This is a genomic window from Nostoc sp. DedSLP03, assembly GCF_034530815.1.
GTDB lineage: Bacteria > Cyanobacteriota > Cyanobacteriia > Cyanobacteriales > Nostocaceae > Nostoc.
In genome coordinates this window covers 1-50,112 of record NZ_JAVRCK010000066.1, presented here as the reverse complement: position 1 = coordinate 50,112, position 50,112 = coordinate 1, and the positions used below count along the sequence as shown (strand labels likewise).

Here is a 50,112-nt window from a genome sequence, read left to right as displayed (position 1 = left end):
TGCTGATTTTATCACCCAGTCAGTTTAAAAGATGTTGGTAATGACAAGCTTTTTAAGGGGGACTTTGATTCCAGTTCCCCCCTTTTTAAGGGGGGTTAGGGGGGATCAATTAAGTGCAAAGATACAGCCAACTACTTATCAAACAACTTCTGAGACATTCTGCTAGCATTTCCAGTGATTTTCTTTGCTTTCACGGAACACGCAAACATACTTAATTCGTAAACCTAATATTCTGAGTTAAAGGCTCATCTAAATGAGCCTTTAACAGAGAAAAGAGATATTAGCCTAAATCGAAAAGCAAGATTTCGCCGCCGATGTTGGTGCTAATTTCTAACTGTTCTTCGCCGTTGATTTGTACACCATCACCGGCTCTGAGTTCTTCGCCATTTAGGTTAACTATGCCTTGCGCTATTTGTAACCAGGCATAACGGCCAGATTTGACTTGATAATTAACAACATCACCATCCTCTAAAACAGATGTGTATAAATCAACATCTTGGTGAATTGTCACAGCACCATCGCGCCCATCTCTAGCAGCAATTAAGCGGAGTTTACCGCGCTTTTCTTCGAGAGGAAAAGCTTTTTGTTCGTATCTTGGCGTTATTCCTTCTCGATCGGGAAGAATCCAGATTTGTAGTAAATGGAGTGGTTCAGTTGGTGAAGGATTAAATTCACTGTGGCTGATTCCAGTTCCAGCGCTCATAATTTGGGCATCACCGGGGCGAATTACCGAACCAGTACCCAAGCTGTCTTTATGCTCTACAGCACCTTCTAAGACATAAGTGAGGATTTCCATGTCACGATGACTGTGGGTAGGGAATCCTGCACCAGGGGCGATGCGATCGTCGTTAATTACGCGCAGAGAGCGAAATCCCATCCGGTTGGGATCGTAAAAACTACCGAAGGAAAATGTGTGATAACTATCGAGCCAGCCCATTTTCGCGTGACCGCGAGAATTGCGATCATGAATTAAGTGGGTAATTGTATTTTGAGACATATATTTACCTCGTTGTTAATGAGTATTTAGAGACGCGATTCATCGCGTCTGTACAAGAATTAGAAATCAGAATGGAATTAGGATACTTTTGGCTAACTTACTAAGTTATTGAATTTGAACTATTAATCTTGATGTATCGCTTGTCGAAGATATTATCAAATGTTTCGACCTAGTTTTGAACTATTTCAATAGTAAAGTATGTACATATAAATGAAAAGTACGCACTTAAAAGTGACGTACTTACCAAAAAGATACTATTAGATTTACGAAAGACTACTTTTCTCAAAAGTGCTTACTTTACAACACCAGCAGGAATCTTCTGAGTTTTAGTAGCAGCCGCTTTACCATTCTCTCCCTTAATTTCTGCTACTTGCAGATGAGCTTCTAAGAACCAGAGTCGTTTGTCAATGGCGCGAGAAATTTCGGTGTAAAGATCGGCGGTATCGAGGTCGCCTAATTCATCATTTTTATCGATCGCTTCCCGGAGATGTTTAGCATATAATGCATAACGATCTGACAAAGCTGTTACGTGGTCTTTACCATCCAAAATATCTAAGGGATATTCTGGCAAAATTGAATTACTAGCTGCGGCGCGGGCTGTTCCGAAAGCGTATCCGCCTAAAGCTGTGACACGTTCAGCCACCATATCGATGTATCCTTCCAATTCCGCAGCAAGTTCATCAAATAATAAGTGTAACTGGTAAAAGTCAGTACCTTTAACATTCCAGTGCGCTTGCTTTGCTTGGGTTTTTAGATCGGAAGTAGCTGCCAAAGTTTGGTTAAGAAGTACTACGATTTGCACTCGCGCTTCGGCGGGAATGTCAATGCGGGTAGGGTACAAACGTGATGTAATGCTGTTGTCGCTCATGATTCTACGTTGTTAATGCCTTTTAAATCCAACTTTACAGAATTGTTTGGTTTGGCGAAACTCTCTGACGATGGATTGAATTAATGCCTGAATATGTTACTGTTTATAACTATTAGTTAAATACGATGATTTTCTATGGTATTGAATGTACCACCGAAAAGGCGATCGCGAATTACATCATTTTGCAAAAAGTCATGGGGAAAACCCAGTTCAATTTGACTCACTTCATCTAACCGTTGCAGATGTTCTGGCGAAAGTGTGACTTCTATTGAAGCTAAGTTATCTTGAAACTGCGATAATTTACGTGCGCCAATAATCGGAATAATCACACCACTTTGAGCGCGTAACCAAGCTAATGCTACCTGTGAAGGTGTACGATCAATTTCTGCTGCAACTTGACTTACCACTTCAGCGATCGCTAAATTTTTTTCAGAAATCCCTCCGCCTAAAGTTTCGAGTCGCCCTTGTTCAGCGCCTCCTTGAGAAGATCGATTATATTTACCTGTCAACACACCACCACCCAAAGGCGACCACGGTGTTACTGCTAAATCGAAGGCTTTAGCCAAGGGTAGCAAATCTCGTTCTGGTGTTCGCTGAATCAAACTATACTCAATTTGCAGGGCGACAAACTGCGTCCATCCTTGATAATGGGCGATGGTATTTGCTTGGGAAACAATCCAAGCGGGTGTGTCAGAAATACCGATGTAAAGTACTTTACCTTGACGCACTACATCATCAAGCGATCGCAAGACTTCTTCAATTGGTGTTGTGAAATCCCAAGCGTGCAACCAGAATAAATCAATGTAATCGGTATTTAGCCGTTTTAGGCTACCTTCCAAAGACTGAATTAAATTCTTGCGATGGTTTCCACTGGCGTTAGGGTCGCCCTTTCGATCGTTCATCCGCAAGGGAAAGGAATATTTTGTCGCAACTACAAAGCGTTCGCGTTCTTTAGCGATTAACTCACCGACAATTTTTTCACTGCTACCATCGGTATAACCGTTGGCGGTGTCAATGAAATTTCCGCCTGCTTCTGCATAGCTATCAAAGATTTTCCGACTTTCGTCAACAGATGCACCCCAACCCCAATCTTCACCAAAGGTCATGGTTCCCAAGGAGAGTTCAGAGACTCTTAACCCGCTTTTGCCTAAGAGTTTGTATCTCATGAATATTTTCTTATTAATGAAAAAACTATGGCATTTACCATTCCAAGGGCATGATAACTGGAAACTGGGGGCGATGTTTGACTTAATGCATCGTCCTGCTATGTTAATACATCGACCTGTTATGTTAATACATCGACTTGTTATGCCAATACATCGACCTGTTATGTGAATACATCGACTTGTTATGCCAATACATCGACTTGTTATGTTAATACATCGACTTGTTATGTTAATACATCGACTTGTTTTACTTCGCACTGGTTTGGTGGGACAAGAGCAATGCCTGCGGTGGTCACTGAGCGGCTGGTGAGCATCTCGGCTTCGCTCGATGGAGCCGGAGTCGAACCATGTCGTTCGCGTGGTAACAGAGCGTAGTCGTTCGCGCAGCGTCTCGTAGAGAAGTGTGGGCTATGCCTACGCAATTAATTCGCTACCTCATGGTAGTTTTGCTTGATAATACCTTCGTTACAATAAGCCTACGTCAAGTCAAAACATAATGACCTACACCTCGCCCAAACTACTCACCTTTGAGGAATTTATCGCCCAATATGGTGACAATACACGCTACGAATTAATCGATGGGCAATTAAGAGACATGGAACCTACAGGGCCACACGAAGCTGTTGCAGGTAGTATTGCTGGTAGAATCTTTGTTGAAATTTTTAATTCTCATTTCAACTGGCTAATTCCAAAAACTTGTCTGATTAAACCGCCTGCGGCTGAAGCCACAGCACTGCGTCCTGATGTAATTGTTTTAGATAAAGCAGAACTGAGTAAAGAACCACTTTGGCAAAAAGAACCAATAATTTGTAACGGCAATACAATCAAACTTGTTGCTGAAGTTGTGAGTACTAATTGGCAAGATGATTATGCAAGAAAAGTTGAAGAATACGCTTTTCTTAACATCCCAGAATATTGGATTGTGGACTTTCGTGGCTTGGGTGGCTTACAGTTTATCGGCAATCCCAAACAACCAACATTTACGATTTGTCAGTTAGTGAATGGTGTGTACCAGCAACAACAATATCGCTTAGGAGATACTATTTCTTCTGGTGTCTTGCCCAATTTACAACTAAAGCTAGACGACATTATGCATATTTAAACTAGAGACTGGTTCGGTGAGGTAAAAGCGATCGCTACGGTTATCTAAGCTAGAATACCAAAGTTGTGTTTTAGACACATTCGACAATTCAATTGCCAAAGAGCGATTATTTTTATGAATTACTTCGTAATCTACGACGGGAATTGTAATCTCTGCGTTAGCCTAGTGCAATTGCTAGAAACCTTAGACCAAGGAAAGCTGTTTCGCTACAGTCCCATGCAAGATGAGCAGACACTTTTACAGTGGGGAATTTCAGCCCAAGATTGCGGACAGGGAATGATTTTAATTGATGGCAATAACCCTCAGAGACGTTGGCAAGGCAGTAATGCAGCAGAAGAAATTGGGCGGTTATTGCCAGCAGGAAGTATATTTGTAGACGCTTATCGAGCATTACCGGGGATGAAATGGGCAGGCGATCGCTTTTACGAGCAAATCCGCGATAACCGCTACGCAATCTTTGGTAAACGTTCTAATACATATCAATCATCATACTGTGTAGATGGTAGCTGCAAGCCAACTTAAGTTTAAATGTTTGCCCCACATACGCTTTACCCCACCCCCAACCCCTCCCCTTGCCAAGGGGAGGGGCAGTTTTGGCTTTAGACAAAACCGGGGTGGGGTGACGCGGATAGTGATGGTAAACGAGTAGATTTAATATCAGGTGATTATAAAGCTTTCACGTGAAGTTGATACCAATGCTTCTGCCCCCAGTCCCCAGTCCCCTCGCCCTTTGGTCATTAGACAGAGTTTATTTTAGTCAAAAATCCCCCTCCAGATGCTAGCAAAATGTCTGCTAGACCAACCATTATGCTATCTGGCGTGTTTGTAAACATTGTGCAATCAATGACATTTGCGATCGCCTATGGCGGGCGTGTACGCCATCGCGCCCTAATTTGGCACAACAAAGAGTCTGACGGGAGGATACTGCGTGAAAATTGGTGCAAACTACTTGGGTAACGGAGAGTGTGAATTTAGAGTTTGGTCTCCGCTATTAGATAGCGTTACGGTAAAAATTTTGACGCCAGAAGAGCAGTTAATTCCCCTCAAGCCTCAATCTGAGGGATACTGGCACACGAAAGTCAACGATGTGTATCCGGGTGCGCTTTATCGGTATGTCTTGAATGGCCAAGACAACTTTGCCGATCCGGCGTCGCAGTATCAACCGGAAGGGGTACATGGGCCGTCGCAAATTGTCGATCCTTCTTTTGAATGGACTGATGAAGGATGGACGGGTATTCCTGTAGAGTCGATGATTTTCTATGAAGTTCACGTTGGCACATTCACGCCGGAAGGAAGTTTCACCGCCATCATTCCCCGTTTACCAGAACTGAGAGAACTGGGAATTAACGCCATTGAAATCATGCCGATCTCGCAGGTTCCGGGAGATACTCATATTGAAGCATCTCTTGCATATCGCAACTGGGGCTATGATGGCGTTTATCCTTATGCTGTGCAAAATTCCTATGGTAGTCCAGCCGAACTCAAGCAACTAGTAAATGCTTGCCATCAAAATAATATCGCCGTTGTGCTGGATGTGGTATATAACCACTTTGGGCCAGAAGGCAATTATATGGGTCAGTTCGCGCCCTACTTTACTAAAACCTATAAAACGCCGTGGGGCGAAGCAATGAATTTCGATGATGCCCATAGTCAGGGTGTGCGAAATTATTTTATCGAAAATGCGCTTTACTGGTTGGGCGAATTTCACATTGATGCATTGCGGCTGGATGCCATTCAAGCAATTTATGACTTGGGAGCCAAGCATTTTTTATGGGAATTGGCGGAAGCAGTTCATCATTTCTCACAACAAGGGCAAAGATGGAAACGCCATTTGATAGCCGAAAGTGACTTGAATAATCCGCGAATAATTCGTCCAGCAGAATTGGGTGGATATGGACTCGATGCTCAGTGGAGTGATGATTTTCACCACGCATTGCACGCACTGTTGACAGGCGAGCGCCAAGGATATTATCAAGATTTTGGCAAATGTGCCGATCTAGCAAAAGCTTATAGCGATACTTTTGTCTACGATTGGAAATACTCGCCCGATCGCAAACGATTTCATGGCTTATCTTGCCGCGATCGCCCTTTATCACAGTTTACAGTCTGTATTCAGAATCACGATCAAATCGGCAATCAAATGAAAGGAGAACGCCTCGGCCAGAAAATCTCTTTTGAGGGATTGAAATTAGGTGCTGGTGCTGTGCTGCTATCGCCCAACTTACCCTTGTTATTCATGGGAGAAGAATACGGCGAAACTGCACCGTTCATTTACTTTGTTAGTCACTCCGATCCCGATTTGATTCAAGCAGTTCGAGCCGGACGCAAACAAGAGTTTGAAGCATTTCACTTCGCAGACGATCCCCCAGATCCAGAATCATCAGAAACTTTCCTCAAGTCTAAACTTAATTGGGAATTACGCAATCAAGGAAAGCACAAAGTTCTCTGGGATTGGTATCGTCAGTTAATTAATTTACGCAAGACACATCCAGCCCTGCTCAACCAAGACCGCAATTTCATCGAAGCAACTAGCGATGAAGAGAAAGAGATAGTCATCGTGCGGCGTTGGTGCGAATCGAGTGAAGTCATATTTGTGATGAATTTCAAATCGTCTCGAGTGACAGTAACTTTGCCGTTTGAGCATAATGCTAATAAATTGTTGGACTCTGCTGATACTTCATGGTCTGGGCATGGTTCTGAAGCCCCTGAACATCTGTCTGTAGGCCAAGAAGTGAAATTGCAACCTACTAGTCTAGTACTCTATGAAAAAGGATGAGGGAGAGAGTTAGAACTTAAAGTTTCAGCCTGATAATCTCAAGGTTCGAGCAAAAAGGTTGTTTGAAAATGGTTGTCTGTGATGTTAGGCACTTATTGATCCTCCCTAACCTCTTAAAATTTACCCCACCCTAACCCTCCCCTTGCAAAGGGGAGGGAACTAGATTAGATTTCTTGTTTCCCCCCAATACATCGGGGGGATTAAGGGGGGTAATATCCTTTTGCTACCGAGAAGAGGACTTTTCAAACATCCTCTCAAAGCTTCATCTTCCTCATCCCCCTTACTCCCTATTCCCCACTCTGTACTAAAAAAATATGCGAATTCCCACCGCCACTTATCGAATTCAGTTTACACCTCAGTTTGGCTTTGACAACGCCAAAGCGATCGCAGCTTATCTAGCAGATTTAGGTGTTTCCGATTTATATGCTTCCCCCATTTTCAAAGCACGATCCGGGAGTACGCACGGTTACGATATAGTAGATGCCACTCAACTTAACCCAGAACTGGGAACTAATGAGTCCTTTGATGCATTAGTTGCTGAAGTTCAATCCCTTGGTATGGGTTGGTTACAAGATATTGTGCCCAACCACATGGCCTATAGCAGCGAAAACGATTACTTGATGGACGTATTGGAACACGGCCCGGATTCCAGCTATACCGATTACTTCGATCTTTCTTGGAATGCTCCCTTTGGCGATCGCCAAGAGCGAATTCTGGCTCCTCTGCTGGGAGATTTCTATGGTACATCCCTGGAAAACGGACACATTCAACTGCAATACGAACAAAACGGTTTAACCGTCAACTATTACAGCTTAAAATTGCCACTGCGGTTAGAATCTTATACAAAATTTATCAGCCATAATTTAGGTAAACTCACGCGCACACTCGGACGCAATCATCCCGATTTTATTAAGCTATTGGGGATTCTCTACATTCTCAAAAGTGTGCCTTCAGAAGTTGCCGGAAAACAGCGACAAGACCAAATCGCATTTATTAAAGGATTGCTTTGGGAACTCTACACCACAAATGATACCATCCGCGAGTTTATTGACGAAAATCTCCAAACATTCAACGGAGAACCCGGTAATTCAGAAAGCTTTAACCTCCTAGATGAATTACTGAACGACCAGTTTTACCGCCTTGCCTTCTGGAAGGTTGGGGCGGAAGAAATGAATTACCGTCGTTTCTTTACTGTCAATGAACTGATTTCCGTTAAGGTTGAAGAAGTGCGGGTTTTTAATAATACCCACAGCCTAATTCAGAAACTAGTTGAAGAAGGCAAATTTACTGGTTTACGGATTGACCATATTGATGGACTTTATAACCCAATCCAGTATCTCGAAAGACTGCAAGAAAAGATGGGAGATGTTTATATCACCGTCGAGAAGATTTTAGAACTCACCGAAGAGTTGCCGGAAAACTGGAAGATTCAAGGAACATCTGGATATGACTTTCTCAACTATGTAAATGGTGTATTTTGTCAAACAGAAAATGAATCATCCTTCGATAAAATTTACCAAAACTTTATCAGTTCCAGAGCAGATTATGCATCGGTGGTTCAAGATAAAAAACACCTAATTTTGGAAAAGAATTTAGCAGGTGATATTGATAATCTGGCTCTTTTGTTAAAGAACGTTTCCAGCAAATATCGCTATGGCAATGATTTTACACTGAATGGATTAAAAAGAGCGATCGCCGAAGTTTTGAAACTGTTCCCAATTTACCGCACGTACATTACACACGATGGAATTGGAGAAAGCGATCGCGCTACCATTCAAGAAGTAATCGATCGAGCCAAAGAACAAACCCCCCTGTTGCAGAACGAACTGACTTTTATTGAAAAGTTAATGCTGCTAGAGTTTGATAATTCTCTGACTCAAACAGAACGCGAACAGTGGATATATTTTGTCTTGCGAATGCAGCAATACAGCGGGCCGCTAATGGCCAAAGGCGTAGAAGACACCACATTATATGTTTACAATCGGTTGCTGTCGCTGAATGAAGTCGGCGGAAATCCCGGTCATTTTGGCATCGAATTAGCCAAATTTCATGCCTTTAACAAACAGCACCAAGCAACCTGGCCTCACACAATGAACACCACCGCCACCCACGACACCAAGCGCGGCGAAGATGTGCGGGCAAGGTTGAATGTCCTCTCAGAAATTCCCGATGAATGGGATCGGCAGGTAAATACCTGGAGTGCCATGAATCGAGGACATCGTAGCCATCGCCACGGGTTTGCGATGCCCGATCGCAACGACGAGTATTTTCTCTATCAAACCCTAGTAGGGGCGTTTCCCTTTGCCGAACACGAACATGCATCCTTCGTGGAGCGGGTGAAAGACTATATAATAAAAGCAATACGAGAAGCGAAGGTGCATACAGCCTGGTTACGACCTGATAGCCAATATGAAGAAGCTTGTACCTCCTTCATTGGGAAAGTACTCGATCCTGCAATATCCGGGGAATTTCTAGAAGCGTTTCGTCCATTTCAACAGCGAATTGCAGAGTATGGGATATTCAATTCTCTTTCCCAAACTTTACTGAAGATTACTGTACCCGGCGTACCCGATTTATACCAAGGAACGGAACTTTGGGAACTGAGTTTAGTCGATCCAGATAATCGCCGTCCCGTGGATTTTGAACAGCGACGTAGTTACTTAAGCGCTATCCGCGAACAGGCAAAAACAGACATTTTGGGACTAATTCAGGAGTTACTAAACGACAAAACAGACGGCAGAATCAAACTGTTTTTAACGGCTCAATTACTCCAAGCCAGAACAAACTATGTCTCATTATTCCAGGACGGCGATTATTTACCGTTAGAAGTTCAGGGAACCTACGCCAATCATATTATCGCCTTTGCACGGCGGGAGGAGAATCAAACAGCGATCGCGATCGTGCCCCGGTTTTTAACCAGCCTCATCCAGCCAGGAGACAATCCTTTGGGTGAGTCAGTTTGGCAAGATACGCACCTGCAACTACCCCCTGGAACTTCCCCTACTTGGAAAAACGTCATAACTCAGCAACCCTTACAAGCTACAGAAACCCTATCAATCGCAACAGCCCTCACTCATTTCCCAGTTGCCCTCTTAATTAGCACTGCCGAGTAAAAACCAAAATCTTATCCCACGCAGAGAGAACCCTGTAAAACCTCAGCGTTCCTCTGCGTTTCGCTTGGCGTTCCTTTGCGTTAAAAAAACAATTCTGTAATTATGACCCCAACACTGACCACCGCGCAGATTGAAGCTGTGCGCCTCCACATCAAAAAAATGTGGAAAACTTTAACGCGATCGCACGAACACTTATTACAATCTGCCAAGGATACCAAACTAGACCACAAAAGAGAAACTCCCTGGATTGTTTACATTTCCCCTTCAGAAGATTGTCCCAACATTCAGACTGTGTTAGAGCGATCGCTATCTCCAAAAGATATGCAACAGCTAGAAATTCGCACTTTGCCAGCAGAAGCAGAAGCGATTAAAGAGCATGGGTTATTATACTTACCAGGGCCTTATGTCGTACCAGGTGGTCGCTTCAATGAAATGTACGGCTGGGACAGCTACTTTATATTGCTAGGACTTTTGCACGATGGAGAATTGGAGCTAGCACAAAGTCAAGTCGATCAATTGTTGTACCAAGTACAACATTACGGCATTATTCTCAACGCCAACCGGACTTATATGCTGTCGCGATCGCAGCCTCCTGTCCTGAGTATGATGGTCTTGGCGTTATTCCAGCACACCCAAGATGAAGAGTGGTTAAAAGCAACCGTACCTCTGTTAGAGCAATTTTATTATTACTGGGTAGTACCGCCGCATCTGAATGCTGCAACCGGCTTATCCAGATTTTATGCCTTTGGGGAAGGCCCGGCGCCAGAAGTGTTGTTTTCCGAGCGGGATGAAGAGGGAAAAAGCCACTACGATCGCGTCAAGGAATATTACCAAACCTTTGAGGTTGAAGATTACGATGTCAATCTTTACTACGATCGCGAAAATGACAAACTGACCAATCTATTTTACAAAAGCGATCGCACCATGCGCGAGTCTGGTTTTGATATCACCAACCGATTTGGCCCTTTTAGTGCTGATATTCTCCACTACGCTCCTGTGTGCCTCAATAGTTTCTTGTATCAGGTGGAACAAGACATGGCGCAAATTAAGCGTATTCTGGGGAACGAACAATTGGAACAAAAATGGAGCAATCGCGCAGAGATCCGCCGCGATCGGATCGATCAATTTCTCTGGGATGAAGAACAAGGATTATATTTCGACTATCATTTCCAGAATGGAAAACGCCGCCGCTACGAATTTGCCACCACGTTTTATCCTCTCTGGCTGGGAATTGCTTCTCCAACTCAAGCCAAACGCGTCGTAGAAAATCTCTCTTTGTTTGAAGCCCCAGGCGGAATTTTTACCAGTACTCGTGTCACCGGCAATCAGTGGGATGCTCCCCTTGGCTGGGCACCATTGACATTAGTTGCAGTCCTTGGACTTCACCGCTATGGGTATCATACAGAAGGCGATCGCATTGCCAACAAATTTTTAGCTATGGCAGTTAAAGAATTCGAGCGTCACAATACTTTAGTTGAGAAATATGATGTTGAACGCTGTTCTGCCAATGTTTCCGACGAAATCTGCTTTGGGTATAGTTCTAACGAAGTTGGTTTCGGCTGGACAAATGGAGCGATTTTGGAACTCTTAGCAATCAGCGATCGAAAGGTTTAAAGTCAGAATTCAGGAATCAGGAATCAGAATTCAGAATATAGAAGGAATCTAATATGATTGGCATATTTATTCATCCAATATTCTCCTGAATTCTGACTCCTAAGCTTTCGCAAACTACTAACCTAAATAACTTTTTACGCCATCAATTTTATTTTGACAGATATTAGGCTGCCGTTGAAATGCTTTAAGCCTGTACTTGGCCCTTTCACTGTGGAAACGCTTAATTGTAGCAGTTTACATAATAAATATCTGCATAACCGCCGCGATAAGTAGTCCAAGTAATCGAACAGGTTTTTGTTGACGAATAAGCCTCAAGAAGTAAATCAGTAACTTCTTTATACAAAGCGTTATCCTTCCATAAACATGCCCAACCACCAACTGTTGGTAATGCAGGGTTCATTTTAATACATACACCCCTTTGTGCTTCATAAGGATTTAAATGATATTCCCTAATTGTACCAGATGCAGTATCAGCCAAAACTGATGTATTACCCAGCATAACTAAAGCCCAAGGTAAACCCAAATACTTTAAAAGTTGTGCCTTCATGAACTTTCACTCCTTTGCTATATGATTAAATGTCTAGAATAGACAAAAAACATGAAATCTTAAACCCAAAGTAGTTTTGGTTACTCTTTTCTAATACCAACTGCAAATATAGCGTTGCGGCTTGAATTTTGAACGCCTAATGAGACTAAAACTCATGATTGTTATATAATTTTTGCAAGATATCTATTTGTCAGTAGCCAGAATGCAAAATAAATTGGAATAGTGGCGTATTGAAATACGCCACTACTTTTAAATAAAGGAGTTTAAGTACGAAGCTAAATCTACAATTTCGTGGTTTTCAATTATATGGTTTGCCTAAACTCCCAGTAATTGCCCTTATCTGAATTCTGAATTTTAACTCCTATTTCTCAATGCCCTATCAGCATCTACCAATTATCATCTCTATCTTCGTCGTAAGGCTCACCTGTAAAAGGTTGTACGCCAACAGCAGGATAAGCATCATCCGTAGGGCCAAAAATCCGCATTGCAGCTTCAGAAATATACTGAGTTATGTTCGCAATGATTTTGGAAATATCCATAATACTTGGACTCCTTCTTTTTGAGTCGCTTTAATGGTGATGCTTATACTCTAATCCTAATACTCAAGCCTTGCTCATATTCTCAATATATTGAGAATATATGCAATGTTTATTCAGATAACTTTGCAATACTTTAGCTTGTCAAAAAGTCAAATTTTTCTCTTCGATTCTAATTGTAACATAGTTGTTTCTTTCAACTCATTTGGAAAAAGAGCGAAGCAAAACAAACTTTCTCTGACAGGATATTATTTCCCTTGATTAGCCGCCCGACTTAATTAACATTATTGCTAGCCATTACTATTAAAAAATATTAATTATTTGATGAAATTAGTATTAAGCTACCCAGAAATCTACTGTTATACGGCAATTTCAGACAATATACTTACAGGGAGTTGACATCATTTATGGTAAATATTACCATAATAAAAAGAAGCATCTTGTAAGGAAGCTCTTGCATGACAACTTTGCCAGATTTGGACTATGTATATAAACAGCAAAGCCAGCAGAACCCGGAACTGAACCTTTCTGCCGATGACTACAGCTTGCTGACCGACCTTTACCAGTTGACGATGGCAGCTTGTTACACAGGCGAAGGTATAGAACAACGACGGGGAAGCTTTGAATTGTCTGTCAGACGATTGCCAGAGGGTTTTGGTTATTTAATTGCGATGGGGCTGACGCAGGCATTGGAATATTTAGCCAAAATCCGCTTTAGTTTGGCGCAAATTGCGGCATTACAGGCAACAAGAATTTTTGCTCACGCAGGCGATCGCTTTTGGTCGCTTTTAGCTGAGGGAAAGTTCACGGGTGATGTTTGGGCAGTACCAGAAGGGACAGCCGTGTTTGCCAATCAACCACTGTTGCGGGTGGAAGCACCCCTTTGGCAAGCGCAACTAGTAGAAACTTACCTGCTGAATACGATTAATTACCAGACTTTGATTGCCACAAAAGCAGCCCGGTTGCGGGATGTAGCAGGGGAATCAGCAACACTTTTAGAATTTGGCACCAGACGAGCATTTAGTCCCCAAGGGTCTTTATGGGCAGCACGGGCGGCGTTGGCGGGTGGGTTAGATTCCACTTCCAATGTGTTAGCAGCGCTACAACTGGGACAACAGCCAAGTGGTACGATGGCACACGCCTTAGTAATGGCATTGTCAGCAATAGAAGGCACTGAAGAACAAGCTTTTAGTGCATTTCATCGCTATTTTCCGGGTGCGCCATTACTAATTGATACTTACGATACCATTGCTGCTGCCGAGCGCTTGGCCGAAAAAGTAAATTCCGGGGAAATGCAATTAACAGGAGTGAGATTGGACTCAGGAGATTTAGTTACCTTATCAAAACAGGTGCGATCGCTCCTTCCCGGTGTGCCAATTTTTGCTAGTGGCGACATAGACGAGTGGGAAATTGCCAGATTAAAAGCTGCTGGAGCGCAAATTGATGGTTACGGACTGGGAACGCGACTAGTTACAGGTTCGCCTGTCAATGGAGTTTATAAACTTGTAGACATTGATGGCATCCCAGTCATGAAGCAATCGAGTAGTAAAGTTACTTATCCAGGGCGCAAGCAGATTTTTCGCTCGTTTACGGGAGGTAAGGTAAAAGCAGACAGATTGGGACTTTTAGATGAAATTGCTTTGGACGAAGAACCTTTGTTGCAATTGGTAGTGCAAGAAGGTGAACGGATACAGCCTTTGGAGTCGTTGGCAACAATTCGTCAGCGTACCGCCGCCTCAGTTGCGAGTTTGCCACAACAAACACGGTCTTTGCACGATCCTGTCTCGGTGCAGGTAGAAATTTCTGAGGGGTTACGGGTGTTGACTGAAGAAACTAAAAAACGTAGACACACCAGCGGCTTGCCGTAGGCTACCGCAGAGGCACAAAGAACACAGAGGTAAAAGTACTTTTTCAGTCTAGTCTTAATTACGAATTACGAATTTGTACTGAGCGAAGTCGAAGTATTACGAATTACGAATTATTATGAGAGTTGCTTTGTTTGGAACTAGTGCCGATCCACCAACTGCTGGACATCAAGAAATTCTAAGTTGGTTGTCTGAGCGTTATGATTGGGTAGCGGTTTGGGCAGCAGATAATCCATTTAAGTCTCATCAAACACCCTTAGAACATCGGGCGGCAATGTTGCGACTGTTGATTGCGGATATAGACACGCCACGGCACAATATTGCTTTGGAACAAGAATTGAGTAGTTTCAGAACGCTGGAAACAGTGGAAAAAGCCAAGCTTACTTGGGGTGAAGAGGCTGAATTGACATTGATCGTTGGTTCAGATTTACTGACTCAGCTACCACGTTGGTATCGCATTGAAGATTTGTTACAGGAAGTGCAACTACTGATTGTACCGCGACCTGGATATGTAATAGATGAGTCTAGTTCAGAGGTAGTGCAAAAGCTGGGAGGGAAAATAGCGATCGCTAGTCTGACTGGTCTAGATGTTTCCTCAACAGCCTACCGCGAACATAGAGATCCCCAAGCCCTCACAGCCCCTGTAGTTGCCTATATTAATCGAGAGCATTTGTACGAATGCCAGGACGTTCACCAAAAAAGATACCAACTCCGTTAAACCAACAACCTTTGGCCGATTTCAAGGTTGGTGTTGATAATGTAATTTTTTCTGTAGATACTGTACAAAATCGGCTGTTAGTTCTACTAGTAATGCGGCAGCAAGAACCATTTTTAAATCATTGGAGTCTTCCCGGTACTTTGGTACGTCCCGGAGAGTCTTTAGAAGATGCCGCTTATCGCATTATGGCGGAGAAAATTAAGGTCAACAATCTTTATTTAGAACAACTGTATACATTTGGCGGACCAAATCGCGATCCACGGGAAGCAACTGATAGTTATGGTGTGCGTTATTTATCAGTTAGTTACTTTGCCCTAGTGCGATTTGAAGAAGCCGAATTAATTGCCGATCGCATGACTGGCATCGCTTGGTATCCGGTCAAACAAGTGCCGCAATTAGCTTTTGACCATAACGAAATTCTGGCTTATGGACATAGGCGGTTACGAAATAAATTAGAGTATAGCCCAGTAGCTTTTGAAGTCTTGCCAGAAATGTTCACCTTGAATGATTTATATCAGTTATACGCCACAGTTTTAGGTGATAACTTTTCCGATTATTCTAATTTTCGAGCGCGTCTACTCAAGTTAGGTTTTTTATGCGATACCGGAATTAAGGTATCACGAGGTGCTGGCCGTCCGGCTAGCTTGTATAAGTTTGACGCAGAAGCATTTGCTCCCCTAAAAGATAAACCCTTGGTATTTATTTAACCAACCGCCACATGGGACAAATGACCAATGACCAATGACAAATGACAAATGACTAATGACAAATAATATGAAAATTGCGATCGCTCAAATTAATCCGACTATCGGTGATTTGCTTTTAAATGCCCAAAAAATCCTGGAGGCGGCACAACGAGCCGCATCTAGCGGTGCGCGTTTATTGTTGACTCCAGAACTTTCTCTGTGTGGCTATCCACCAAGAGATTTATTACTAAATCCTAGTTTTGTGGAAGCGATGGGCATCACTTTACAAAATTTGGCTGAGGATTTACCACCAAATTTAGCTGTGTTGGCAGGAACTGTTGAACCGAATATCAAAGCAGATATTAGTGGCGGTAAAAGTTTATTTAACAGCATGGCTTTGTTAGAAAATGGCACAGTCAAGCAAGTTTTTCACAAGCGACTTTTGCCTACTTACGATGTCTTTGATGAACGCCGTTATTTTGAAGAAGGCTTGCAAGCCAATTATTTCACTCTCGATAATATCCATATTGGCGTAACTATTTGCGAAGATTTATGGAACGATGAGGAATTTTGGGGCAAACGTACTTATGCAGTAAATCCGATTGCTGACTTAGCAATTTTGGGTGTAGATTTGATTGTCAATTTGTCTGCTTCTCCCTACACGGCTGGTAAGCAACAGTTTCGTGAAACCATGCTTAGACATAGTGCAATACGTTTTCAACAACCAATGATTTACGCTAATCAGGTTGGCGGAAATGACGATTTAATTTTTGATGGACATAGTTTTGCCTTAAATCGTCAAGGTGAAATTATGTGTCGCGCCCGTGGTTTTGACACTGATTTAGTAGTAGTAGAATTTGACGAGGCGCAACACGATTTGCAGTTGGGTTCTGTAGAACCAATGTATGAATCGGAAGATGAAGAAATTTGGCAAGCTTTGGTTTTGGGAGTGCGAGATTACGCTCGGAAGTGCCGCTTTTCTAAAGTGGTGTTGGGTTTAAGTGGCGGGATTGACTCGGCAATAGTAGCTGCGATCGCCACGGCTGCACTTGGTAAAGAAAATGTCCTCGGTGTTCTCATGCCTTCCCCTTACAGTTCCGAGCATTCCATTAGTGATGCTGAAGCATTAGCTGAAAATTTGGGGATTAAGACTCATCTTTTACCAATTGGCGAGTTAATGCAAGGCTTCGATCGCACTTTAGATGATTTGTTTGCGGGTACAGAGTTTGGACTAGCTGAAGAGAATATCCAATCACGGATTCGCGGTAATTTATTAATGGCGATCGCTAATAAATTTGGCTATCTGCTTTTATCTACTGGTAACAAGTCAGAAATGGCAGTTGGTTACTGTACTCTCTACGGCGATATGAATGGCGGTTTAGCAGTAATTGCAGATGTACCTAAAACCCGTGTGTATTCACTTTGCCATTGGTTAAATCGCAATAATGAAATCATCCCGCAAAATGTCTTGACAAAAGCACCAAGTGCTGAATTAAAACCGGGCCAAGTAGATCAAGACTCTCTACCGCCTTATGAAATTTTGGACGATATTTTGCAACGTCTGATTCACAACCACCAATCAGCAGCGCAAATTGTTGCAGCCGATCACGATCCGGTAATTGTAAACCGAGTAATTCAAATGGTAGCGCGGGCTGAATTTAAACGGCGACAAGCACCCCCCGGCTTAAAAATTACCGATCGCGCCTTTGGAACTGGTTGGCGAATGCCAATTGCTAGTAACTGGGTTGGTATCAAAAATGCTTACCAGACTAAAACCACAGCTACACCTAACCTTAGTTTGTTGTGACGGACAAGATGCTCATCCGCGTTGTCCAGACGCGGATAAGTATTACCATTGAAACTAAAGTCTCAAAGAAAATTATGTTAGATGAAGCAAATCTTGAACAACGTTTAGCGACTCTTGAACAAACAGTTGCAGATATCAAACATCGAGTCATTGATGCGCCTACCCATAGTAATTGGCTGGAAAAGGTTATTGGCTCAATTTCTGATGAACCAGCATTTTTGCAAGCTTTGGAGTATGGTAGGTCATTACGCCACGCTGACATATTTACAGAAGAGACTGGCGAGCAACTGTGAGATATCTACTGGACACTGACCATATCAGTTTTCTTCAAAGACGTTCAGGAACAGAGTTTTTAACATTAGCGGCTCATATTGCCCAGCATCAGGCTACAGATTTTGCTTTTTCTATTGTTAGTTTCCATGAGCAAGTAATTGGCGCTCATACCTTTATTACTCGTTCCCAAACACCTGGTGATGTAGTTCGGGGATATACTCTGCTAATGGAAATCATTCGGGGGTTTTCGGCAGCACCAATTTTACCATTCGATGCTGGAGCAGTAGCCATATTTGAAGGGTTACGAGCGCAAAGAGTTCGCATCGCCACGATGGATTTAAGAATAGCTTCAATCGCACTTTCACGGAGCTTAGTATTATTGACTCGCAACACTAGCGACTTTAGCAAAGTTCCAAACTTAATAACACAGGATTGGACTGTGTAAGCTCCAAAGTAAATTAAAGAGCCAAAGATTTACTTTCAACCTTCACTATTCCACCTCTGAACTCGAACCTTGCACCTTTAAACACGAGTTGTCGAGTTAAAAGAGCAATCGCTCAACCTTTTATCCTGGAAGTTGCACCTTTAACCCTCGAAGTTGCACCTTTTATCCTGGAAGTTGCGCCTTTTATCCTGGAAGTTGCGCCTTTTATCCTGGAAGTTGCACCTTTTATCCTCATCATTCTACTTTTGAACTTAAAGCTTGCACCTTAGAACATAAATTGTCTAGTTAAAAAGGCGTAAGTCTAGCTTGTCGGAGACATTGCTCAACCTCTAAGCTTAATCAATAGGTTATTTTTACTCATCTAAACGCTGTGCGATCGCAGACTCCTGTACCCCTAGAAAATCGTTCACCATTCAACCTCTGAACTCGAAAAAAAATTTAATATATGTCGTCAATAAATAGTTTTTCTTCAGTGTAATATCTGTGAATTTTTGTGTGCTTAATCATAAATTAATAGTAAAAATTGTGACATCATCTTTTAGTCAAGAGTATAGTTTCAAACAACATCAATTGTAAAAATGATGTTTATACTTAAAACTCAGTAAATGAAAGCAGGTGCATAATGAAACTACAAGATTTCTTGGGAAAAGATGAAAAATGGTCATTTGATGCGATCGCAGAAGATACAGACTTGGCTCGTCAGATTCAGATATTGTTAATCGGCTTAGGTTTGCTGGAACCTCCAGCCGATGGGAAATTTGGCCCTGTTTCTGTGATATCTCTCAAAAAACTTCAAGAATTAACTAAGACTGAAGAGAGTGGTTTTTTAGGAGCAGTCACAGCCAAAAAATTAATTGAAACTAAAATAGACGATCTTCCTAAACCCCCCTTAAAACTAGGCAATGACATCGCTAGTAAGATTGTGAAATATATGTTAGCCAAAGGTTATCAAGTATTTACCAATCCCAAAGAATACAACATTGTTTATGTAGAGGGTATCAATGGAGACTGGACTCTCAACAGTGATACACCTAATGAATTTAACGATCGGCGAATTGTGATCGAAGTAGTAAATGGTGTTCCCAAAATCGTAGATCACTGGGAAGCTACTACAGAACCAGGGAGGTACTACACTTACAATCCGATGAATCCCAAAGGAGCAGCTAGGATTCAGTTTGGACAATACAAAGCTTGGGCTGTGGGTACTCACGGTACAGCCGAGCCTCATGAAGCATTAGTGCAAGTTGGAGATATCACAGTTTGTAGAGATTTCAACCAAGATTTTAAACGGACTGGCGACAAACTTGATACAGGTGATAATTTTTATGTGAATCAACACTACGGCTTTGATTTCCCCAGGAATGATATTCGCCTTGCTAGTGCAGGTTGTTTAGTGGGACGTAGCCGTGAGGGACATAGAGAGTTTATGGCAATTATTAAACAAGACCGACGTTATGTCGCTAATCGCAAATATACTTTTTACACCGCTGTGATTCCTGGAGATGATTTACTGTAAACGTTTACAGGATGAAGTAATAGTTAATTGGTAGCATTTATTAAACCTTTTGCAAAAATCCTTGAATCACCTCTCCCCAACCCTCCCCGATGTGCTGGGGAGGGGGCAATATTTCAAGTTTCCCCCCTTTATAAGGCAATACAGTTGAGTTAAGCTTTTTTCTCTCCCCCTGCTTCCCCTGCCTCCCCTGCTCAAGAACAGCCTGCCTGAACAGATAAATTTGCTTAACCCAAGCGTATTGCTTTATAAGGGGGGATTAAGGGGGTCTATTCGACTTTTGCAAGAGGTCTATTGTTGCGATCCAACTTTTAGTAAGGTAGCCCAGCTGTGCTACCTTACTTTGTCTAACTTTGTTCTTGTGGTTTCCCTATCTGTGCCGTCAATTTCTCTTTATCCTGCCTGCGTTTTTTGGCGTAAAGTTGAATAGTGACTGCCATCAAAATAATCATGGCGAAAATAGCCCAAGCAGCCATATCTGTAGGTAGATTATTCTTAAACACAGCCAACAAAACGATCGCTACTAACATAACTGTAGGCGCTTCATTTAAAGCACGTAATTGCTGACTATTCCAGCGACATTCATCTACTGCTAATTTCTTCATCAGCCGAGCGCAGTAATGATGATAGCCAATTAAAAGCGCCACAAACAGCAGTTTGATATGCAACCAACCCTCTTTTAAAACGTCCGGTTCAGTGGTTAATAAACCGATGGCCATTGCGATCGTCACAAACATTCCTGGGTTAGTGATGATATAGTAAAGGCGCTTTTCCATAATTTGATACTGATTTTTCAGTATCGTTCGTGCTGGTTCAGGTTCAACGTTCGCTTCAACGTGATAGATAAAAAGACGTACTAAGTAGAATAAACCAGCAAACCAAACTACAAATCCGACAATATGAAAGGCTTTAAACCATGAATAAGCCATGAATCATAATTTCCTTTACTCGTAATGATAATAACAAAGTAGTCAGGAGCCAGAATTCAGAATTCAGAATATTCCATCTGGAAAAGGATGGAGTTTTAACAAGAAATAACATTTGAATTCTGCCACTCAATCTTCTATTTAGTGGGCTACAATGATGATTTTGCATCCTCTACTAATTAATTCTGACTCCTGAGTTTTGACATTCATTTTTATAATATCCATTTTTGCCAAAGCTATAGCAATCCTAAATCATTCGTAAAACAAAACCAAGGACAAATGACCAATTGACTTAGGACAGTCAACACCAAAATTCTCACAAATCAAATAGGATTGCTATATATTGTCAATGAGCATCTTTACGACGCACAAAGGGTAAAAGGTCTTGCAAAATCGTCTCGTGGTAGTGTTCTTGAGGATAATGTCCGACGTTATTAAGTTTTATTAATTCAGTATTTGGTACGGAATTGGCAAAGTTTTCGGCAATGTCTATAGGTAGCCAAGGATCAATCATACCCCATTGAATCAGAATTGGTTGTTGCCATTCTTTAAAGCCAGTTTGTATTTCGGTCATGGCTGAATCAAGCTGTAAATGACGAATACTTGCTAAGAGACTTCGACCAGACGAAGAAGCAGTTAAAAATGGTTTTCGATAAACATCCAAATCCTTATCTCCTATGCGATAACGGCTTCCGCCTTCTAGCGTCCGATCGACTAATAAGGGGTCTTGGGTCATGACTTCACCTGCTAAAGGTAAACCCATTTGTTTAATTTTCCAGGGTAATTTAGCAGCAGTTGAAATTGGTGTATTTAAAATAGCTATATTGGCAATTTGTTCTGGATGACGCAACGCATATTGTAGTCCTACAGAACCTAAAAAACCTTGGACAACTAAAGAAAAATGTTCAAGTTCTAAAGCTCTAATAAATCCTTCTAAAGCTGTGATAAAAGCATCGGGAGTGTAAGCAAAATCTCGTTTTTCTGGTTTGAAAGAATTGCCGTAACCAATCCAATCTGGTGCGATCGCTCTTGTCCCCTGATTCGCCAAAGCAGGTATAATATGACGCCAACTGTAACTTTGTGAAACTAAGCCGTGTAGCAACAACACAGGCGCTAAGTCACTTCTGCCGATTGGTAAAGATTCCCGATAAAACCATTCCAGTGAATCTACATTGATTTTATGTTCTTTTATTGACACGCTATTTTCCTATATTGGGCATTTGTCATTTGTCATTGGTCATTGGTCATTTGTCATTTGTCATTGGTCATTTGTCATTTGTCATTTGTCATTGGAAAAGAGGAGGCAGGAGGCAGAAGTTCTAAAATGTTTGAATTTTGAATTTTGAATTTTGAATTGATTTCTCCCCTACTCCCCAGTCCCCATTCCCTGAGAAATAATCATCTCACGAATCGCATAAGCTGTAGCGGGTGCTAGTAAAACGCCGTTGCGATAGTGTCCGGTAGCTAGGAGGACGTTACTAAATCCTGGTAGCTTACCAATAACTGGGGCTGGGCGACCTTCAGGGCGGGGACGTAACCCCGACCAAGTGCGAAGAATGCTTGCTGTGGCTAATTCTGGACAAAATGCGATCGCTTGTTCTCTAACAGATTCCAGCAGTTCTTGATTTGGCGGTATCTCATCGCCATTGCTGGGAAATTCCACTGTTGCGCCTATCCAATAATCTCCACCGCCCACAGGAACAATATGCACATCGTTACCCGTTATCGCTGGCTGGAAGTCGGGATTTCCTAATGGATGCCCCACACGCATTTGCAATGCTTGCCCAAGTACGGGGCGGATATCAATTATCTGATTTAATTTTGCTGTTAGTGGGGTTGAACCTAACCCTGCTGCAATTACAAACCAATCAGCGGTTATTTTTCCTTCTGTAGTGTCAAGTTGATGGCAAAATTCAGGTGTTGAGGTTGGGGCATCTAAAACAGTTACGCCAAATTTGAAAGTTACACCATTTTGCTGGGCAGCTTCAACTAAAGCTAACGTCAGGGCAGTTGGATCGAGCTGGCGGTCTTGCGGAGAATAGACAGCACCAGTAATTTTTTCGTTATTAATTTGAGGACAGATATTCTGGAGTTTAGCGGTGTCCCAAATTTCTAAATCCCAGCTTTGAGAGTGACGAATTTTTACTAGTTTTTCCCATGCTGACATCCCCTCTAGGGAAGAATCAGACAAAAGCATGAGAATTCCCTGACGATTAAAAGGAATTTTGCGACCCGTTAAAGCTTCTAATTCAGGAATCAAGATTTCATAGCGTTGGATGCTAGTTTGCCGCATCTGCCAAGCCTTGCCCTTGATTTTTTGGCTGATTGCGCCCATCAAAACGCCAAGTGCAGCGCCCGTGGAAGCTTGTGCTGGTGGTTGGCGATCGCAAACTGTAATTTTCAGCCCTTTTACTAAACTCAGTTCGTAAGCGATCGCAGCTCCAACTACACCACAACCGATAATAAATACATGACTCATTGCTGTTTTGAAGCGAAGATCGAGAGATGCGGGAGATGAGGGAACAGGGGGAGCAATTTTGACCCTCCTTGTTCCCTCATCCCCTTTGCTCATCTTACCTTGCGCTTAACTTGCCTCTGCTTCACTGTTGGTCTTAGGAAGCAGTTGGAGGAAATTGTCAATCTCTGCAAAAGCAGCTTGGGATTGATTCAAGGCAACTAGAGGATTGCCAGCACTAGTAGCTTTATCGAGTTTAACTAGGTCGTTAAACAAATCTCGCGTTATTTGACGTGCTTTGGGTTGGTCTTTGGGTAGAAGGTTGGAAGTGACATAAGTCAGATTCAGCCTTGCTTCTGTTATGGGCCCATGTATAAAGTTACGCACATTGATCCAATCACCTCTTTTAATCAGGGTTGTCAACTCTTGTGAGCGATCGCGCACAGCCTGAATTTCAGGAACATAAGCCTGAATTTTTTCAAGTTGTACTGCTGTGTAAGTCGGAGGTGCCACCGCAACACCAGGGCCACCACAACTAATCAGGAATGTGGCCAATAGTACTAGGAAAAATGAAAAAATCGAGCGTTGACGCACCATATATTGAACTTAATTGCTTTTTGGTTTACCGATTAACAGTGTCATTTTAGATCGCTAGCGGAGTTAATCGTTCTTATCAGCCAAGGATTTTGCAGAAAATCTTGATATTTTTTCCAAAGAACAGAGTTTCATCTGCTTTGGAGTAATTTTTAAGTACAATTACTTAATAGGTGTTAGGCAGTCCCAACAAGAAGCGATTTTTTGCTTCTGTTAGTAACGAGGATTGTTAGGAAAATATGATTTAGAGTTGCTAAATCTCAAAGGTCTTGATAAGCTGAAACACCAATAATATAAGCCTTCTGGCGGTTTTTCTGTCTTCACATCCTTGAAGATGCCGATGCAATATAGGAGTGTTTTTTAGTGAACGCAGCTGAACAGGCAACGAACCTTGAACTCGCCAGCAACATTGCCACGGTAGTTAATTTGTTCAAATTCGAGTTTCCTGATGCCAAATCCGATCTCAAACCCTGGAAAAATGACCCGGAAACTAGGGAGTTAGTCGATCCAGATTCTATAGATATTGGCTTTCACTTTCCTGGTATTAGCAAATCTTGGCGAAGTCGCAGCATTTTAATTCAAATCCGATTTTATCAAGATCCCATCAATAATTCCCGGCGTGCGATCGGCGTGGAGGTGGCTGGATTCGATCATCGCGGTGAGGCGTGGCGACTTTCTACGGTAGAAAACTGGAGTGTTGTCGGCGCATCTTCGCCTTCTAGTGAAATCGAGGAAAAGCTTAAGCAGATTTGCCGACAGATTTTAGAAGTTTTTAATAAATCAAGTGAATAAAATCAACAATGACAGCACAACTAGGATGCACTCTTAGGGAAAAGGGACTCATCTTTATTGGGAAAGGATTTTGAGTTTCTTTACCCTTTACCCCCGCCCCTTATCTCCAGAGGGGACCCCACCTTCCCCTTTACCCTGGCAAATGCCAAGAAGTCTATTGGGCGAAGTTACTATTACCTATTTTGAAAATATGTATCCTCACAAAATCTACACTTAAAAGATAATTTTAGAATTACTAAACACCCTCTCAAATTATCTTTAAAGAACTACAAACTTTTGTACGAGAAAAGAATAAGTGCATCTGCCAAACTAACCAAGATTTTACCCGCCAAGCTCCCATTGAAAGGTGTTCTGTAGATGATAGAGATAATTCAGAGCTATGTTGATCGTAATGTAACCATTTGGCTGGTAAGTGTCCCATCGGTGTCATGGGGGACAATTTAAAAGTTAGTTGCTCATAGTCTAACCAGTTTCCCTCTTTTCGCCAACCAAGGCGATCGCCGAGTCTCTTTTCTGTTTCATAATCTACTTGACCACCCATTTCACTCCAGATAGTTTGCTGAACACTGAAACCGAAATAACCATAACTATATTGTTCCCAAAGTTCATCAAGGATATGGATGTCTTGACAACAAAAGTTATCAATATCTTCCTTATAAACTTCATTCCAATAATTTTTCTTCATGACTTTTAGCATTAATTTAGCTGTTTCAATGTCAGCTTCTTTCCAGTTATGCTGCGAGAGGAGATATTGCAATTGGGTATAATTAATATCTTTATTGCTGAAAAATTCTTTTGTCAATGTAAGATTGTTATCAGTCAGTTCTATTAATCCTGTTTCTTCAACAGTAGATAGAGATACTGTAGAGACAAAATCTACTTCTGCTATGCCTAGCATTTTTCTTTGATCGGTAAGTTGCTTAGATATATAGTTAGATATTAAATCAATACCCTTGTCTAAAAAGACAAAATTTTCGCTCGAATCTAAATTATAGCTTTGCCAATCTAATAATTTAGATTGAATAAAAGCATCTTTTAATCTAGTTTTTTTATCATAACTTGTCACCATAAAATCGAGAAAAGTTTCAGAAATTACCTTGGCTTCTTCAAGGTTAAATAAATTTGACTGATACTTTAAAATATTATCTCCTAAATTTTTAATATCTCCGACAGTTGCGTAAAAATATTCATCTATTTTTACGAATTCATCGATTAAAGATTGAAAGGGACTAAAGTAATCTTGTAAAGAATTCTCAAAATTGATTGCTGTCTGGGCAATTTTTGCTATTTCTTGACGAATTTTATAGGCTTTACTTTGATATTCATAAAGCTCTTGATAGGTGTCTAAATCTTTAACTATTTGCTGAACAATTTCTTTTTGTTTTTTTATATCTTCTGCAAGTTTTTTAATTCCTTCACCAAGCAAGCTTATTTTTTCTAACATCAAAAAATAAGCATTACTTAATAATAAAAATGCTTTAAAGTTTTCTTCTTTATCCCATCTTAGTTCATTAAGTATTTGGGGATTTTTATAATTCTTTAGCTCTAACTTGCTTCTTTCATCTTCTAAACTTTTTATTGCCAAATATTTCTGTTTGAATAACTTCTTCAAATCGTTGGTAAGGTTTAATAAAAAATTGTGATAACTATCTTTGTAAATTTTTAGGAAATCAATGATATAATTGTAGTCTTTAATAAATAATTGAATTTCATTAAAAATCTCTCCCTGGCTAACTTTTTCTTTTCGCTTAATTATGCCTCCAAGCTGATGATTATATCGAACACCTTCTTTAATTAATCTTTGACGTTCTCTAATTGTTTTTTGAACCGTTTTTACACCGTTATTTTTGAGAATGGGTAATTGATAAGTTCGTTCGTATATTAAAATAGTTTCGTAAGTAATTAGTTGTCTTTGCTGTTTAGTTAACATGACCTTAATTTTCAAAAACATGAATAGTTCTTAAGTTCTTACCCATTTCAACACTTTCGGGTCTTTGTCATAGCGATAGGTAAAGCCATCCTTGGTAGTAATGGACTTACCAAGGCTAGCCTTGCTTCTAATAGTGTTAATTTTGGAGTCTGTTAATGTCTGAATTTCTTGATGAGAAAGTCCTGCAATTGTGCTGATCTCCGTCGATATTTCTGGTTGACTTGGAGATGTGTTATTAGTTAAAACATCTATCGTAATGTTAGTGTTTTCAAGAGAATTAGTGATAATTTCTTTTGCTTTTTGCAGCCGATAATCTTGCACAGTTAAAAGTTGCCAACTGGAGTCTTGTGAAAGTTCCAGAACCCATTGATGATAATTAAACAAACTTTCTCGATGTCCAACACTAATGAACGTTGTTTTTGTCTTTTGTAATTGTTGATATAAATTACCTTCATTATTCAAATCTAAAGCGCTTGTTGCTTCATCTAAAATAGTGAAGCTAGGGTTAGTAACTAATAATCGTGCGAAAGCCAAACGTTGTTGTTCTCCGAGGGACAATATATTTTCCCAAGGAACTTCACTATCAAAACCTTCAACTCGACTTAACAAATTTTGCAGGTTTACCTGTTGCAAAATGTCTTTGAGTTTTGCGTCGGTCATTTGACGATTTGTATTAGGATATATTAACTGTTCGCGTAAAGTTCCTAAGATGATATAAGGACGTTGGGGTAAGAATAAAACTTCGTCTAAGGGAGGTCGCATTAAATGACCAGTTCCCGCATTCCACAAACCTGCGATCGCTCTCAATAGAGAACTTTTACCTCGACCACTTGGCCCTATAATTAATAAACCTTCGCCTGGTTGAACGGAAAGTGACAAATCTTCAACAATTACCTGCTCATAGTTGGGCGTTTGTAAAGTGACATTTTCAAACGCAAACTGATTCTTTTCTATTGTTTTAATAGTACTGACATTTTCGGGTTTTTTGCTAACTGCTTCTAACGCATTTGAAAACTCAGATAAACGCTCAACGTAACTAGAAAATCGTCCAGAGTTTCCAAATTCCCTAATTAATGTTGCTAGAGCATTGGCAAACTGATTACAAGCTATACTGGCTTGAACAACTTCTCCGAAATCAGCTTGACCACTCATATATATAGGTGCAAGTACTAGATATGGAAAGATTTGGATAGCAGCTTTATATCCTCCGTCAAAAAATTCTTGATTTCTCTCCCAATTAATCTTGCGCTCGACATTTTTTAGGAGGTTAAGAAATCTTCGTTGAATTATATTAGATTCTTGCTTTTCTCCCTGAAAAAAAGCTATCGATTCCGTGTGATCGCGAACATGAGTTAAACAATAATTGTATTCTGCTTTAAGTTCTAGTTCTGCTTGATTAATTTTATTTAATTGTTGAGCTAAGTAAATAGCAATCAAATTACCAATAATCGTATAAACAACCAAAACAGTTGCGATAAATTGGGAAATTGACCAAAGAATTACTAAAAAAACCGTCATCTCCAGCACTTTTTCTAGAAAAATAGCCGAAAAATTCAGAGCATCACTAGTAATAGGTTCAATTTCTTGAGATATTCGTTGATCTGGGTTATCAACATCAGATATAAAGTTAATTTTATAATAAGCACGATTGCTCAAATATTTTGATAATATATGATTATTTAACCATTTATACCAATCTATAGCGATTTTTTTTCTGACAAATTTAGAAAATCCGTTTAAGAGTGTTACGCAAACAAGAGCAGCGGCGAAAATCACTATTGTCTTAATAAAGTTAGGATAATCTTTTTCTTCGATTACATCGGTTATGTAGCGAGTAACGAAGCTATTAAAGGCAGTTACGCTTACCAGCGCGATTATTAATAAAATCAGGAGAATGAGCATTCCCCATGTCCGAATTACGTCTGAAAATATTCTTTCTTTGGACTCTGTTGGATACCAGTAAGGCCCGGCGATCGCTCTTACATTCTCCCAAAATTTATTAAAGGTTATAGGAGAAGGTTCGTTTGAAACTTTGGTTTGCATATTCTAAAATCAACTGAACATTTTTTTTGATTGAAATACAAAAAAATTTAAGATTAAACAGTACAGGATTTGATGTTGAATCTAGATACAAAATTTTTGCAATTTATGAAATAAATTAATAATTATCTATTTTTAAAAATAGATAATTAAAAAAATAAAATAATCAACAACCATTAGGCAACGCCAAATTTAGGATACCAAAGAAACTACGTCACTCTTGCTAGAAGCTGTATCAGTAGCGATCCCAACTGCATTACTAACATTAGGAAGTTCATCTTCCACAAACCGTAGGCGAGGGTACAAGTAAGCAAGAGAGGTTTCTAAAATGGTCAAGACTCCCATAATAATCAGTAGAAGTCCCATACCACGACCAGACCCAACACCAATGATTTGTCCGATGCTTCCCGCCAAATAACCATCAGTAGCCATTAAGGGTTCAAAAACCTTCTCAGCTAAAGGCCCAATCGTGATGTAGCCTAGAGGTAAAGCAGCCGCTTCAATCGCGCCTTTGATCGCAAAAACTCTACCTTGCACACTAGGTTCTACTTTTTTTTGCATGACAGCTTGCGTGGAACTGGAAACGATCGGTTGTGTCAAAGAGAATAAGAAGATGCTAACAGCGAAGATGACAAGAGAGGGTTGCAAACCGGCGGCGATAATAAATACACCATTTAACAGCATACACCCGTATATTGCATAGATGTTGTGTTCTAGTCCTCCCCAGATACTCACGAGCAAGCCGCCTGCTAGAATAGCAATGCCAAATAGCGAAAGAATAGTTCCCAGAACGCTTACTGAAACGAAATTCAACACTAGCGGAACAGTAATGACATTAATACCTCCCACAAGATAAAGACTGGAAGCTGAGAATAAAATTAGTCCCAGCAGTCCGGGTCGAGCGATTAAATATGTAAATCCGTAAGTTGCTTCACTGAGAAATGAACTTTTTGCAGTTGTAACAACACTTGCGTTGACTTGCGGGAACCGAACCAGCATCAAGGAGACAACAGCGATAGACACACTGGTTACATGAAGCAAAATAATCCCTTGGAAATGAACAATACTTAGTAGAATACCTCCGAGAGTTGGTGCAATGATTATGGAAATGCCATACATCAGACTCATCAGACCGTTAGCACGATTGAGGTGCTGTTTTGGCACAAGTAAGACTGTTGAAGCTGTATAAGCTGGCATGTGAAAAGCCATGAAAACAGCAGTGAAGGTATTGGCTAAGTAAATATGCCAAACTTCCAACCGACCGATGACAAATAAAACGCCGATCGCGATCGTTCCCAAACACGCCAAAACATCAGCGATCATCATCGTCTTTCGGCGATCCCACCTATCTACCAAAGGCCCAGCTATCGGGGAAATTAAGATTAGCGGTAAAGTATTAAACAGGGAAATTAAAGCAAACTGGGTGACTGAGCCAGTGCGATTGTAAACCCAAATGTCTAAGGCAAAGGCAGTGGTACTATAACCAATCAAAGCGATCAACTGTCCTAGCCAAACAACGAGAAACAGCCGCATTTCTCGCAAAGTAGTCAGTTTTGTTTTTTCTATCATCTGTACGTCTGACATCATAATCTGGTATTTTCTAGCTTTTTACTGTTCAAATCTTTTAATTACGAATTACGAATTACGAATTATGCACGGCATTGAGAATTATGCTTTTGAAATAGTAAACAAAGGTCACTTAGGCGGCATTCGGGATTATTAATTAGCAGCTCAAGCAACACTAGAAACTGAGTGACTGCACGGCTAATAGTAGTAGCATCAAACAAATCGATTTTGTAGCACCATTTCCCTTCAATACTTCCTAATGTTGTTTGTTGAAGATAAATATCCCAATCAAATTCTGCTGTATTAGTTTCAATAGACCAGGGATGAACAGTTAAATTTGTCAGTTTTAAATCTGATGGAGGCAAGAAGTTAAACATCACTTGATATAGCAAAGAGTGGCTTGGTTCTCGTTTTGGCTGTAGTGCTTCTACTAACTTCACGAAAGGAATTTGCTGGCGATCGCAGGCTGCCAAAAAACAGCCACGCACCTGATATAGCAATTCACTCAGGCTTGGATTGCCCCCCAAATATGTACGTATTGGTAGTGTGTTAATAAAGCATCCAATAAGTCCTTTCGTTTCTACTTGCTGGCGATTGGCAAAAGGAGCGCCCACGATAATATCTGACTGTCCGGTGTAATAAAATAGCACTATTTTGAAGGCTGTTAATAAAGTCACGAATAGAGTTACATTGTGCTGTTGGCTCAGATGTTTAAGAGCATTTGTTAGGCTTTTAGAAATAATGAAAGTTTGACTTGCACCTTGAAAAGTTCTTATTGGTAAGCGTGGGCGATCGCTAGGTAACTCTAGTAAAAGTGTACTATTGCCTAGTTGCTGTTTCCAGTAGTCAAGCTCAGACACAAAAGCCGGACGAGCAACCCACTGCTGTTGCCAATGGGCAAAGTCAGCATATTGAATGGGTAAATCGGGAAGTGGTGAGGGCTGACCATGACAAAATGCTGCGTATAATTTTGTTAGCTCTTGTAAAAACACACCCACAGACCAACCATCAAAAACCAGATGATGGATAGTTACTATGAGTAAATGCTCGGCATCAGAGAGCCGTAGCAGCTTGATGCGTAACAATGGGCTTTGTTTTAAATCGAAAGGCTGGTTTTTTTCCTCAGTTATGAATCTTTGAGCCAGAGCTTTTCGTTCAGTTTTAGATTGAGAAAGTTTTCGCAAATCTATCACTGAAAATGATAGGATAGGCTCCTGAATAATTTTCTGAACAACTTGTCTATCCGTAATAGTAAAAGTAGTTCGCAGAGTTTCGTGACGACGCACAATTTCAACGAGGCTTTGCGCCAAGGCATTGACGTTGAGTAAACCCGTCAAGCGATAAGCCAGTGGAATATTGTAGACGGGAATGCCCGGATTTAATTGAGCTAATATCCAAAACTCAAGCTGAGTCAAAGAGATTGGCAACTCTTTTGTATTCCGAGGTACTGGTTTGAGAGATGGAGTCAACTCATTTTGGCGGTATTCTGAAATCTGCCGATCTAGTTCGACTATTGTCGGGTAATCAAACAGCCAGCTTATGGGTAACTCCATCTTGAAGGTTTCTCGCAACCGAGCAATGACTTGCATTGCTGATAAAGAATGCCCTCCTAATGCAAAAAAGTTGTCATGGATACCAACTTGTTCCAACTCTAAAACATCGCTCCAGATTCCTGCCAGAACCTCTTCACTCGCAGTACGGGGTGGGATCAAGTCTGTAGAGATGTTACGTTCCCTACTCATAGGTATTGGTAAAGCGCGGCGGTCTGTTTTGCCACTGCTGGTTAAAGGTAGAGCATCCAGCAACTTGACAAAAGCAGAAGGAAGCATATATTCGGGTAGCTTTTGTTTGAGGTAACAAAGCAGTTCGCTGGTGTCTAGATGCTGTTTGGGGACAATGTAAGCGACTAGGCGCTTGTTTCCTGGTCGATCAACCCTTGCGATAACTACTGCTTCTTTTACCTGTGGGTGCGCGGCGAGTACGGTTTCAATTTCTCCTAGTTCAATGCGAAAGCCCCGCACTTTCACTTGATTGTCAATTCGACCGAGAAATTCGATGTTGCCATCAGGTAAATATCGAGCGCGATCGCCTGTTTTATACAAACGATTCTCATCTTTGGCAATGAATTTCTCAGCCGTCAATACCGGGGAATTAATATAACTTCTGGCGATCGCCACGCCGCCAATATACAGTTCTCCAGGAACTCCAACGGGTAAAGGCTGTAAAGACTTATCTAGGATGTAAATTTGCGTGTTGGCAATGGGACGACCAATGGGTGGAAGTGGCGACCAACTGCTTGCAGCATCTTTTAAAGTAAAACTTGTTACCACATGGCTCTCTGTCGGGCCGTACTGATTTTGTAGCGTACAACCAGGAAGCTCTCTAAAAAAGTTGACTAAATCAGGAGTAATATGCAACTGTTCTCCTGCCGTGATAATCTGACGCAAAGATGCAGGATAGGATTGAGAAATAGAAGCGGTATTGGCTAATTGCTGAAGGGCGACGAAGGGCAAAAACAATCTTTCTATCTTTTCTTTAGCAATTAATTGTAATAATGCGAACCCATCCTTGTGTACTTCTTCGGCGATTAAAACTAAGGTTTTGCCGTTACACCAGGTAGAGAAAATTTCTTGAAAAGAGACATCGAAACTGATAGAAGCAAATTGCAAAGTTTTGGCACAACTAAAAGCACTTTCTTCTATTTGCCAATGTAAAAGGTTCGCCAAAGAACGGTGACTCATGGCTACACCTTTGGGTTTGCCGGTTGAGCCGGAAGTATAAATAACATAAGCCAAGTTCTCTGGTGTTACTTTACTAACAGGATTCTCCTGACTGTTTTGGCAAAAAATCTCCGATGTATCTAAGCAAACTACTGTTAATGGTTGCCCAGATAAGGCAATTGATGAATCTGTCAGCAATACCGACGCTTGAGAATCACTCAACATATAATTTAAGCGTTCTTGGGGCGATCGCGGATCTAAGGGTACGTAAGCACCACCAGCTTTGAGGATTGCCAAAAGTCCTACTGCGATCGATAAAGAACGCTCAACGCAAATCCCTACCCGCACTTCTGGCCCTACCCCAAGTTTTTGTAGGTGGTGTGCTAACTTGTTAGCCTGACAATTTAACTGCTGGTAAGTCAGTTGTTGGGATTGGAAAGAGACTGCTACTGCATCCGGTGTTCGTTCCATTTGTTCTTCAAACAACCGAGCGATACATTTGTGAGGATAATCTGTTTGGGTATCATTCCATACCAAAAGTTGTTGCTGCTCGGCAGCAGTTAGCATAGGTATTTCACTCACTGTCTGCTCGATATTAGCGACCATACCCTCTAACAAAGTCACGAGATGCCCGATCATCCGGTTAATCGTTTCCTTCTCAAAGCGGCTACCATCATAAAGAATGCGTAGGGATAACTCTTGTCCCGGTACAGCGATGACTGTGAGCGGATAATTAGTTTGTTCAATGACTCGCCGTTTAGTAATTTGGATGCTTTGACCTGGATTTGAGAAAGACGTATCTTGTGGATAGTTTTCAAACACCACGATGCTTTCAAACAAAGGTAATTCTTGGGTAATTTCACTAATAGCCTGAATTTTGACTAACGGACACCAAGAATATTGCGATCGCTCTACCTGTTGAGTCTGTAATTGCCTCAGCCATTGCCATAAAGGAGTCGCTGTGGGGACTTTCACCCTTACTGGTAGAGTATTAATGAATAGTCCTACCATAGATTCCACCCCCGATAAAGTGGGAGGACGACCGGACACAGTTGCGCCAAATACTACCTCAGACTCATCAGTGTAGCGACTGAGTAAAATTGCCCAAGCTGCTTGTACGAAAGTTGAAACTGTCAGATGATATTGCTGTGCTTGGGACTGTAAAGCAGCAGTTATGGGCAACGATAAACAGCAGTGCTGCTCGTGGTAGGTTTTTAGTTGTGGAGAATTTTGCACCTCACCCCGATTTAGTAGCAAACGGGTAGGGCTAGTAAATCCTTGGAGTTGTTGCTGCCAAAAATCTTCTGCTGCTCTCAAATCTTGTTGTTGTAACCAATTTATGTAATTTTGGTAAGGAGGAGGAGTATTTAAATATAAATATTTGCCTTTAATTAAAGCATTGTAAAAAGTAAAAACCTCTTTGCAGAGAATCGGCCAACTCCAGCCATCAATCAGCAGGTGATGAAAACTCCAGACAAATTCGTAAATATCATCAGCGATTTGAATTAAGCTAAATCGCATAAGTGGAGCTTTGTCAAGAACAAAATCTTGGACTCGATCTGCTTGTAAGAAAGTTTCTAGGCGTTGTTGTTGTTCTGTTGCAGATAAGGAACGCCAATCATAGTTTTGCCAAGGTAACTCTACTTGTTTACATACTACTTGGAGAGGCTTTTCCTGCTTTTCCCAAACCACAAGGGTACGCAGAACTGGGTGACGCTTCATTACTCGCACACAAGCCTGCTGAAGTACTGTAATATCTAGATTTCCAGAGAGCGTTAAACAGAACTGCTCAATATACACCCCAGATTCTGGCTCATACAGAGTATGAAAAAGCATACCCTGCTGCATAGGAGAAAGAGGGTAAATAGATTCAACATTTTTATTTTTAATTATTTGCAGTTTGCTCATATAGGGCTATGATTTTATTTCTGAAAAGATAGGTACGTACACCTCTTTATCCAATTTTTATTGTTCGCCATATAATATTTGATTTCTTGCGCTAAAGTTATGAAATCAGATTGACTTATAGAACTAGGAATAATCGCCAAATAACACTCCATTTTTTTGCCCTAAATACTTGTAAGCTATCTGACTATTTAATTCTTGAAATTGTCTCATAATATCTTCTTTTTCTTTTGGCAATAGAAGTACATCATCAATTAAAACATTTGGCAGAATTGATACTAATTTACATATTGTTTTATTATCAGATAAAAAGCTCAAAAATTTTTGATAGTTTGACCAATAACTATCATCTAGCTTTATAAATCTAGCTAAAACTATTTCATTTAAATTATTTATAAGTAAAAGCATCTTGATCGTTTTCCCTGAAGGAGACACATTTATTTTTGCACCATAGTCAACTTTATAATCACTTTTATTGTTGAATTGATTAATGACTCCTAAGAAATCAGCAAAAATATGATTTTTTGTATTTGATTTTGTAAAAAGTCGAACAATCATATTGTCATATCCAAATATATCTGCCCAATTCTCTAATATTTGATAATAGTTAAAGATATATTGATATTCATTAAATAACTCTTTAATTCCTACGCTACATGCTCCTAGTTTGACCATGTAACAGTAAGATGATTCTAAAAAATCATCTTGTTTTCTTAGATATATAACTACCTTGATTTCGTATTCTTTTAACAAATCTTTTATTTTTGCAAGTGTTTCAGGTTGATAAAATATTTCAAAAGAAGTAAAAGCTTCTGCGGAAATTATCACATTTTTAGGGTTAATAGAGTCTATTTCTGTTTTCAGTTCTTCCCAAATTGACATTGAAAGTATATTATCCTTATCTTCCAAACCCATTAAACAATGGGCTAAAGTATTATGACAGTAACGGTTAACTATTTCTTTGGCATTATGTTTTATACCAGACATAGGATACAAATAACCGTTTTCTAAAAATTTATCCCGATTGTTAAACAATGCTTTTTGTAGACAAGTTGTTCCGGTCTTGGGCATTCCAATGTGTAAGTAAATTGTTGTCATATCTCTTTTATAGATGGCGTAATTTAAAAGGTATTTTTTATAAAAATTGAGCGATCGCACACTAAAACTGAAAGTAGACAAAGGGTTGAGGATTGATTGCTGTCAGCCGAAATATTGTTGAAACCAACACCCCAAATAAAACAGCAAAACTCCAACTAGGAATTTTACGCCACCAATCGGCAAACCAACCCTTATAAGCTGCCCAGTGAAGGATAATTAAAGGTACAAAAATCCATGCAATTTGGAGATTTAGGTTTTCATAACCAAGAGAATTAAAGAATAAAAAAGATTTTTCTATTTCTACAGCACTGCTGAGATCGTTACTCCGAAAGAAGATGGCAGAGGCACAAAACCAATACAATGTTAGGGGAATACCTAGCATCTTTCTCAGTGGCACTAATTCCTTATAGGGAGCGATCCGAGATGACCATTGCTTGTGAACAACTAAGGCGATTCCATTTAATCCACCCCAAACTACAAAATGCCAAGCAGCTCCATGCCAGAGTCCTGATAAAAGCATCAAAATGAGAAGATTTTTATACCCAAACAATTCTGTTCGTTCAGCTTTTAGTCGCTTTCTCATTAAAGGAATATAAACATAGTCTCGCAACCAACTGTAGAGAGTTATGTGCCAACGTTGCCATAAATCAGTGATATTAGCGGAAAGGTAGGGAAAATTAAAGTTCAAAGGTAGTTTGTATCCAAGTAAACCGGCTGAAGCGATCGCCATATCAGAATAACCAGAAAAATCGCAGTATATCTGGATGACAAAAGAAATAACAGCAATCCAACAACTCAAGAAAGTATAATTTTCTGGATTACTGAAATACTGTTCTACTACAGGCGAAAGATTATCCGAAATGCAGGCTTTCTTAAAATACCCTACGAAAAAAAGTATTAAACATCCTCTAAAATCAACCTCGCTTAAATTTTTTGGGGTTAGCAGTTGCGGTAAAAAGGTAGATGCCCGGACAATAGGCCCTGCAACCAGTTGAGGGAAAAAAGTTACAAATAGAGAAAAATCCCAAAAATTTCTCACAGGTTTGAGTTTACCTAGATAGATATCCAGGGAATAACTCAGAGTTTGAAATGTGTAAAAACTAATGCCTGCTGGCAAAACAATATTAAGGGTTTTAAGACTCAGAGGTAAGCCCAAAAAAGCTAATAAGTTGGCAGCCGAATCGGTGAAGAAATTATAGTATTTAAAAAATCCTAATATTCCGAGATTTGCTACTAAACTAAGTATCAACCATGCTTGACGTTGTTGCTGATTTTGTGGCTTGTTCAGTAAAGAATCCCAATTCCAAAAACTTGTAGTTTCTTTTTTTTGTACTACATCAAGTGAGGCGATCGCTTTTGCTTGCAAATCACTAACCTGTGGTCTAGATAGCATTAAACCGACAAAGTAATCAATGACTGTCGATAGCAAGAGCAAAAAAAGGAAGCGCCAATCCCAAGCACTATAGAAAATATAACTACAGATTAGTAGCCATAATTTACGATGATTGTGTTTCTGTAAAGCCCAATATATGCAGAAAACAATCAGAAAGAAAAATAGAAACCTAAATTCTGTAAATATCATAAATTATTTAAGTATTGAGCAAATTTTGATGCTAATAAAAGTGTGAATTCTTGAGCGCCTTGATAATTGAGATGGGCGCTATCAATTCTGCGATCTACCTCATATAAATTACTAAACTTATTGGGATTATTAAAAGCAAAAAGGGTATCGATATATCCTGATTGATATGCTTTGTAAAGAGCAGATGGGTTGGAATCAGTCTCTAGGAGTGGCGGAATAAAAAAGACAGCTTCAATTTTCTTGTTGTTAATTTGCTGTTGTTCAATTTGGGAAGCAATATTTTTCAACATTTTCGCTCCATATATTATGGATGTATTGTTAAATGCACTTTTTGAATTTAAAGTTGCTAATTTTATTTGTTCATTTTTGAGATTTTTTTGATAAGTATCCAAACCATTTGTTCGGAATATAGTCTTCCACTTCTCAGCTTTTTTTTGCCAATCTATAGCGTAGTATCCAGATTCTTGTAGGAGTCTATCTTCAGATACTTTTGCTAATGGATCTGAAATTGATAAATCTAAATTTAATATTCTTTCCTGCCACAAAGTAGAAAGCTGACCAATCCCTATCCATCGGTAGATAAAGCTTTGAAAGTTAGCGTATATATATGGAACTTTTACTTTCCAGCTATCGATTGATGATTCCAAAATTAATTGGAAATTTTCTAGTGTTTTCCGAGGAGTATGCCAATATATCTCTTGAGCGGAAGTAGAACCAATGTTTGTAAATAGGTCAACTGAACAATCTAGAAATATCCACTTTAAGTTTGCTGGTTCTAAAGCCAGAATTTTTTTTAAGTAAAAATCTAGTTCTGATACATTTGCACCTGCGATTCCAAAGTTGAAAGATTTTACACTTTTACCCTCTGTCGTCATGTATTCATCAAACAATTTCGGGATCACCCCAAAGTAGGTAGTACTTGGCCCTATAAAAATAGCGTCATAATCATCTTTGTGTTCAGTCAAATATTGCCATTTAACACTGATTTCACCAAGGTTTTGGATAGTCTTGTAATAGGGTAAAATTAGATTCAAGCATCCAGAAGAAAAAAATATAGTAATAATAAAAATTAAGCTATAGCCAAACATCACTAATGGTCTTAACATGATTTTTTCTTAAATATCTACAACTACATCTGTTTTTGTTAATTGCCAGTTCATCTTCAGGTTGAGCCAGAAATTCCAAAGTGTCACACAAGCGATCGCTACCAGTTTAGCTATGTATTCATTCACGTGGAATTGATAAAATAGCCAATTTACAATTAGGCTATTGAAAACAAGTCCAATTAAACAAATGAGATTAAACTTGACAAAGCGTTGCAACTTTTGACTGTTTTTTTGCTCACAAGATACATCACCAAATGTCCAGAAATCATTCCACAGAAAGTTATTAATAATTGCTATTTCTGTGGAAAACATTGCACTCGGAGTTAACGCCAAACATAACGAGCTATGAAAGCAATAGAATGCTCCTAAGTCTACAAATACTCCACTAAAACCGACTACAGCAAAGCGGATAAACCGACTAAAAAGTGCGGAATTGAGATAAAAGTAGATTTTACCTCTCAGATAATTAATATTGAAATAGTCAAGATATTGCTTCATTCAACTTCTAATTTGTTAATGTTTTTTATGTTTTCTGATTTTTGTCGAGTTGCCAAAATCCTTCAAGTGGGTAGACTAATTTAAGTGAGTTAGTTTTATCTTGCTGGAGTTGATGAGCTAAACTATTTTCTAGATCGTCAATAAAGAAGATAGATTTATAATCTTGAGGCATTATTGGTAATTGGTTGTTTTGTATGGGAAGTAAGGAAATTTTTGGTTCTAAACTATGACTTAATGTGAGGATGACTCCCAAGTTATAATCATTTTTATTACTTATTAATAAAACATTATTATTAGATTGGTTAATACGTTTACTCATTGCTAGTAAATTCTTGCCACCTATTTGTGGCCACCAAGTTTCAGCCTGAAAAAATCTGACATCAGAAACTAGCCCAAAGATAAGTAATCCCACCAAAATGAGTTGCCAAAAGTTTTTCTGCCAACTTTTAGCTAGAAAAAGATGGAAAGCTAAAATATAGACTACAGCAATTTGAATGCTGAGATATAACGGTATCTGATAGCGAAAATGAATAGATCGAATTCCTCCAAATGCTAGGTCATACAAAAGCAATGTTAACCCTGGAAATCCGCCTAATAAAGCAATAAATAAACTAGTGTTGCTTGATAAAGATTTGGTCAAAAAAATAATAATATAAATAATTAAAAATAAACTAAATGTTATCGCAGGAATACTATAGAATAAAGGACTTTCATAACTTAAGTTATTGACCCAAGCATCATCAGAAGCCAAATTAAAATCAAAAAATATTCGGCTAATCCGACTGAGCCAAATTCCAATCAGGTCAAAAGGACTATCTGTTTTAAATGTTATCCATGACAAAAGATTTGTTGCTGTGTCAGCTTTGGTAATAAGCACCGTTAGCCAGGGTAAAAACATTAAGCAAGCTGCTATTGAACTCAGTAAATAATTACGCAGGGTTTTCTGAAAGCGAAACTTTTGCCTAATAACTATATAAATACCATGAGCGATCGCAACCATTACTGTTAATAAATGGGTATAGAATCCCAAGGCTAGGGTGAGAGCATACACAGCCCAGCTAGAGAAACTTTCTCGGCGAATGGCTCGCAACAAAGCAGCACTTGATACTAGGATCATGACCATCCACAGACCGTATTCTCGTGCATCTTGGGCAAAGAAAACCTGCAAGGGAGAAATCCCCATTACAGCCATTCCCACCCATCCTACTAATGGTGATTCAAATAACTCTAAACACAACCAATACACACTAGGAAATATCAACAAACTGATTACTGCTGATAAACTCCTGACTCCCGCCGGAAAATCCCCAAAGACTTGCGCCCACAATCTCACCATTACATAATACAAAGGTGGATGTTGCGGGTCTGAAGTTATTAAGTAGCGAACTGTATCAACCACAGATCGATCTGGGTTAATGTGTTGATATTTGTCTAAAGTGATGGCAGGAATTATGCCTTGATTATTGCCCCAATTGCTAAAAACTTCTTGTTTCACCTCAGCTAGCGTATGACCAGATATTGCCAGCGATGTAGCAATTTCATCGTACCAATACACTTTTTGCCCTAAATGGGTAAAGCGAAAGAAAATACCTAACCCAATCAGGCTAATTACCAAAATTTTTAACCAAGTTGGAGGATTTGACTTTGCTAGCAATTGTAGTTTGTCCATTTATTGAATCTAAATTAGTAGCTATCCTTTTGGCTGCTTAAAATATTCCTGTGCAAGAATTGGTGGATACTTAGGAACTTCATCTATGTCTAAGCAAGTCTTAATAGAGTTAATTTGAGCATTGTAATTAGGGCCTGTAAAAAAGGCGCATGAGTACCTTTGTTTAGCACTGTGAGATTGAGTTGGAACTATAACTCGATGTGGGGTGGCGCGAAATTTATCGTTCGTCCATCGCTGCATTAAATCTGCAATCAATACTATAATTGCATCAGGAATGAAGGGCACTACAACCCATTCCCCAGCATTTGTATATACTTCTAACCCTTCAGAATCTTGAAATAAAAATGTCAACGTCCCGATGTCGGTATGTTCTGCCAGATAAACTTTTCCTAGTTCTGGAGGCTGATATATAGATGGGTAGTGATGCCAAACGATGCCGTGATTCTGCTCTGAATATAAACTTGTAAAGTAATCTTCTGGAATTCTCAGAGAAATAGCCAAAGCTTGAAATACTTTCAGGGCGCTTTCGTGACAATTTGTGAAAAATTCCATCATCACTTCACGAAACTGAGTCGGATTTTTAGGCCATTTATTCGGTTCAAAAAAAGGATCTTCGATTGCACCAACTTCATCGAGAGTAATTTCCTTTCCAAAATGAAAGCCTTCAGTCATTAGCTCATTGGCGTTATGTTTATCTTCACTTTTTTTAAAATTATGATATCCGCGAAGATTCCGGTCTGGAAAAAAAGATACTTGTTCTTTTTCATCCTCCGGTAGTGCAAAAAAGGACTCGGTTTGTGAAAAAACTTGAGCAATTAGAGTCTGAGGAATACCATAATTTTTGAGATAGAAACATCCGACCTCATGAATAGCAAGAGAAATTTGTGTAGCAACAGCTTCTTTTGCGGTTGAGTCACCTATAAGAAAAGGATTGAAATCAATGATAGGAATTTGCATACAAACGATATCCTTTTTAGTTAATCTCAGTCAGTTTCAAGTCGTAAGAGTTCCAAAATGTTCCTAGTAGGGGAGAGTGTTCAATACCTTGGATACGATTTCGTACTGCCACCATTGAGAAAGGGTTAACTAGATAAATAAATGGCAGATACTCCTGAGTAATTTGTTGAGTTTCTACATACATAGCTTTACGCTTTGCTTCATCTACTTCGGAGGCTGCCTGAATGTATAAATTACCAATTTTCCGTTCCCAATCTGCAACCTGTCGCCCTATTATCGGCGTTTGTCCTGCTTGGGATTCTTGATTAAAAAAGTGCCAACCAGCTTCAGGCAACCAAACATTAGCCCAATCATTTGGTTCTTGACCCACAGCAACCTCAAGTAATTGACACTCCCAATCGAAAGTTTGAGTCAATTTATTGATGAAAATGCTAGCAGCTACGGGATTAAAATCAACAGTTATGCCAAGGTTACTCAAATTTTGTTTTATGTGTACTCCCATCCCCTGTAAGGCATTGTTGGTACCATTTGTCATTAGGCTAAAGCGGACAATATTGCCTTGCTCGTCTAATAGCTGACCTTGATTGTTATATTTAAAGCCTGCTTTTAGAAGTAATTTTTTCGCTTTTTGAAGATTGTATTCGTAGACAGTTTGGATAGGAGAATAATACTTGCTCTGTACAGCAATCGGCGAATTTTGCAGTTTACCCAATCCTTTATAGATATTGTTAAGTATTTGTTGGCGATCAATTCCATAGGCAACTGCTTGTCTAAATTCCACTGTATTGAACCAACGAGACTTTATGGGATCGACCAGTGCTTGACCATTCCTACTGCCTTTATTGAGATTGAAAGTAATAGCAGTCGAGCCAACAAAAAGACCGCCATTATAGATAGTAAACTTTCCTTTACTTTCTTCATGTTTTAATAATGAGAAATAATCAGTATTGACGTTGATGTAATCTAATCCTCCAGAACGAAATTGGATTAAAGAAGTATCTTGACTAGGAATAATCTGCCCAATCACACGCTCAATATATGGTTGCGAATTGCCTTGAATATCTTTACGCCAGTAATAAGGATTTTTGCGGAAAATTATTCGCTGGCTCGGAGTATAAGATTCTATTGTATAAGGGCCGTTGACAATAATATTTTTTGGGGGAGTATCAGTCCCCCACGTAGACATAAATTTAGGTGTACCTTGCTGGTCTTTTATTTTGACGCTTTCCCGAAAAATATGGGCTGGTAAAATTTCTAGTTTTGTAGCCCGAATAAATGGAGCAAATGGTTCAGGTAATGTAAATTCAACTCGCAAATTATCAAGCTTTCGCACAGTAGGGAAGGTACGATTTTTACCAATTATGAAGAAGTCTTTAGCGTAAGTAGGAATATCTGGATTACGGTAAATTTCATTGTAGGTAAAAACGACATCTTCAGCCGTTAGTGGTTTTCCATCTGACCATTTTAGCCCTTTTCTGAGGGTGTAAATTACTTGTTTATTATCCTTGGAAGTTTGCCAAGATTTAGCTAGATCGGGTTCAATTTCTCCACGAGCATTTTCTTTAACTAGCCCTTCATAAGTATAGTTTAAAATATCAGCCGATTCTACGATTAAAGCTGGATTGAAAGTTGTAGGTTCAGTTGGGAACGGGACAATAATTTCAGCTGTTGGGATTACGTTGATTTTTAAGGTAATTTGATGATAGATAATTACTGCGATCGCAGTTACAAAAGCCAGCAAAATTACTAACCACCGATGACGAATTAAAGTATATTTCTTATGATTTTTTAATAACTTATAATTCACCATCGTGAAACCACTCCGCAATTTATTATTGACTAGGTTGAGATAGCAACCTATGAGCATCTTCTAATAAAGCTGGTATTTTGTCAGCATGGGGACTATGACGCAGACAATCACTTAGATCGAATTGTCTAACTTTTTCTGCTGTCAGACCAGGGAACCAAGGATCGGCAGTATTTAAGTGGTTGTAACGCCTTGTGGCATATTCAAACATATCAAAAGCGATCGCTAAATTTCGCAACCATAAAATAACTGGAATATTAATCTCACCGGGGGTTTGGGGATATCTGGGTAAACCAGTGTGCCAAGTGCGATACCAATCTTGTCCTAATGTGGCGATCGCTGCTTTCTCTAAACGGTTTAAAATTGGTGGTAGAATTTCATCTGCTTTATCTAAAAGTTCTATAACTTTCAAGTGTTCGTCAAAATCTGATGGTTTAGATGCGCCCAAGCTGAGAGTATGTACTTGAGGATGGCTCAAACAAAACAGATCGTTAAACACCATCGGGCTAAGAGGATAGCACAAGTCTAATAACTTTTGTGGAGGCTTATAAAGCATACCACCTTTATCTGATGGGCTAATGATAAATACACCCATGTCATGATGTTTGGCGGCTTCAATGGCGGGCCAATTGAATTGATTAATGTAGTACCAGTGGAGATTGACATAATCAAATTGATTGGTTTCAATGGTTTTGATAATTAAGTCTGTTGGAGCGTGGGTAGAAAAGCCAATAAACTTTACCTTACCCTGAGCTTGCAACTGTCGCGCTACATCAAGACAGCCATTGGGACGAATACTATCTTCCAAATGTTGGTTATTATTAATGCCATGCAGTGTTAATAAGTCAATGTAATCTAGCTTTAATAAAGCCAAAGATTTCTCACATAAATGGCGGAAGTCTTCAGAGTCTGATGTAGGAGTAACCTTAGTTTGGACAATAATTTTTTCTCGAGGCAATTTAGGTAAAATCGCTCCTAATTGCATCTCAGAAGTCCCATACATTCGGGCAGTTTCGATGTGATTGATGCCAACTTCTAAAGAACGGCGAATAGTGGCTTCTAGATTCTGTTGATTTTCATCGGGAATTTGTTCTTGAGTAAGCTCCTTATACTCAGTATAGACGTAGCGCATTCCGCCACAGGAAAAGACTGGCATTGGCAATTCTGTACGCCCGAATCTACGATATTGGATCATAAATGTGTTTTGATTAGAGCGATTCATTAATGACTTTTTGCCGAAATCAAGCCTTGCATTATTTTTAGATGAAACATCAAGTATGATTTTTCAATATGCTGAAGGTGATGTTGAATTAACTCATGTATCTTGGAGTAGTTACACGGTGGCATACTTGGGTAGAGATGATGCTCTACATGGTAATTATTATTCCAGTAATAAAACCTAATTATCGGGTTAGAAATCATTGTTCGTGTATCATTCCATAGGTTGTGATTTAAGTCAGACTCACAGCCATAATGATCTGTAATACTGAAAATAAACCCGAATGGAGAAGCAAAAGTTGCTAATGGTATCCAGTAGCCAAAGAATAAAATCCCAGGAAAAATTACGGTTAATCCTGCCATTAATACAAACCAACCCAATAGTAGCCAATTATTTTGTAAGACAAATTGGCGTTGTTCCGGTGTTTTAAAATAGCTCAAATAAAAGTTAGCTGGTAAGGCTGATTCCTCTTCGTTATGTGTTTTCAAAGAATCTAAATATAAATCTTTGGTCACTATCCACCAATTTTTCCATGCTGCGAGAGGATAAAAATATGTCAAGGCAAAGAGATAAGTATTAATATTAGGAAAGGTTTGCCAAGCTGAGGTATCTCCTACGATTTTACCTTTGATTTTTGCTTCTCGATGATGTCCAATATGAATATATTTGTGAAACGAAAAGTTCATCAACAATACTAATGATAAGAAAGTCCCCATGAATCGGTTAGCATTTTTTGACTTATACAAACTATAGTGAGAGCAATAATGTATTGCCGCAAAAAAACAGACAAATAAAAATCCTTGAACCAACCAGACTAATAACCACACTGCCCAGTTATTCAACCAGAACCCAATAGCTGAGAGGATGAAATATGTATTGATGACAACAAATGTTTGAATAATCGGCCTAAATGTAGGAATCTGATGCAACAGACGTAGTTCTTCGTTAGATATTTTATTCTTTTGTGTATCACTATTTATTGTATGTTCAATTATTTGATTGTTTTCTGTAATTTCCATTTTGCACATCTCTGTTTGCTAAATTTCACAACCATAAAATTACTGGAATATTAATCTCACCAAGGGTTCGTTTATAAGTGGGTAAACCAATATGCCAGCTAGAATACCAGTCTTTTTCAAGTGTAGCGATCGCTTCTTGAGCAGCAAAACACTGGCATTGGCAATTCTGTACGCCTAAATCTACGATCTTACATCATCAATGTGTTTTGATTAGAGCGATCCATTATATCAGTGAGTAATTGTTATGCAATTGTGGCAATAATAGAGAATTGATGTACCCTAACTCTTCTAACTTACTTAAAATTTTATTTGCGCTTTCGGCAACACTTTCTCGATCGGTTTTGCATTCAACATCAGGTTTAAGAGGTATTTCGTATAAATCATCAATTCCAGTGAAATCAAAAATTTCACCAACTCTGGCTTTTTTGTACAAACCTTTAACATCTCGCTGTTCGCAAACTTCTAGTGGTGCATTTACGTATACTTCAATAAAATCTCCAATCTGTGCTTTCACTTCTTCTCGAATTACTCGATATGGTGAGATAACCGAAACCAGTACAATGATATTATTTCTAGTTAGCAGGTGAGCTAAAAAACCAATTCGCCGAATATTCTCGTCTCGATCCTCCTTACTGAAAGTTAACCCCTTACTTAAATTTTTGCGTACTACATCGCCGTCAAGTACTTCAATTTTATATTCCTGCGATCGCAATTTTGTCTCCAAAAATCGGCAGATAGTGGTTTTACCAGCACCACTCAAACCAGTTAACCATATTGTTACACCACGCTGTTTTTCTCCCATCACTTTACCTCTATAATTTTATTAAACTACCAGTCTAAAAAGCGTTTTGACTGTTTAATTGAGATTGGATGGCTGCTGCTAGCTGAACTACAGTAGGTTTCTCAAACAGGTAGATCAACGGCAGAACGACTTGCAAAGCTGACTGTAGTTTGCATATAACTTCAAGAGCTTGAGCAGAATGTCCTCCCAGTTCAAAAAAGTTGTCTTGAGTGCTAATTCGATCTATCCCTAAAACTTCTTTCCAGATAGCTAACACAACTTTTTCGATAGGATTTTGAGGTGTAACAAAATCCTTCGATATTGGAGAGACAATAGTTTGAGTGGGCAAAGTTGGTAGTTCAGGTATTAAGATAAGTTCAGCTAGGCGCTGGTTATAATTGCTCGTTATTTTTTCCAGCATAGTCTGAAAATTATCGACCATCTTGGTAATAGTGGCAGCTTCAAATAAATCGGTTCTGTATACAAGCAAACCTTCAATACCTGTTGATGTTTCTTCGAGCGTTAACTCTAAATCAAACTCTGCGGTATCTTTTGTATCTCTAGCAATAAACTGCTCTTTCAAAGTGAGATTTGCAAATTGTAAATTATCCTCTGGAGTATTTTGAAAGACAAACATCACTTGATTTATTAATGTGTAACTAGGATCTCTGACTGGTTGGAGTTCTTCTATTAGCTTAATCAGGGGCATTTCTTGATGAGCGTAAACACCCAAGGCTACCTCGCGCACTCGGTTAAGTAGTTCTCGGAAGCTGGGATTTCCTCCTAAGTTGGTGCAAAATGGCAGTAAATTGACAAAGAAACCAATCAGTCCTTCAGTTTCTACTCTGGTGCGATTTGCCAGGGCGCTGCTGACAATGATATTTTCCTGTCTTGTATAAGAGAAGAGTAATGTTTGGAATGCTGCCAACAATGTCATAAACAGAGTTACGCCTTCCTGTTGACTCAGTGCCTTAAGTGCATCGGTTAGTTTCTGGGAGAGAACTATTGGTTGACCTGCACTTTTAAAGGTTCGCGCTGGTGGACGTGGGCGATCGCATGGTAGCTTCAATATTGGGGGAGTAGTGCCTAAATGCTTTTGCCAAAACTGAAGCTGAGATTCTAAAACTTCTCCTTGTAACCACTGCCTCTGCCATTGAGCAAAGTCGGTATATGCGATCGGTAACTCAGTCAACGGCGACGGCTTACCCTCACAAAAGGCTTCGTAAACCTTTGCTAGTTCTTGGGTTAGGACACTAAAAGACCAACCATCAGCAACAATATGGTGGGTGACGGCAACGAATAGATACTCTTGTTCATCCAAACGCCAAAGCTTGCTGCGTAATAAAGGGCCTCGTGCCAAATCGAAAGGATGCTTAATTTCGTGTTCAGCCTGTTGTGTGGCTTGAGCTTCGCGCTCAGTTACGGGAATGTGTCGCAGATCGATTACGGAAAAGTCAAAAACAGGCTCGTTAACAATAGCATAAACAACTTGGCCATTCTTAACCTGAAAAGTCGATCGCAATGTTTCATGTCGCCGGACAATTTCTCTTAAACTCTCCTCTAATGCTTTCTCGTTCAGCGCACCTGTGATGCGATAGACCAAAGGCAGGTTATAGATGGAATTGCCTGGATAGAATTGGTCAAAAAACCACAATTCTAGCTGGGTTAAAGAAATTGGTATTGGCTCGTTTTGCGAGGGCAACCGTTTTAGAGCTAACTCCTGCCGATCTGGCGCTTTAGCTGTGGCGATTTTTTGGGCTAAAGGTGCGATCGCAGGAGACTCAAACAAACTTAACAGTGGTAATTCTATCCCAAATGCTTTGCGCGTTAAAGCAATCACCTGAGTTGCTAGTAAAGAATGTCCCCCCAAATCAAAGAAGTTATCGTAAATACCAACTTGTTCTAACCCTAAAACATCTCTCCAAATCCCAGCCAAGATTTCTTCAGTGGGAGTACGCGGCCCAACAAAAGTTTGACTTAATTCCGGTCGGCTGGTTGTCGGTTCTGGGAGAGCGCGACGGTTTACCTTACCATTGGGTGTTAAGGGGAACGATTCCATTTCTATAAAAGCTGATGGAATCATATAATCTGGCAATTGCACAGTCAAAAAAGCCCGCAGTTGTTCGACTGTGATTGTCTCTCCCACAATGGGGACAAAGTAAGCGACTAAATATTTTTCCCTAGCACTTTCCCCATACACTTTAGCTACAGCTTGGTTAATTTGAGGATGTTTGCTCAGAACGGCTTCAACTTCTCCCAGTTCAACGCGAAAGCCCCGAATTTTTACTAAATCATCTATCCGTCCCAAAAACTCGATATTCCCATCTGGCAAGTATTGGGCTAAGTCACCAGTTTTATAGAGGCGCGAGTTGGAATCCTTACTAAAAGGATTGGAGATAAATTTTTGATTGGTCAAATCTGCACGGTTGAGGTAGCCACGAGCTAAACCATCACCACTCACGTAGAGTTCCCCAGGAACGCCAATCGGCACGGGTTGAAGGTTGCTGTCTAACAGATAAACTTGCACATTGACAGCAGCTTTACCAATGGGTGGATAAATCGGCCATTCATCTGGTTTTTTGCTAAAAGTATAAGCTGTAACTAAGTCTGCTTCCGTAGGGCCATAGAAATTGTAGAGTGTACAATTTTCCAGACGCTTAAACAGCTTGATCGTAGGCTGAGTAATTTGGAGTTGTTCGCCACAAGCGATCGCTTCCCGAATATTCTGAAATAAATGTGCTTGCTCTCCGTAGATTTCCGCTAATTGCTGCCAAAGGCTAACTGGCAAAAAAACTTTCCCAATTGGGTTATTAGCAAGTAAATGAATTAATTTATCTAAATCTTTGCGATCGCATTCAGAAATCATATACAGGGTGCCTCCCAAGCCCCACGCCACGGATATTTCGTGATAGCTGACATCAAAACTGAGGGAAGCAAACTGAAGTACACCAATACCTGTAGCCATTTTTGCCTGATGGTGTGCTACTAAATTGGCGAGCGATCGCTGGGTAACAAGAGTGCCTTTAGGAGTGCCGGTAGAGCCAGAGGTATATATGATATAGGCTAAATTATCAACTCCTACCTCAACTTGCAGATTGCTCTGAGATTCTTTGGCAATTTCGTCTTCATCTTCATCTAACACAATCAGACGATGAGCCAAGTTGCCATTAAATAATGACTGCAAATGTGTTTGAGTTAAGATGACTGGTGCTTGAGAATCGTTGAGCATGAAGGCTAAACGCTCTGGCGGATAAGTAGGATCGAGAGGAACGCAAACTCCCCCAGCCTTGAGAGTTCCTAAAATAGCGATCGCAGCTGCTATTGAACGCTCCACGCAAATACCCACTGGAACATCTGGTTTCACACCGAAGCGTTGCAAGTAATGGGCGATTTTATTGGCTTGCTGATTTAACTGTTCATAA

General features: G+C 39.9%; 39 protein-coding genes. 15 read left to right on the top strand and 24 right to left on the bottom strand.

What is annotated here, in order from left to right; all coding sequences use genetic code 11:
- Positions 1-280: 280 nt before the first annotated feature.
- From RM368_RS26415 to RM368_RS26405, 3 genes are all read right to left on the bottom strand, one after another.
- Positions 281-997 carry a pirin family protein gene (locus RM368_RS26415; protein WP_322696788.1) on the bottom strand — a complete coding sequence of 239 codons (717 nt, stop codon included), beginning with the start codon at positions 995-997 and terminating at the stop codon, positions 281-283.
- Positions 998-1,289: 292 nt separating this feature from the next.
- On the bottom strand, positions 1,290-1,865 hold the full coding sequence (gene dps / locus RM368_RS26410; RefSeq protein WP_322696787.1) for a DNA starvation/stationary phase protection protein Dps: 576 nt from the start codon (positions 1,863-1,865) through the stop codon (positions 1,290-1,292).
- 116 nt (positions 1,866-1,981) lie between these two features.
- A complete protein-coding gene (locus RM368_RS26405; RefSeq protein ID WP_322696786.1) occupies positions 1,982-3,031 on the bottom strand; it encodes an aldo/keto reductase in 1,050 nt (349 codons plus the stop codon).
- A gap of 165 nt (positions 3,032-3,196) precedes the next feature.
- Here RM368_RS26405 and RM368_RS26400 point away from each other — a divergent pair, with 165 nt between their 5' ends.
- From RM368_RS26400 to RM368_RS26370, 7 genes are all read left to right on the top strand, one after another.
- Positions 3,197-3,406 (top strand): hypothetical protein, encoded by a 210-nt coding sequence (locus RM368_RS26400; protein ID WP_322696785.1) that lies wholly within the window; start codon positions 3,197-3,199, stop codon positions 3,404-3,406.
- A gap of 121 nt (positions 3,407-3,527) precedes the next feature.
- Positions 3,528-4,133, top strand: a complete 606-nt coding sequence (locus tag RM368_RS26395) for a Uma2 family endonuclease (RefSeq protein WP_322696784.1) — start codon at positions 3,528-3,530, stop codon at positions 4,131-4,133.
- Between the two features lie 114 nt (positions 4,134-4,247).
- Positions 4,248-4,655, top strand: a complete 408-nt coding sequence (locus tag RM368_RS26390; RefSeq protein WP_322696783.1) for a thiol-disulfide oxidoreductase DCC family protein — start codon at positions 4,248-4,250, stop codon at positions 4,653-4,655.
- Between the two features lie 264 nt (positions 4,656-4,919).
- The gene (locus RM368_RS26385; protein WP_322696782.1) at positions 4,920-5,090 is read left to right on the top strand and encodes a hypothetical protein; all 171 of its coding nucleotides are present in this window, start codon (positions 4,920-4,922) and stop codon (positions 5,088-5,090) included.
- Positions 5,062-6,909: a malto-oligosyltrehalose trehalohydrolase gene (treZ, locus tag RM368_RS26380; RefSeq protein WP_322696781.1), complete on the top strand. Its 1,848-nt coding sequence runs from the start codon at positions 5,062-5,064 to the stop codon at positions 6,907-6,909. The genes RM368_RS26385 and treZ overlap by 29 nt, the downstream gene beginning before the upstream one ends.
- Positions 6,910-7,223: 314 nt before the next feature.
- Positions 7,224-10,022 (top strand): malto-oligosyltrehalose synthase, encoded by a 2,799-nt coding sequence (gene treY, locus RM368_RS26375; RefSeq protein WP_322696780.1) that lies wholly within the window; start codon positions 7,224-7,226, stop codon positions 10,020-10,022.
- 102 nt (positions 10,023-10,124) lie between these two features.
- The gene (locus tag RM368_RS26370; protein WP_322696779.1) at positions 10,125-11,636 is read left to right on the top strand and encodes a trehalase family glycosidase; all 1,512 of its coding nucleotides are present in this window, start codon (positions 10,125-10,127) and stop codon (positions 11,634-11,636) included.
- A gap of 220 nt (positions 11,637-11,856) precedes the next feature.
- Here RM368_RS26370 and RM368_RS26365 read toward each other — a convergent pair whose 3' ends face one another.
- Positions 11,857-12,183 carry a hypothetical protein gene (locus RM368_RS26365; RefSeq protein ID WP_322696778.1) on the bottom strand — a complete coding sequence of 109 codons (327 nt, stop codon included), beginning with the start codon at positions 12,181-12,183 and terminating at the stop codon, positions 11,857-11,859.
- Positions 12,184-12,569: 386 nt separating this feature from the next.
- Positions 12,570-12,722: a hypothetical protein gene (locus RM368_RS26360; protein ID WP_194041182.1), complete on the bottom strand. Its 153-nt coding sequence runs from the start codon at positions 12,720-12,722 to the stop codon at positions 12,570-12,572.
- A 455-nt stretch (positions 12,723-13,177) separates the two neighbouring features.
- Here RM368_RS26360 and RM368_RS26355 point away from each other — a divergent pair, with 455 nt between their 5' ends.
- From RM368_RS26355 to RM368_RS26325, 7 genes are all read left to right on the top strand, one after another.
- Entirely contained in the window at positions 13,178-14,587 is a 1,410-nt protein-coding gene (locus tag RM368_RS26355; protein ID WP_322696777.1) for a nicotinate phosphoribosyltransferase, read from the top strand.
- 115 nt (positions 14,588-14,702) lie between these two features.
- The gene (locus RM368_RS26350) at positions 14,703-15,302 is read left to right on the top strand and encodes a nicotinate-nucleotide adenylyltransferase (RefSeq protein ID WP_322696776.1); all 600 of its coding nucleotides are present in this window, start codon (positions 14,703-14,705) and stop codon (positions 15,300-15,302) included.
- On the top strand, positions 15,263-16,009 hold the full coding sequence (locus RM368_RS26345; protein WP_163929288.1) for an NUDIX hydrolase: 747 nt from the start codon (positions 15,263-15,265) through the stop codon (positions 16,007-16,009). The genes RM368_RS26350 and RM368_RS26345 overlap by 40 nt, the downstream gene beginning before the upstream one ends.
- A gap of 67 nt (positions 16,010-16,076) precedes the next feature.
- Positions 16,077-17,795, top strand: coding sequence for an NAD+ synthase (locus RM368_RS26340; RefSeq protein ID WP_322696790.1), 1,719 nt, complete (start codon positions 16,077-16,079; stop codon positions 17,793-17,795).
- A 74-nt stretch (positions 17,796-17,869) separates the two neighbouring features.
- The gene (locus RM368_RS26335) at positions 17,870-18,088 is read left to right on the top strand and encodes a transferase hexapeptide repeat containing protein (RefSeq protein WP_322696775.1); all 219 of its coding nucleotides are present in this window, start codon (positions 17,870-17,872) and stop codon (positions 18,086-18,088) included.
- Positions 18,085-18,513, top strand: coding sequence for a type II toxin-antitoxin system VapC family toxin (locus RM368_RS26330; RefSeq protein WP_322696774.1), 429 nt, complete (start codon positions 18,085-18,087; stop codon positions 18,511-18,513). Before RM368_RS26335 ends, RM368_RS26330 begins: the two co-directional genes overlap by 4 nt.
- Before the next feature lie 622 nt (positions 18,514-19,135).
- On the top strand, positions 19,136-20,029 hold the full coding sequence (locus RM368_RS26325; protein ID WP_322696773.1) for a peptidoglycan-binding protein: 894 nt from the start codon (positions 19,136-19,138) through the stop codon (positions 20,027-20,029).
- 344 nt (positions 20,030-20,373) lie between these two features.
- Here the strand turns inward: RM368_RS26325 and hemJ are convergent, their stop codons facing one another.
- From hemJ to psbQ, 4 genes are all read right to left on the bottom strand, one after another.
- Complete coding sequence (gene hemJ, locus RM368_RS26320; protein ID WP_322696772.1) at positions 20,374-20,955, bottom strand: protoporphyrinogen oxidase HemJ; 582 nt, start codon at positions 20,953-20,955, stop codon at positions 20,374-20,376.
- A 343-nt stretch (positions 20,956-21,298) separates the two neighbouring features.
- Positions 21,299-22,150 (bottom strand): alpha/beta fold hydrolase, encoded by an 852-nt coding sequence (locus tag RM368_RS26315; protein WP_322696771.1) that lies wholly within the window; start codon positions 22,148-22,150, stop codon positions 21,299-21,301.
- A 168-nt stretch (positions 22,151-22,318) separates the two neighbouring features.
- A complete protein-coding gene (locus RM368_RS26310; protein ID WP_322696770.1) occupies positions 22,319-23,431 on the bottom strand; it encodes an FAD-dependent oxidoreductase in 1,113 nt (370 codons plus the stop codon).
- A gap of 105 nt (positions 23,432-23,536) precedes the next feature.
- Positions 23,537-24,004: a photosystem II protein PsbQ gene (gene psbQ / locus RM368_RS26305; RefSeq protein ID WP_322677881.1), complete on the bottom strand. Its 468-nt coding sequence runs from the start codon at positions 24,002-24,004 to the stop codon at positions 23,537-23,539.
- A 360-nt stretch (positions 24,005-24,364) separates the two neighbouring features.
- Between psbQ and RM368_RS26300 the strand changes: the two genes are divergently transcribed.
- The gene (locus tag RM368_RS26300; RefSeq protein WP_322696769.1) at positions 24,365-24,793 is read left to right on the top strand and encodes a hypothetical protein; all 429 of its coding nucleotides are present in this window, start codon (positions 24,365-24,367) and stop codon (positions 24,791-24,793) included.
- 247 nt (positions 24,794-25,040) lie between these two features.
- Here RM368_RS26300 and RM368_RS26295 read toward each other — a convergent pair whose 3' ends face one another.
- From RM368_RS26295 to RM368_RS26225, 15 genes are all read right to left on the bottom strand, one after another.
- On the bottom strand, positions 25,041-26,723 hold the full coding sequence (locus tag RM368_RS26295) for a GUN4 domain-containing protein (RefSeq protein WP_322696768.1): 1,683 nt from the start codon (positions 26,721-26,723) through the stop codon (positions 25,041-25,043).
- 30 nt (positions 26,724-26,753) lie between these two features.
- Positions 26,754-28,766 carry an ABC transporter ATP-binding protein/permease gene (locus tag RM368_RS26290; protein WP_322696767.1) on the bottom strand — a complete coding sequence of 671 codons (2,013 nt, stop codon included), beginning with the start codon at positions 28,764-28,766 and terminating at the stop codon, positions 26,754-26,756.
- Positions 28,767-28,955: 189 nt separating this feature from the next.
- The gene (locus RM368_RS26285; protein ID WP_322696766.1) at positions 28,956-30,350 is read right to left on the bottom strand and encodes an MFS transporter; all 1,395 of its coding nucleotides are present in this window, start codon (positions 30,348-30,350) and stop codon (positions 28,956-28,958) included.
- Between the two features lie 62 nt (positions 30,351-30,412).
- A complete protein-coding gene (locus tag RM368_RS26280) occupies positions 30,413-34,957 on the bottom strand; it encodes a non-ribosomal peptide synthetase (RefSeq protein ID WP_322696765.1) in 4,545 nt (1,514 codons plus the stop codon).
- A 123-nt stretch (positions 34,958-35,080) separates the two neighbouring features.
- Entirely contained in the window at positions 35,081-36,052 is a 972-nt protein-coding gene (locus RM368_RS26275; protein WP_322696764.1) for a hypothetical protein, read from the bottom strand.
- A 61-nt stretch (positions 36,053-36,113) separates the two neighbouring features.
- Positions 36,114-37,481: an MBOAT family O-acyltransferase gene (locus tag RM368_RS26270; RefSeq protein WP_322696763.1), complete on the bottom strand. Its 1,368-nt coding sequence runs from the start codon at positions 37,479-37,481 to the stop codon at positions 36,114-36,116.
- Between the two features lie 149 nt (positions 37,482-37,630).
- Positions 37,631-38,740: a hypothetical protein gene (locus RM368_RS26265; protein ID WP_322696762.1), complete on the bottom strand. Its 1,110-nt coding sequence runs from the start codon at positions 38,738-38,740 to the stop codon at positions 37,631-37,633.
- A gap of 9 nt (positions 38,741-38,749) precedes the next feature.
- Entirely contained in the window at positions 38,750-39,238 is a 489-nt protein-coding gene (locus RM368_RS26260) for a GtrA family protein (RefSeq protein WP_322696761.1), read from the bottom strand.
- A 25-nt stretch (positions 39,239-39,263) separates the two neighbouring features.
- Positions 39,264-40,907, bottom strand: a complete 1,644-nt coding sequence (locus tag RM368_RS26255) for a glycosyltransferase family 39 protein (protein WP_322696760.1) — start codon at positions 40,905-40,907, stop codon at positions 39,264-39,266.
- Positions 40,908-40,928: 21 nt separating this feature from the next.
- Complete coding sequence (locus RM368_RS26250) at positions 40,929-41,864, bottom strand: isopenicillin N synthase family dioxygenase (protein WP_322696759.1); 936 nt, start codon at positions 41,862-41,864, stop codon at positions 40,929-40,931.
- Between the two features lie 16 nt (positions 41,865-41,880).
- A complete protein-coding gene (locus tag RM368_RS26245) occupies positions 41,881-43,674 on the bottom strand; it encodes an ABC transporter substrate-binding protein (RefSeq protein ID WP_322696758.1) in 1,794 nt (597 codons plus the stop codon).
- Positions 43,675-43,696: 22 nt separating this feature from the next.
- Positions 43,697-44,863, bottom strand: a complete 1,167-nt coding sequence (locus RM368_RS26240) for an aldo/keto reductase (RefSeq protein WP_322696789.1) — start codon at positions 44,861-44,863, stop codon at positions 43,697-43,699.
- A 29-nt stretch (positions 44,864-44,892) separates the two neighbouring features.
- On the bottom strand, positions 44,893-45,909 hold the full coding sequence (locus RM368_RS26235) for a fatty acid desaturase family protein (protein WP_322696757.1): 1,017 nt from the start codon (positions 45,907-45,909) through the stop codon (positions 44,893-44,895).
- Between the two features lie 223 nt (positions 45,910-46,132).
- Positions 46,133-46,711 carry an adenylyl-sulfate kinase gene (gene cysC / locus RM368_RS26230; protein WP_322696756.1) on the bottom strand — a complete coding sequence of 193 codons (579 nt, stop codon included), beginning with the start codon at positions 46,709-46,711 and terminating at the stop codon, positions 46,133-46,135.
- A gap of 34 nt (positions 46,712-46,745) precedes the next feature.
- Positions 46,746-50,112, bottom strand: a 3,367-nt coding sequence (locus tag RM368_RS26225; protein WP_322696755.1) for an amino acid adenylation domain-containing protein, incomplete at its 5' end; no start/stop codon positions are given.

Coding starts and splice junctions, on each gene's coding strand:
- RM368_RS26355 (WP_322696777.1), top strand. CDS start 13,178: ATGACAACTTTGCCAGATTTGGACTATGTATATAAACAGCAAAGCCAG.
- hemJ (WP_322696772.1), bottom strand. CDS start 20,955: ATGGCTTATTCATGGTTTAAAGCCTTTCATATTGTCGGATTTGTAGTT.
- cysC (WP_322696756.1), bottom strand. CDS start 46,711: ATGGGAGAAAAACAGCGTGGTGTAACAATATGGTTAACTGGTTTGAGT.
- RM368_RS26360 (WP_194041182.1), bottom strand. CDS start 12,722: ATGGATATTTCCAAAATCATTGCGAACATAACTCAGTATATTTCTGAA.
- RM368_RS26265 (WP_322696762.1), bottom strand. CDS start 38,740: ATGTTAAGACCATTAGTGATGTTTGGCTATAGCTTAATTTTTATTATT.
- dps (WP_322696787.1), bottom strand. CDS start 1,865: ATGAGCGACAACAGCATTACATCACGTTTGTACCCTACCCGCATTGAC.
- RM368_RS26415 (WP_322696788.1), bottom strand. CDS start 997: ATGTCTCAAAATACAATTACCCACTTAATTCATGATCGCAATTCTCGC.
- RM368_RS26365 (WP_322696778.1), bottom strand. CDS start 12,183: ATGAAGGCACAACTTTTAAAGTATTTGGGTTTACCTTGGGCTTTAGTT.
- RM368_RS26370 (WP_322696779.1), top strand. CDS start 10,125: ATGACCCCAACACTGACCACCGCGCAGATTGAAGCTGTGCGCCTCCAC.
- RM368_RS26290 (WP_322696767.1), bottom strand. CDS start 28,766: ATGCAAACCAAAGTTTCAAACGAACCTTCTCCTATAACCTTTAATAAA.
- RM368_RS26340 (WP_322696790.1), top strand. CDS start 16,077: ATGAAAATTGCGATCGCTCAAATTAATCCGACTATCGGTGATTTGCTT.
- RM368_RS26255 (WP_322696760.1), bottom strand. CDS start 40,907: ATGGACAAACTACAATTGCTAGCAAAGTCAAATCCTCCAACTTGGTTA.
- RM368_RS26260 (WP_322696761.1), bottom strand. CDS start 39,238: ATGAAGCAATATCTTGACTATTTCAATATTAATTATCTGAGAGGTAAA.
- RM368_RS26390 (WP_322696783.1), top strand. CDS start 4,248: ATGAATTACTTCGTAATCTACGACGGGAATTGTAATCTCTGCGTTAGC.
- RM368_RS26385 (WP_322696782.1), top strand. CDS start 4,920: ATGTCTGCTAGACCAACCATTATGCTATCTGGCGTGTTTGTAAACATT.
- RM368_RS26285 (WP_322696766.1), bottom strand. CDS start 30,350: ATGATGTCAGACGTACAGATGATAGAAAAAACAAAACTGACTACTTTG.
- RM368_RS26245 (WP_322696758.1), bottom strand. CDS start 43,674: ATGGTGAATTATAAGTTATTAAAAAATCATAAGAAATATACTTTAATT.
- RM368_RS26335 (WP_322696775.1), top strand. CDS start 17,870: ATGTTAGATGAAGCAAATCTTGAACAACGTTTAGCGACTCTTGAACAA.
- RM368_RS26310 (WP_322696770.1), bottom strand. CDS start 23,431: ATGAGTCATGTATTTATTATCGGTTGTGGTGTAGTTGGAGCTGCGATC.
- RM368_RS26405 (WP_322696786.1), bottom strand. CDS start 3,031: ATGAGATACAAACTCTTAGGCAAAAGCGGGTTAAGAGTCTCTGAACTC.
- RM368_RS26395 (WP_322696784.1), top strand. CDS start 3,528: ATGACCTACACCTCGCCCAAACTACTCACCTTTGAGGAATTTATCGCC.
- RM368_RS26250 (WP_322696759.1), bottom strand. CDS start 41,864: ATGCAAATTCCTATCATTGATTTCAATCCTTTTCTTATAGGTGACTCA.
- RM368_RS26350 (WP_322696776.1), top strand. CDS start 14,703: ATGAGAGTTGCTTTGTTTGGAACTAGTGCCGATCCACCAACTGCTGGA.
- RM368_RS26235 (WP_322696757.1), bottom strand. CDS start 45,909: ATGGAAATTACAGAAAACAATCAAATAATTGAACATACAATAAATAGT.
- treY (WP_322696780.1), top strand. CDS start 7,224: ATGCGAATTCCCACCGCCACTTATCGAATTCAGTTTACACCTCAGTTT.
- RM368_RS26345 (WP_163929288.1), top strand. CDS start 15,263: ATGCCAGGACGTTCACCAAAAAAGATACCAACTCCGTTAAACCAACAA.
- RM368_RS26295 (WP_322696768.1), bottom strand. CDS start 26,723: ATGTTAACTAAACAGCAAAGACAACTAATTACTTACGAAACTATTTTA.
- RM368_RS26275 (WP_322696764.1), bottom strand. CDS start 36,052: ATGACAACAATTTACTTACACATTGGAATGCCCAAGACCGGAACAACT.
- RM368_RS26325 (WP_322696773.1), top strand. CDS start 19,136: ATGAAACTACAAGATTTCTTGGGAAAAGATGAAAAATGGTCATTTGAT.
- psbQ (WP_322677881.1), bottom strand. CDS start 24,004: ATGGTGCGTCAACGCTCGATTTTTTCATTTTTCCTAGTACTATTGGCC.
- RM368_RS26280 (WP_322696765.1), bottom strand. CDS start 34,957: ATGAGCAAACTGCAAATAATTAAAAATAAAAATGTTGAATCTATTTAC.